The organism is Mycolicibacterium madagascariense (assembly GCF_010729665.1).
In the GTDB taxonomy this organism is placed as follows: domain Bacteria; phylum Actinomycetota; class Actinomycetes; order Mycobacteriales; family Mycobacteriaceae; genus Mycobacterium; species Mycobacterium madagascariense.
The window spans coordinates 4,055,200-4,112,870 of record NZ_AP022610.1 but is presented as its reverse complement, the minus strand read 5'-3'; the positions used below and the strand labels follow the sequence as shown (position 1 = coordinate 4,112,870).

The 57,671-nt window shown below is 68.7% G+C and carries 50 protein-coding genes (2 of these 50 only partly in view); 30 read left to right on the top strand and 20 right to left on the bottom strand.

The window, feature by feature from the left end:
• On the bottom strand, positions 1-642 hold the 5' portion of the coding sequence (locus G6N60_RS19365; protein WP_163740303.1) for an SDR family NAD(P)-dependent oxidoreductase. 60 nt of this gene lie to the left of the window's left edge; the window shows 642 of its 702 coding nt (coding positions 1-642); the start codon lies at positions 640-642; its stop codon lies off the left edge, out of view.
• 239 nt (positions 643-881) lie between these two features.
• Here G6N60_RS19365 and G6N60_RS19360 point away from each other — a divergent pair, with 239 nt between their 5' ends.
• From G6N60_RS19360 to G6N60_RS19315, 10 genes are all read left to right on the top strand, one after another.
• Positions 882-2,387 (top strand): aldehyde dehydrogenase family protein, encoded by a 1,506-nt coding sequence (locus tag G6N60_RS19360; protein WP_163744219.1) that lies wholly within the window; start codon positions 882-884, stop codon positions 2,385-2,387.
• The gene (locus G6N60_RS19355) at positions 2,384-3,595 is read left to right on the top strand and encodes a CaiB/BaiF CoA transferase family protein (protein ID WP_163740300.1); all 1,212 of its coding nucleotides are present in this window, start codon (positions 2,384-2,386) and stop codon (positions 3,593-3,595) included. Before G6N60_RS19360 ends, G6N60_RS19355 begins: the two co-directional genes overlap by 4 nt.
• A 231-nt stretch (positions 3,596-3,826) precedes the next feature.
• Entirely contained in the window at positions 3,827-4,636 is an 810-nt protein-coding gene (locus G6N60_RS19350; RefSeq protein ID WP_163740298.1) for an MlaE family ABC transporter permease, read from the top strand.
• 29 nt (positions 4,637-4,665) lie between these two features.
• On the top strand, positions 4,666-5,508 hold the full coding sequence (locus G6N60_RS19345) for an MlaE family ABC transporter permease (RefSeq protein ID WP_372510965.1): 843 nt from the start codon (positions 4,666-4,668) through the stop codon (positions 5,506-5,508).
• A 13-nt stretch (positions 5,509-5,521) separates the two neighbouring features.
• Positions 5,522-6,715 carry an MCE family protein gene (locus G6N60_RS19340; protein WP_163740293.1) on the top strand — a complete coding sequence of 398 codons (1,194 nt, stop codon included), beginning with the start codon at positions 5,522-5,524 and terminating at the stop codon, positions 6,713-6,715.
• Complete coding sequence (locus tag G6N60_RS19335; RefSeq protein WP_163740291.1) at positions 6,712-7,737, top strand: MCE family protein; 1,026 nt, start codon at positions 6,712-6,714, stop codon at positions 7,735-7,737. The genes G6N60_RS19340 and G6N60_RS19335 overlap by 4 nt, the downstream gene beginning before the upstream one ends.
• Entirely contained in the window at positions 7,737-8,825 is a 1,089-nt protein-coding gene (locus G6N60_RS19330; protein ID WP_163740288.1) for an MCE family protein, read from the top strand. The genes G6N60_RS19335 and G6N60_RS19330 overlap by 1 nt, the downstream gene beginning before the upstream one ends.
• Positions 8,825-10,345 carry an MCE family protein gene (locus G6N60_RS19325; RefSeq protein WP_372510961.1) on the top strand — a complete coding sequence of 507 codons (1,521 nt, stop codon included), beginning with the start codon at positions 8,825-8,827 and terminating at the stop codon, positions 10,343-10,345. Before G6N60_RS19330 ends, G6N60_RS19325 begins: the two co-directional genes overlap by 1 nt.
• Entirely contained in the window at positions 10,339-11,730 is a 1,392-nt protein-coding gene (locus G6N60_RS19320; RefSeq protein ID WP_372510964.1) for an MCE family protein, read from the top strand. The genes G6N60_RS19325 and G6N60_RS19320 overlap by 7 nt, the downstream gene beginning before the upstream one ends.
• Positions 11,730-13,490: an MCE family protein gene (locus G6N60_RS19315; protein ID WP_163740281.1), complete on the top strand. Its 1,761-nt coding sequence runs from the start codon at positions 11,730-11,732 to the stop codon at positions 13,488-13,490. The genes G6N60_RS19320 and G6N60_RS19315 overlap by 1 nt, the downstream gene beginning before the upstream one ends.
• Positions 13,491-13,516: 26 nt before the next feature.
• Here G6N60_RS19315 and G6N60_RS19310 read toward each other — a convergent pair whose 3' ends face one another.
• Entirely contained in the window at positions 13,517-14,038 is a 522-nt protein-coding gene (locus tag G6N60_RS19310) for an Rv2253/PknI dimerization domain-containing protein (RefSeq protein ID WP_163740279.1), read from the bottom strand.
• 160 nt (positions 14,039-14,198) lie between these two features.
• On the opposite strand from G6N60_RS19310, the gene G6N60_RS19305 reads away from it, so the two are divergent.
• A complete protein-coding gene (locus G6N60_RS19305) occupies positions 14,199-14,621 on the top strand; it encodes a hypothetical protein (RefSeq protein WP_276028488.1) in 423 nt (140 codons plus the stop codon).
• A gap of 12 nt (positions 14,622-14,633) precedes the next feature.
• On the opposite strand, the gene G6N60_RS19300 is transcribed toward G6N60_RS19305, so the two are convergent.
• Entirely contained in the window at positions 14,634-15,125 is a 492-nt protein-coding gene (locus G6N60_RS19300; RefSeq protein WP_246240857.1) for a hypothetical protein, read from the bottom strand.
• Between the two features lie 100 nt (positions 15,126-15,225).
• Positions 15,226-16,506: a cytochrome P450 gene (locus G6N60_RS19295; protein ID WP_163740275.1), complete on the bottom strand. Its 1,281-nt coding sequence runs from the start codon at positions 16,504-16,506 to the stop codon at positions 15,226-15,228.
• Positions 16,507-16,687: 181 nt separating this feature from the next.
• Here G6N60_RS19295 and G6N60_RS19290 point away from each other — a divergent pair, with 181 nt between their 5' ends.
• Complete coding sequence (locus G6N60_RS19290; RefSeq protein WP_163740273.1) at positions 16,688-17,311, top strand: TetR/AcrR family transcriptional regulator; 624 nt, start codon at positions 16,688-16,690, stop codon at positions 17,309-17,311.
• 17 nt (positions 17,312-17,328) lie between these two features.
• Here the strand turns inward: G6N60_RS19290 and G6N60_RS19285 are convergent, their stop codons facing one another.
• Positions 17,329-17,784: an Rv2576c family protein gene (locus G6N60_RS19285; RefSeq protein WP_163740270.1), complete on the bottom strand. Its 456-nt coding sequence runs from the start codon at positions 17,782-17,784 to the stop codon at positions 17,329-17,331.
• A gap of 186 nt (positions 17,785-17,970) precedes the next feature.
• Positions 17,971-18,696, bottom strand: coding sequence for an enoyl-CoA hydratase/isomerase family protein (locus G6N60_RS19280; protein ID WP_163740269.1), 726 nt, complete (start codon positions 18,694-18,696; stop codon positions 17,971-17,973).
• 117 nt (positions 18,697-18,813) lie between these two features.
• On the opposite strand from G6N60_RS19280, the gene G6N60_RS19275 reads away from it, so the two are divergent.
• The 7 genes from G6N60_RS19275 (at position 18,814) to G6N60_RS19245 (ending at position 26,572) form a co-directional block, all read left to right on the top strand.
• Positions 18,814-20,367, top strand: a complete 1,554-nt coding sequence (locus G6N60_RS19275) for an AMP-binding protein (RefSeq protein WP_163740267.1) — start codon at positions 18,814-18,816, stop codon at positions 20,365-20,367.
• Positions 20,368-20,413: 46 nt separating this feature from the next.
• Complete coding sequence (locus tag G6N60_RS19270) at positions 20,414-21,604, top strand: amidohydrolase family protein (protein ID WP_163740265.1); 1,191 nt, start codon at positions 20,414-20,416, stop codon at positions 21,602-21,604.
• Positions 21,601-23,055, top strand: coding sequence for a FadD3 family acyl-CoA ligase (locus tag G6N60_RS19265; RefSeq protein ID WP_163740262.1), 1,455 nt, complete (start codon positions 21,601-21,603; stop codon positions 23,053-23,055). The genes G6N60_RS19270 and G6N60_RS19265 overlap by 4 nt, the downstream gene beginning before the upstream one ends.
• Before the next feature lie 96 nt (positions 23,056-23,151).
• Entirely contained in the window at positions 23,152-24,165 is a 1,014-nt protein-coding gene (locus G6N60_RS19260; RefSeq protein ID WP_163740260.1) for an Rv1363c family protein, read from the top strand.
• Positions 24,162-24,788, top strand: a complete 627-nt coding sequence (locus tag G6N60_RS19255; RefSeq protein ID WP_163740258.1) for a twin-arginine translocation pathway signal — start codon at positions 24,162-24,164, stop codon at positions 24,786-24,788. Before G6N60_RS19260 ends, G6N60_RS19255 begins: the two co-directional genes overlap by 4 nt.
• A 22-nt stretch (positions 24,789-24,810) precedes the next feature.
• Positions 24,811-25,812 carry a patatin-like phospholipase family protein gene (locus G6N60_RS19250; protein WP_163740256.1) on the top strand — a complete coding sequence of 334 codons (1,002 nt, stop codon included), beginning with the start codon at positions 24,811-24,813 and terminating at the stop codon, positions 25,810-25,812.
• Positions 25,813-25,831: 19 nt separating this feature from the next.
• The gene (locus G6N60_RS19245; protein WP_163740253.1) at positions 25,832-26,572 is read left to right on the top strand and encodes an IspD/TarI family cytidylyltransferase; all 741 of its coding nucleotides are present in this window, start codon (positions 25,832-25,834) and stop codon (positions 26,570-26,572) included.
• Here the strand turns inward: G6N60_RS19245 and G6N60_RS19240 are convergent.
• The 3 genes from G6N60_RS19240 to G6N60_RS19230 are packed head-to-tail and all read right to left on the bottom strand — an operon-like array spanning position 26,505 to position 28,446.
• Positions 26,505-27,224, bottom strand: coding sequence for an IspD/TarI family cytidylyltransferase (locus G6N60_RS19240; RefSeq protein ID WP_263992063.1), 720 nt, complete (start codon positions 27,222-27,224; stop codon positions 26,505-26,507). The genes G6N60_RS19245 and G6N60_RS19240 overlap by 68 nt on opposite strands.
• A gap of 2 nt (positions 27,225-27,226) precedes the next feature.
• Positions 27,227-27,886 carry a hypothetical protein gene (locus tag G6N60_RS19235; protein WP_163740251.1) on the bottom strand — a complete coding sequence of 220 codons (660 nt, stop codon included), beginning with the start codon at positions 27,884-27,886 and terminating at the stop codon, positions 27,227-27,229.
• Complete coding sequence (locus G6N60_RS19230) at positions 27,883-28,446, bottom strand: Rv1363c family protein (protein ID WP_163740248.1); 564 nt, start codon at positions 28,444-28,446, stop codon at positions 27,883-27,885. The genes G6N60_RS19235 and G6N60_RS19230 overlap by 4 nt, the downstream gene beginning before the upstream one ends.
• A gap of 212 nt (positions 28,447-28,658) precedes the next feature.
• Here G6N60_RS19230 and G6N60_RS19225 point away from each other — a divergent pair, with 212 nt between their 5' ends.
• Together G6N60_RS19225 and G6N60_RS19220 are read left to right on the top strand one after the other, a co-directional pair.
• Complete coding sequence (locus G6N60_RS19225; RefSeq protein ID WP_163740246.1) at positions 28,659-31,514, top strand: MMPL/RND family transporter; 2,856 nt, start codon at positions 28,659-28,661, stop codon at positions 31,512-31,514.
• A gap of 145 nt (positions 31,515-31,659) precedes the next feature.
• Complete coding sequence (locus tag G6N60_RS19220) at positions 31,660-32,868, top strand: low temperature requirement protein A (protein WP_163744213.1); 1,209 nt, start codon at positions 31,660-31,662, stop codon at positions 32,866-32,868.
• Between the two features lie 7 nt (positions 32,869-32,875).
• Here G6N60_RS19220 and G6N60_RS19215 read toward each other — a convergent pair whose 3' ends face one another.
• The 3 genes from G6N60_RS19215 to G6N60_RS19205 form a co-directional block, all read right to left on the bottom strand.
• Entirely contained in the window at positions 32,876-33,016 is a 141-nt protein-coding gene (locus G6N60_RS19215; RefSeq protein WP_163740244.1) for a hypothetical protein, read from the bottom strand.
• 40 nt (positions 33,017-33,056) lie between these two features.
• Entirely contained in the window at positions 33,057-33,455 is a 399-nt protein-coding gene (locus G6N60_RS19210) for an STAS domain-containing protein (RefSeq protein WP_163740241.1), read from the bottom strand.
• A 207-nt stretch (positions 33,456-33,662) separates the two neighbouring features.
• On the bottom strand, positions 33,663-34,544 hold the full coding sequence (locus G6N60_RS19205) for an NAD-dependent epimerase/dehydratase family protein (RefSeq protein ID WP_163740239.1): 882 nt from the start codon (positions 34,542-34,544) through the stop codon (positions 33,663-33,665).
• 82 nt (positions 34,545-34,626) lie between these two features.
• Here G6N60_RS19205 and G6N60_RS19200 point away from each other — a divergent pair, with 82 nt between their 5' ends.
• Both G6N60_RS19200 and G6N60_RS19195 read left to right on the top strand, forming a co-directional pair.
• The gene (locus tag G6N60_RS19200; protein ID WP_163740237.1) at positions 34,627-35,205 is read left to right on the top strand and encodes a TetR/AcrR family transcriptional regulator; all 579 of its coding nucleotides are present in this window, start codon (positions 34,627-34,629) and stop codon (positions 35,203-35,205) included.
• 13 nt (positions 35,206-35,218) lie between these two features.
• Positions 35,219-35,704: a DUF309 domain-containing protein gene (locus G6N60_RS19195; RefSeq protein ID WP_163740234.1), complete on the top strand. Its 486-nt coding sequence runs from the start codon at positions 35,219-35,221 to the stop codon at positions 35,702-35,704.
• A gap of 3 nt (positions 35,705-35,707) precedes the next feature.
• On the opposite strand, the gene G6N60_RS19190 is transcribed toward G6N60_RS19195, so the two are convergent.
• Positions 35,708-36,973, bottom strand: coding sequence for an MFS transporter (locus G6N60_RS19190; RefSeq protein WP_163740231.1), 1,266 nt, complete (start codon positions 36,971-36,973; stop codon positions 35,708-35,710).
• 164 nt (positions 36,974-37,137) lie between these two features.
• Between G6N60_RS19190 and G6N60_RS19185 the strand changes: the two genes are divergently transcribed.
• Positions 37,138-37,848, top strand: a complete 711-nt coding sequence (locus G6N60_RS19185) for a MerR family transcriptional regulator (RefSeq protein ID WP_163740229.1) — start codon at positions 37,138-37,140, stop codon at positions 37,846-37,848.
• Positions 37,849-37,855: 7 nt separating this feature from the next.
• Here G6N60_RS19185 and G6N60_RS19180 read toward each other — a convergent pair whose 3' ends face one another.
• The 4 genes from G6N60_RS19180 to G6N60_RS19165 are packed head-to-tail and all read right to left on the bottom strand — an operon-like array spanning position 37,856 to position 41,772.
• Complete coding sequence (locus tag G6N60_RS19180) at positions 37,856-38,656, bottom strand: ABC transporter permease (RefSeq protein ID WP_163740226.1); 801 nt, start codon at positions 38,654-38,656, stop codon at positions 37,856-37,858.
• Positions 38,656-39,540, bottom strand: a complete 885-nt coding sequence (locus G6N60_RS19175; protein WP_163740225.1) for an ABC transporter permease — start codon at positions 39,538-39,540, stop codon at positions 38,656-38,658. The genes G6N60_RS19180 and G6N60_RS19175 overlap by 1 nt, the downstream gene beginning before the upstream one ends.
• A complete protein-coding gene (locus G6N60_RS19170) occupies positions 39,519-40,715 on the bottom strand; it encodes an ABC transporter substrate-binding protein (RefSeq protein WP_163740223.1) in 1,197 nt (398 codons plus the stop codon). Before G6N60_RS19170 ends, G6N60_RS19175 begins: the two co-directional genes overlap by 22 nt.
• Before the next feature lie 16 nt (positions 40,716-40,731).
• Positions 40,732-41,772 carry an ABC transporter ATP-binding protein gene (locus G6N60_RS19165; protein WP_246240854.1) on the bottom strand — a complete coding sequence of 347 codons (1,041 nt, stop codon included), beginning with the start codon at positions 41,770-41,772 and terminating at the stop codon, positions 40,732-40,734.
• 211 nt (positions 41,773-41,983) lie between these two features.
• On the opposite strand from G6N60_RS19165, the gene G6N60_RS19160 reads away from it, so the two are divergent.
• From G6N60_RS19160 to G6N60_RS19145, 4 genes are all read left to right on the top strand, one after another.
• Positions 41,984-42,709 carry a DUF1906 domain-containing protein gene (locus G6N60_RS19160; protein ID WP_163740218.1) on the top strand — a complete coding sequence of 242 codons (726 nt, stop codon included), beginning with the start codon at positions 41,984-41,986 and terminating at the stop codon, positions 42,707-42,709.
• Between the two features lie 529 nt (positions 42,710-43,238).
• A complete protein-coding gene (locus tag G6N60_RS19155; protein ID WP_163740216.1) occupies positions 43,239-52,496 on the top strand; it encodes a type I polyketide synthase in 9,258 nt (3,085 codons plus the stop codon).
• A gap of 24 nt (positions 52,497-52,520) precedes the next feature.
• On the top strand, positions 52,521-52,910 hold the full coding sequence (gene acpS / locus G6N60_RS19150) for a holo-ACP synthase AcpS (protein ID WP_163740214.1): 390 nt from the start codon (positions 52,521-52,523) through the stop codon (positions 52,908-52,910).
• Positions 52,911-53,011: 101 nt separating this feature from the next.
• The gene (locus G6N60_RS19145; protein WP_163740212.1) at positions 53,012-54,349 is read left to right on the top strand and encodes a dipeptidase; all 1,338 of its coding nucleotides are present in this window, start codon (positions 53,012-53,014) and stop codon (positions 54,347-54,349) included.
• Here the strand turns inward: G6N60_RS19145 and bcp are convergent.
• Complete coding sequence (bcp, locus tag G6N60_RS19140) at positions 54,338-54,811, bottom strand: thioredoxin-dependent thiol peroxidase (RefSeq protein ID WP_163740210.1); 474 nt, start codon at positions 54,809-54,811, stop codon at positions 54,338-54,340. The two genes, G6N60_RS19145 and bcp, sit on opposite strands and share 12 nt — an antisense overlap.
• Before the next feature lie 96 nt (positions 54,812-54,907).
• Here bcp and G6N60_RS19135 point away from each other — a divergent pair, with 96 nt between their 5' ends.
• Positions 54,908-55,132: a DUF3618 domain-containing protein gene (locus tag G6N60_RS19135; RefSeq protein WP_163740208.1), complete on the top strand. Its 225-nt coding sequence runs from the start codon at positions 54,908-54,910 to the stop codon at positions 55,130-55,132.
• Between the two features lie 41 nt (positions 55,133-55,173).
• Here the strand turns inward: G6N60_RS19135 and G6N60_RS19130 are convergent, their stop codons facing one another.
• Positions 55,174-55,338, bottom strand: a complete 165-nt coding sequence (locus tag G6N60_RS19130) for a hypothetical protein (RefSeq protein ID WP_163740206.1) — start codon at positions 55,336-55,338, stop codon at positions 55,174-55,176.
• Between the two features lie 680 nt (positions 55,339-56,018).
• Between G6N60_RS19130 and G6N60_RS19125 the strand changes: the two genes are divergently transcribed.
• Complete coding sequence (locus G6N60_RS19125) at positions 56,019-56,606, top strand: hypothetical protein (RefSeq protein WP_220100369.1); 588 nt, start codon at positions 56,019-56,021, stop codon at positions 56,604-56,606.
• Positions 56,607-56,642: 36 nt separating this feature from the next.
• Here the strand turns inward: G6N60_RS19125 and G6N60_RS19120 are convergent, their stop codons facing one another.
• Positions 56,643-57,671: the 3' portion of a hypothetical protein gene (locus G6N60_RS19120; protein ID WP_163740201.1), read on the bottom strand. The gene runs 99 nt beyond the window's last position; the window shows 1,029 of its 1,128 coding nt (coding positions 100-1,128); the start codon falls outside the window, past its right edge — the gene reads right to left on this strand; it ends in the stop codon at positions 56,643-56,645.

Sequence of the window (57,671 nt, the reverse complement as noted above, 5' to 3'; positions counted from 1 at the left end):
GGAGACGAGGAACGCGCACGCGGCGGCGATGTCCTCCGGCCTGCCGATGCGACGCACCGGGGTGGCCTCGATGGTCTTGTCGATGTCGCCGAGGAAGCCCTTGTCGGCGGCCTTGCGCAGCATCGGGGTGTCGATGAACCCGGGGGGCACGGCGTTGACGGTGATGCCCGCGGGTCCGTACTCCAGCGCCAGGCTCTTGGTCAGCCCGTTCACGGCGGACTTCGCCGACACGTAGTGCGACATGTAGGGCGTGCCGGAGTGGGTGCTGGACGACGAGATGTTGACGATGCGGCCCCATCCGGCGTCGATCATGTCCGGCAGGACGGCTTGAATGCAGTGGAAGACGCCGTGGAGGTTGACGTTCACGACCTTCTGCCACGTCGCGAAGTCGATGTCGAGGAACCGTTTGAAGCCGTCCAGTCCGGCGGCGTTGACGAGCACGGTGACCGGTCCCAACTGGGTCCGGATGGCGTCGAGCGCGGTGTCGATGGCGGTGCGGTCGGTGACGTCGGCGACGAACGCGAACTCCTCGTCGGACGGCGTGAGATCGAGTGTGGCGACGTGGTAGCCGTCGGAGCGCAGTCGGTTGGCGATGGCGGCACCGATGCCCGAACCGCCTCCGGTGACGACGGCGTTCTTCACTACGGGGCCTCCAGTGGGTGATTCGGACCGGTAAAGAATACTGCTTCCGATTATGAGAACCGTACTCTCAATCTGATCTTCGCCGCAAGATTAGTAGCCGATCGGCAGGTCTGCGACGTTGCCGAGAAAGCGCCCCCCACCCCTGTGACGAGGTCATCTAGGCTTCCTTGTGTTCTCACGGAGCGAATGTATGATTCGCCGGTGATGAGAATGAAGTTTCCATCACACTGAGGAGGATGATGGGCCAGACACCGACGATCGCCAGCGACGGGGCCACCGATACGGGTGCTGGAGCACCCTCGTCCAACGCCGATCGACACATGCTGATCGACGGCGAACTCGTCGGCGCCGAGCGGACGTTCGCCTCCGTCAACCCGGCGACCGCCGAGGTGTTCGGCCACGCACCGGACGGCACCGTGGCCGACGCCGAGGCCGCCGTCGCCGCCGCGCGGCGTGCCTTCGACGACGGGCCGTGGGCCACCGACGTGGCGCTGCGGATCCGCTGCCTCGAACAGTTCCACCAGGCCCTGCTCGACCACCGCGACGAGCTCGCCGCGCTGACCATCGCGGAGGTCGGGGCCACCCCCGCACTGCTCGCCGGCGCCCAGCTCGATCAGCCCATCGACATCGTGCGCTACTACGGCGAGCTGCTGAAGACCTTCCCCATGACCGAGGACCTCGGCAACGTCGAGAGCCGCGGCATGCAGCACCACCGCTGGGTGGAGAAGGAAGGCGCCGGCGTCGTCGCCGCGATCGTCGCCTACAACTATCCCAACCAGCTCGCGCTCGCCAAGCTCGCGCCGGCTCTCGCGGCCGGATGCACCGTCGTGCTCAAGGGCGCACCCGACACGCCTCTGGTGACCCTCGCCCTCGGCGAGCTGATCGCCAAGCACACCGACATCCCCGCCGGCGTGGTCAACGTGCTGAGCTCCTCGGACCCCGAGGTCGGCGCGGTGCTGACGACGAGCCCGAAGGTGGACGTCGTCACCTTCACCGGCTCGACGCCGACCGGGCGACGGATCATGGCCGCGGCGAGCGGGACCGTCAAGCGCGTGTTCCTCGAACTGGGTGGCAAGTCCGCCGCGATCGTGCTCGACGACGCCGACTTCGGCACCGCCGCGATGTTCGCCGCGTTCAGCATGGTCACTCATGCCGGGCAGGGCTGCGCGCTGACCTCGCGGCTGCTGGTGCCGCGCAGCCGTCACGACGAGATCGTGGAGATGATCAAGACCAACTTCTCCCACGTGCGCTACGGCGACCCCAACGATCCCAAGACCTACATGGGTCCACTGATCAGCGAGCGTCAGCGCGAGAAGGTGCACGGCATGGTCACGCGCGCGGTCGAGGCGGGCGCGACGCTGGTCACCGGCGGGGAGAAGAAGGACCCGGGATACTTCTATACCCCGACGCTGCTGACGAACGTGGCGCCCGACGCCGAGATCGCCCAGGAGGAGGTCTTCGGCCCCGTCCTGGTCGTGATCGCCTACGAGGACGACGACGACGCGGTGCGCATCGCCAACGACTCCATCTACGGGCTGTCGGGGGCGGTGTTCGGCAACGAGGAGCGTGCGATCGCCATGGCCCGGCGGATCCGCACCGGCACGTTCTCCATCAACGGCGGCAACTACTTCAGCCCCGACACCCCGTTCGGCGGCTACAAGCAGTCCGGCATCGGCAGGGAGATGGGCGCGGCGGGCCTGGAGGAGTTCCTGGAGCGCAAGACGTTCGCGACGGTGGTGGCGTGAGCCCCGGGCCGCTCGACGGCATCCGCGTCCTCGAGGTCGCGATGTACGGGTTCGTGCCGTCGGCGGGCGCCGTGCTCGCCGAGTGGGGCGCCGACGTCATCAAGGTCGAGCACGCCATCACCGGCGACCCGCAGCGCGGGCTGCGCCAGACCGGGGCGCTGAAGGTCGAGGGCGACCCCAACCCCAACATCGAGCACGCCAACCGCGGCAAGCGCGCCATCGGGCTGGACATGTCCAAGCCGGAGGGACTCGAGGTGCTTCTCGAACTCGCCAAGCGGGCCGACGTGTTCCTCACCAGCTTCCTGCCCGGACACCGCAGGAAGTTCGGCATCGACGTCGACGACATTCGCGCCGTGAACCCAAAGATCGTGTACGCCAGGGGAAGTGCTCTCGGTCCCCGCGGAATGGAGGCGGAGAAGGGCGGCTATGACATGACCGCCTTCTGGTGCCGCGCGGGCACCGCCGCCACCATCACGCCCCCCGGCATCGAAGGCATGATCGGGCCGCCGGGACCGGCCTACGGCGACACCATCTCCGGGACGAATCTCGCCGGTGGGATCGCCGCCGCCCTTCTCAAGCGCGAGCGCACGGGGGAGCCGTCGACGGTCGACGTGTCGCTGCTGGGCAGCGGACTGTGGGCCATGGGCCACACCATCGCACTGACGTCGCACCTGAATCAGTTGATGGTGCAACCGTCCCCGGGCGTGCACGGCTCGCCGATCAACCCCCTCGTCGGGGTCTACGAGACCAAGGACCACCGCTACATCTCGCTGGTGATGATGCAGCCCACCAAGTTCTGGGCCGACGTCTGCCGCCACGTCGACCGTGAGGACCTGATCGACGACCCGAGGTTCGCGACGAGTGCGTCGATCGCCGAGCACACCGGCGATGCGGTGGCCATCCTGCGCGAGGTGATCGCCACCCGCACGCTGCCCGAGTGGAGTGAACGCTTCGCGACGCTGGCCGGACCCTGGGCGCCCGTGCAGGACACGCTGCAGGCCGCCGGCGACGCGCAGGTGCTGGCCAACGAATACCTGGTGCGCGCAGGCGATTTGGACCTGGTGGCCAACCCGGTGCAGTTCGACGTCGCCGCGCCGCACACCGGGCCCGCACCGGGCTTCGCCGAGCAGACCGACGAGGTCCTGGAGGAGCTGGGCCTGGATTGGGACCGCATCATCGAGCTGAAGACGGCGGGCGCCGTCACGTAGGTGACGGCAACCCGATGCGCCATGTCCAGCCCGCCATGACTCGGTCACCGGCGCCCACTCGTTGCCAGGAAAATTCACCGGTTACTCAAACGTCGAAGGTGACCCGCCGGGTGCCATCGGTGTGGCACAGTGCGTCCAGTCACCCCGAAAGACGCGGATTGCACTGGCGCACAACATCGGCGGCTCCTCGGCCCACCCCGGCCGTGACGAATCTGAAAGGACTTCTCTGCCATGGCGGTTAAGGGACCCGAGCGGTGGTCGCCGGGTATCTCGCTGCCCAAGGGTTTCGCCGCGCCGATGGCTGCGGTGGGTGGGTTGTTCTCGATGGGGGTCGATGCGTTCGGGTTCGTGTTCCGGCGGCCGTTTCAGTGGCGGGAGTTCTTGGAGCAGTCGTGGTTCGTGGCGCGGGTGTCGTTGGCGCCGACGTTGTTGGTGGCGATCCCGTTCACGGTGTTGGTGTCGTTCATCCTGAACATCCTGCTGCGCGAGTTGGGGGCGGCGGACTTGTCGGGGGCGGGCGCGGCGTTCGGCGCGGTGACCCAGGTGGGTCCGTTGGTGACGGTGTTGATCGTGGCCGGGGCGGGTGCGACGGCGATGTGCGCCGATCTGGGGTCGCGGACGATCCGCGAGGAGATCGACGCGATGGAGGTGTTGGGCATCAACCCGGTGCAGCGGTTGGTGACTCCGCGGATGTTGGCCTCGGGTTTGGTGGCGCTGCTGCTCAATTCGTTGGTGGTCATCATCGGGATCCTGGGTGGGTACTTCTTCTCGGTCTTCGTTCAGGACGTCAACCCGGGGGCGTTCGCGGCGGGGATCACGTTGTTGACCGGGGTGCCCGAGGTGATCATCTCCTGTGTCAAGGCGGCGTTGTTCGGGTTGTTCGCCGGGCTGATCGCCTGCTACCGCGGGCTGACGATCACCGGCGGCGGTGCGAAGGCCGTCGGCAACGCGGTCAACGAGACGGTGGTATTCGCGTTCATGGCGTTGTTCGTGATCAACGTCGTGGTGACCGCGATCGGCATCCAGATGACGGCCAAGTAGGGCGTGGCGTTCGCGTGAGTACCCGCCAGATCATTGCGTCGCGCTTCCCGCGGGTGGTGCGCACGGTCAACCGTCCGGTCGGGGTGTTGGGCCGCATCGGGGATCAGACGTTGTTCTTCGGGCGCGCGATCGGGGGCACCCCGCGCGCGGCGGCGCACTTCCGCAAGGAGATCATCCGGTTGATCGCCGAGATCTCCATGGGCGCAGGGGTGTTGGCGATGATCGGCGGCACGCTGGTGATCGTGGGCTTCTTGACCCTGGCCACCGGCGGCACGCTGGCGGTGCAGGGGTACTCCAGCTTGGGCAACATCGGCATCGAGGCGTTGACCGGATTCCTGGCGGCGTTCATCAACGTGCGCATCTCGGCGCCGGTGGTCGCGGGCATCGGGCTGGCGGCCACGTTCGGGGCGGGGGTGACCGCGCAACTGGGGGCGATGCGCATCAACGAGGAGATCGACGCGCTGGAGTCGATGGGCATCCCGCCGGTGGAGTATCTGGTGTCCACCCGCATCGTGGCCGGGATGATCGCGATCACCCCGCTGTACTCGATCGCGGTGATCTTGTCCTTCATCGCCTCGCGGTTCACCACCGTGGTGCTCTTCGGTCAGTCCGGTGGGCTCTATGACCACTACTTCAACACCTTCCTCAACCCCTTCGACCTGCTGTGGTCGTTCTTTCAGGCGATCTGCATGGCGTTGGCGATCCTGTTGGTGCACACCTACTACGGCTACTTCGCCACCGGCGGGCCGTCGGGGGTCGGGGTGGCCGTGGGCAACGCGGTGCGCACCTCGCTGATCATCGTGGTCTCGGTGACCCTGCTCGTGTCCCTGGCCGTCTACGGCTCCAACGGCAACTTCAACCTCTCGGGCTAGGGGGACGCCACCGATGTCGCGCAACACCGTGCGCCCGCTGGCCGGGCTCGCCACCGTCGTCGTCCTCGTCGCCGTCGTCGTATTCGCCGTGGGCATGTTCCAGGGCGACTTCGGTCGGACCGTCCCGGTCACGGTGGTCTCCGAACGCGCCGGGCTGGTGATGAACCCGCAGGCCAAGGTGAAGATGCGCGGGGTTCAGGTCGGTCAGGTCGCGTCCATCGAGACCCGGTCCGACGGCAAGGCCGTGCTGCACCTGGCGATGAATCCCGATGACATGCAGAACATCCCGTCCAATGCGCTGGTCGACATCAGCTCCTCGACGGTGTTCGGCGCCAAGTCCGTCGAGTTCAACGAGCCCACCGAACCGTCGGCCACCCCGCTGGCCGCCGGCGCGCAGATCGACGTCGGGCACGTCACCGTCGAGACCAATACCGTGTTCCAACAACTGACTTCAGTGCTCAAGGCCATCGACCCGGTCAAGCTGAACCAAACCCTCGCGGCCATCTCGGGCGCGCTGAACGGCCGGGGCGAGAAGCTCGGCCAGGCCGTGACCGACCTCGACCACTTCCTGCAGCAGGTGAATCCCAGCCTCGACAGCATCAACCGCGACCTCGAGGTCGCCCCGGTCGCGCTCAACGCCTACGCCGACGTCGCGCCCGATCTCGTCGACGTCCTCGGCAACACCACCAAGATCGGTGACACCGTCGTCGACCAGCAGCAGAACCTCGACGCGTTCCTGCTCAGCGCCATCGGACTGGCGAACACCGGCAACGACGTCATCGGCACCAACCGGCAGGCGCTGACCGACGACCTGCGGATGCTGGTGCCCACCACCACCGTGTTGCGGCAGTACGACGACAACCTGCGCTGCGGCATCCAGGGCCTGAACACGTTCGTGCACTTGCCTTTCCCAGACCGGCCCGGCGTGGACGTCTCGGCCAACTTCACCCTCGGAACCGACCGCTACCGCTACCCGGCGGACCTGCCGAAGGTGGCGGCGCGCAGCGGATCGTCGTGCAAGGACCAGATGCTGCCCGCCGTCCCCAACGGCAAGCGGCCGCCGTACCTGGTCACCGACAGCGGCACCAACCCGTGGAAGCTGGGCAACCAGGGCATCTTGCTGAACTCCGACGCGCTCAAGCAGGCGCTGTTCGGCCCCATCGACGGACCACCCCGCAACTCCGCGCAGATCGGGATGCCGGGATGAGCGGATCCCGCGGCATGCTCGTCAAGTTCCTCGTCTTCGCCACCATCATGTCGGTGCTGACGGTGTTCCTGTTCTTCACCTTCGGCCAATACCGGACCGGGTCCACCAACGGATACTCCGCGGTGTTCACCGACGCTTCGAGGCTGAAGTCAGGTGACACCGTGCGCGTGGCGGGCATCCGCGTCGGCACCGTCACCGACGTGTCCCTGCGGTCCGACCACGAAGTGCTCGTGGACTTCGACGCCGACCGCAGCCTCACGCTGACCAGCGGCACCAAGGCCGCCATCCGCTACCTCAATCTGACCGGCGATCGCTACCTCGAACTGGCCGACGGCCCAGGGTCCACCAGGCTGCTGCCACCAGGGTCCCAGATCCCGGTCGACCGGACCCAGCCCGCACTGGACCTCGACCTGCTGCTCAGCGGTCTCAAGCCCGTCGTGCAGGGGCTCAATCCGCAGGACGTGAATGCGCTCACCGCCTCTCTGGTCCAGGTGTTCCAGGGCGAGGGCGACACGCTCGACTCCCTGCTGTCCAAGACGTCGTCGTTCAGCAGCACCATCGCCGACGACAACGAGACCGTGCAGTCGCTGATCGACAACCTCAACACCGTGTTGGGCACGGTCGCCAAGAACGGCGACCAGTTCTCCGGCACGATCGACCGTCTCGAGAAGCTCATCAGCGGGCTGTCGGCCGACCGCGACCCCATCGGCACCGCGATCACGTCGTTGGACAACGGCACCGCCTCGCTGGCGGACCTGCTGACCCAGGCCCGCCCGCCGCTGGCCGGCGTGGTGAACCAGCTCAACCGGTTGGCCCCAAACCTGCAGAGCGGCAAGGGTTATCTCGACGGAGCGCTCCAGCGCGCCCCAGGCAACTACCGCAAGCTGGCGCGCATCGGGGCCTACGGCTCCTTCGTGCAGTACTACATCTGCGAGATCTCCATTCGCGTCACGGACCTGCAGGGACGAGCCTCGTTCTTCCCGTTCATCAAACAAGAAAACGGAAGGTGCGCTGAGCCGTAATGCTCAAATATCGCGGAAGCGCGCGCCTGATCCGATCGGGTCTGATGGGCGTCGTCCTCGCCATCCTCGTCATCGCGGTGGGTCTGCAGCCCGAACGCCTGCTCGCCTATGCCACCTCGCAGCAGTACAAGGCGCTGTTCAGCGAGGCGGGTGGCATCTTCGTCGGCAACGACGTCACGATGTCGGGTATCAAGGTGGGCTCGGTCACCGACGTCTCGCTCGACGACGGGGACGCCCTGGTGGAGTTCACGGTCGACAGCCGCTACCCGCTCGGGTCTCAGACCTCGGCGCACATCCGCACGGGATCGCTGCTGGGACAACGGGTCCTGGCGTTGGAGTCGGCAGGCAGCGGCACGCTGAACCGCACCGACGCCATCCCGGTGTCGCGTACGTCGTCACCGTATTCGCTCAGCGACGCGGTAGGGGAGTTGACGTCCAACACCGCGGGCACCGATACCCAGCAGCTCAACCAGTCATTGGACACGCTGTCGGACACCCTGGATTCGATTGCGCCGCAACTGGGTCCGACGTTCGACGGGCTCACCCGGCTGTCGCGTGCGCTCAACAGCCGCAACGAGGGTCTGGCCCAGCTGCTCAAGTCGGCCTCCGACGTCACGGGCATCCTGTCCGATCGCAGTCAGCAGGTGAACCGCCTCATCCTCGACGCCAACGACCTGCTCGGAGTGCTGGTCGAACGCCGCCAGGCGATCGTCGACCTACTCGCCAACACGTCCGCGGTGTCCAAGCAGCTGATCGGTCTGGTGGCCGACAACGAGAAGACGCTGGCGCCGACGCTGGAGCGGCTCAACGACGTCAACAAGGTGCTGGTGCGCAACCGGGACAACCTGGCGAAGGCGATTCCCGGTGCGGCGAAGTACCAGACCACGCTGAGCGAGGCGGTCTCCAGCGGCCCGTACTACACCGCCTACGTGCCCAACTTCCTGCCCGGAGAGCTATTGCAGCCCTTCCTCGACTACGCATTCGGGTACCGTCGCGGTGCGTTCGGTGCGGGCGCACCGCCCACGAACACCGGTCCCCGGGCCGAAGTTCCGTTGCCGTACAACGGCGTTCCCGGAGGTTCACGATGATGGCCCGGTCCCGGCGGTGGCTCGTCCCCGTCCTGGCGGTCGCCCTCGTCGTCGCCCTTCTCGGAGGTGGCTTCCTCGCCATCCGCGCCGCCTTCTTCGCGCCGACGACGATCACCGCCTACTTCCCGACGGCCACGGCCATCTACGTCGGCGATGACGTGAAGGTCGCCGGCGTGAAGGTCGGCACGATCTCCTCGCTCGAACCCGAGGGCACCCAAACCAAGATGGTCCTGTCGGTCGACCACGGCATCGGGGTGCCCGCGGACGCGAAGGCCGTGATCGTCGCCCAGAACCTGATCGCCGCCCGGTACGTTCAGTTGACGCCGGCATACCGGTCCTCGGGACCGAAGATGGCCGATGGCGCGGTGATTCCGGCGAGCCGCACCGCGGTGCCCGTCGAGTGGGACGAGGTCAAGCGTCAGCTCGAGCGCCTCGCGACCGACCTCGGCCCGACCAGCGACGTGTCGACGACGTCGGTGGGCCGCTTCATCGACAGCGCCGCCAGCGCGCTGGACGGCAACGGCGTGAAACTGCGTCAGACCCTGGCGCAACTGTCCGGCGTGGGCCGGATCTTGGCGGAGGGCAGCGGCAACTTCGTCGACGTCATCAAGAACCTCCAGGTGTTCGTCACCGCGCTGCGTGACAGCAATGAACAGGTCGTGGCATTCAACGACCGCCTGGCGTCGCTGTCCAGCGTGCTCGACGGCAGCCGGTCCGACCTCGACGGAGCCTTGACCAATCTCTCCACCGCCATCACCGAGGTGAAGCGGTTCGTGGCGGGCACCAGGAACCAGACCGCCGAGCAGCTGCAGGGCCTCGCACAGGTGACCCAGTCGCTGGCCAACGTCAAGGACGACGTCGAACAGCTCCTGCACGTCTACCCCAACGCCTTGGTGAACGCCTACAACATCTACGACCCCGACACGGGTACGCCCCGCGGCGCCTTCTCGATCCCCAACCTCGCCAGCCCCATGCAGTTCATCTGCGGCATGATCGGCGCCACCCAGAATACGACCGCCCCCGAGACGGCCAAGCTCTGCAACGACTACCTCGGTCCGGCACTGAGGTTGCTGAACCTCAACTACATTCCGGTGCCGATCAACCCCTACCTGTCGAAGTCGGCCAGCCCGCAGAACATCATCTACTCAGATCCCAAGCTGGCGCCCGGCGGCGAGGGGGGTGTGCCGTCACCGCCGGAGACGCCCCCGTCGGTGTCGGCCTACACCGGTCTCGACGGCGACGTCCCGCCGCCCCCCGGCATGGGCCCCCCTGGCGTGCCGCTGCCCGTCAACGACCAGTCCGTGCCGCCGAGCCCCGCCCTGTACCCGGGAGCCCCGGTGCCCACCGACCCGCCGCGCATCGGCCCACCGCCCGCTGGACCACCCCCGACGGTAGCGTCCGCGCCGGATGGCAACGCCGCCCAGCAGGGCACGCCGAATCTGCCCGGTCTCCTGCTGCCCGCCGAGTCGCCGGGTCCGGCGCCAGGGCCCCCGCCCGCAGAGGGGACACCGTCATCATGAGTGCACTCCCGTCCCGCCGGCTGCTGGCGGCCTGCGCGTGCGTGGTGCTCACCGCGAGCGGGTGTGCGTTCCAGGGCATCAACTCCCTGCCGCTGCCCGGTGCCGCCGGGCGCGGCTCGGACGCCCACGTGTATCACGTCGAGATCGCGAATGTCTCGACGCTGGAATCGAATTCACCCGTCCTGATGAACGACGTCGTGGTGGGCAGCGTCGGGGCGATGCGGGTCAAGGGCTGGCACGCCGAGGTCGACGTCTCCGTGCAACCCGACGTCGTCGTGCCCGCCAACGTGGTGGCCAGCGTCGGGCAGACGAGCCTGCTCGGCTCGATGCACGTGGAACTGAATCCGCCACTGGGACAACCACCCCGGGGGCAACTGCCCCCGGGCGCCACGATCGGTCTCAACGCCTCGTCGACCTACCCGACCACCGAGCAGACCCTGTCGTCGCTGTCCGTCGTGGTCAACGCGGGCGGTCTGGGTCAGCTGGGCGACGTCGTGCACACGTTCAACGCCGCACTGTCCGGGCGTCAGGGCGACTTCCGCGACCTGCTCACCCAGCTCGACGCCTTCGTCGGCACCCTCGATCAGCAGCGGCAGAGCCTGGTGGGGACCATCGATGCCCTGAACCGCATCGCGACGACCTTCGCCGGGCGTCGCGACGTCATCGAGCAAGCGCTGCAACGCATTCCGAGGGCGCTCGAGGTACTCGACCGGGAGCGGCCCAACCTGACCACCGCGCTCACCAAACTGGGCACGTTCAGCGACACCGCCAACCGGCTCGTCAACGACACCCAGAGCGACCTGGTGACGAACCTGCAGAACCTGCAGCCGACACTGCAGGCGCTCGCGGACGTCGGTCCCGACCTGGACGCGTCACTGGCCTACGCCACGGTGTTCCCGTACGGGCAGAACCTCGTCGACCGTGCCGTGCGCGGGGACTTCATCAACCTCTTCGCCACCATCGACCTCTCGGGGGCACGCCTGCGCAAGTCGCTATTCCTCGGCACACGCGCCGGCCAGGAGGGTCGCGACCTGGTGCCGCTGCCCGGTGAGCCCTACTTCCAGCGCTACACCTACGACCCGCTGGGTCGCCCGCTCGCCCCGCCGCCGCCGGGTGGTCCGCTCGGCCCCATCCCCGGCAACCTGGGGAACGCACCGACACCCGGTCTCCAGGCCGACCCGCCCGGAGCGGCGAAGAGCCTGCCCGGCCCGGGATCACTGCCCGCGGCGCCACCACCGCCGCTGCCGCCGGTCACCGGACCCGTGCTCCCCGTGGTGCCGCAGGACCAGAGCGGCGGGGTCACGACGGCCGACACGTCGGCGACGGCGCGCGGCGGTCCACTGTTCGCCGGACCCTATGGCGCACCGGCGGGAGGGGGTAGCTGATGCTGACGCGCTTCATCAAGATCCAGCTGGCCATCTTCACGGTGGTGTCGATCGTCGGCCTGCTGGTGATGGCCTTCCAGTACATCCAGGCGCCGACCCTGCTCGGCCTGGGCCGCTACGAGATCACGCTCCACTTGCCCAGCAGCGGCGGTCTCTACCGGTTCAGCAACGTCACCTATCGCGGCGTGCAGGTCGGCAAGGTCACCAGTGTGACGCTGACGTCGACCGGCGCGGACGTCACGATGTCCATCGGCACGTCGCCGAAGATCCCCGCCAACCTGCAGGCGGACGTGCAGAGCGTGTCGGCGGTGGGCGAGCAGTACGTCGACCTCAAGCCGCGTACCGACTCCGGGCCGTACCTGCAGGACGGATCGGTCATTCCGGCGCAGGACGCGACGATCCCGACGCCCGTCGGTCCCGTGCTCGACAAGCTGAGCCGACTGGTCGGCTCCTTCCCGAAGGACCGGTTGAGCGCGCTGCTCGACGAGACCTACCAGGGCTTCAACGGTGCCGGTGACGACTTTGGCTCCCTGCTGGATTCGACTGCGACGCTGAGCCATTCACTCAACGGCGTCGCAGATCAGACCCGGACGCTCGCCGAGGACTCCCGACCGCTGCTCGAGGGGCAGGCCGGCAGCGCCGACGCGATCCGCACCTGGGCTCGCAGCCTGGCCGGGTTCACCGGTCAGTTGAGTACCGATGATCCCCAACTTCGGACGGTGCTGCAGACCTTCCCCGGGTTCTCCGACGAGGTCTCCGGGCTGCTGGACCAGCTCAAGCCGACACTGCCGGTCCTGCTCGGCAACCTGGGCACGCTCGGGGAGATCCTCATGACGTACAACGCGTCGCTGGAACAGGTGTTGGTGCTGCTGCCGCCGTACATCGCCCAGCAACAGTCCTACAGCATCACGGCCGATTCCACCGGTGGCGCGCGCGGCGACTTCGCCATCAGCGTCAGCGACCCGCCCGCATGCACCGTCGGCTTCCTGCCGCCGTCGTCGTGGCGCTCACCCGACGACACCTCCGACATCGACACCCCCGACGGAATCTATTGCAAGCTGCCGCAGGACTCCCCGATCGCAGTACGCGGGGCGCGGAACTTCCCGTGCATCCGCAAGCCCGGCAAGCGCGCGCCGACGATCCAGATCTGCAACAGCGACAAGCCCTACACACCGCTGGCCATGCGCCAACATGCCACGGGCCCTGCGCCCTTCGATCCCAGCCTGATCGCCCAGGGCATCCCGATCGACGACCGCACCACCCTGGGCGACGATCTGTACGCGCCCCTGCAGGGCACGCCGCTGCCGCCGGGTGCGGTCCCGTCCGGCACACCGCCGGGGGCGCCACCGGGAGCGCCGCCGGTGTCACCGCTGGAGGCGCCCTTCACGGCACCGGTCGCGCCGCCACCCCCGCCGGGCAATTCGCTCAACGGCCAACCGATTCCGCCGGTGGCCCCCCCGGCACCCGACGCGCCGCCCGCATCCGACGCACCGCCCGCACCCGCGGCCGTGCCAACCGCACCCGCGGCCGTGCCGCCCCCCGGTGTGACCGGGCCGCCCCCAGGCGACGGCGGTGCCGCGCAGGCAGCGCCGAGCGCGTTCAACCCCGCCGCCCCCGGCGCTCGACCGAAAGTAGCCGTGGCGCAGTACGATCCGCGCACGGGTGAGTACGTCGGGTCCGACGGCAAGCTGTACCGGGTGACGAACCTCGCCGCCGGCATCCCGCTGCCCAAGACGTGGCAGGATCTGATGCCGCACTGAGCGGCCCCGCCGGACGGCCGAGCCGACTAGCCGATCTTGGTCATCTTGACCGGCAGGTTGAGCACCAGCGACCGGTTCCTGCCACAGTTGCCGCTCACCCCGGTGGTCTCGTCCTCGCCCGCCCAGTTGGGATCGTCGACGTAGGTCATGCCTTCGTCGTTGGCGCGGTAGAACTTGTAGACCTGCAACCCGGGGGCGGTGCTCCCGTCGGGGCACGGAATCCAGTCGGGCACATAGTGTTTGACGAACCACATGTTGCCCATCGTGGTATAGATGTCCTCGGTCCAGCCGAGGGAGCTGGTCACCTTGCCCGCGCAGGTGAGGGCGGTGCTGCAGGTCGAGGTGACGGTCCAGGTGCTGCGGACCGACGGCTCGTCCTGGTAGCGGTCGTTCATCCTGGCCCACTCGCCGTTGGACACCACCGAGTACGTCCCGTTCATGGCGTACTTGGCATAGTCATCGTCGGCGCCCGCGTGTGGTGCGGTCGCGAGCGCCGCCGTCACCGATGCCAGAAGTGCGGCACCCCGCGTCCACCCCGATGCGCTCACTGTCCTACCCTTCGCCGCCCCGTGCGCACGCGCGGATCGCAATGGCATTCTTGGCACTGAGAATAACACCCCGCGCAGCTCGTGATCGCGGCTTTCGCACGCGCCCCGAAGAGCCGAAAGTGCCTGTCACGACTTGATCGAAGGCGAGAATTCGACTCTCATGTATGGCACAGTGGCTATCGTGCGAACCGTCGTTGCCGCCGCGGCTCTCGTCGTCGCCGGGCTGCTGGCGCCGCCCCCGGCGACCGCCGATCCCGCCGACCCCGCCCCCGCCGACGATCCGACGTCGTGCAATGAGCCGGCGTGCGTGCCGGGCATTCAGCCGGGGGTCGTGCTCGGCGCGCCGTGCGACAACACCACCTACTACGTCTTCGGTGTGACCGACTGGGGGCGGCTGGTGTTCTGCGGCTCACCGCGCCGGCTGGCGGCCAGGTGGTTCCGCACCACCGAACTGCGCGGCGTCAAGCTCGAAGGGAGCAATTGCTCCGGACGCGACGGCGAGATGGCGCAGGCACCCGACGGGCTGTTCCTGTCGTGCGACGCCCGCGAGGGCGCCAGTACCTGGACGCGCGGGGACATCTAAGCCCAGCCGACGTCACATGCGTTGCAGCGCAAAGGTGTAGTTGCTGGTGCCGCCGGGTCCGTTGTAGCAGCCCGCATCGTAGGTCGAGACGATCGTGCCGGCGAGGGTGGCGGCATCCCAGCTGTAGACGTCGTGAGACGGCAGGTTGTAGCCGATGCAGCGGACACCGTCCGGCACGTCGACGGTGACCGTGTACCTACCGTCGGCGAAGAACGCCGTGGCCTGCCACTGTTGACTCTTCGGCGGCCGCGGAATCGCCATCACGTTCAGGTTGTCGGTGTGCGGTGCCAACACGGGGTCGTCGAAGTACGTGCCGCAGTCGGCCGCTCCGTCGTTGCACGAGTGCGTGATCGACCAGACCCACGAATGGTCGTTCCACCGGTCGTTGTCGACGACGTAATTGCCGATCTTCATGCCGACCGCGGCGTCGGCGACCGGCGCGTACAGCGTCGCGGCTGCCATCGCCGCCGCAGCGACGGCAGCCGCTCTCGTTGCTGTGGCCATCGCCATCTCCCGTCCTCGCCGACGCGGTTCCGAGCCAAGCCTAGCGGTCACCGTCGCGTCGTAAGGCGTTTTGCCACGCGGGTTTACGCGCTCCGGAGGGCTAGCCGGCCGGGGTGAACCTGATGTTGATCTCGGTCAGTCCGCGCAGGATGAAGGTGGGCTCGTAGTTATAGCTGCGATCGCCGGCCGGGCCGTGCTTGTCCTCGTCGATGGTGATGTCGGCCATTCGGTCGAGGATGCGTTCCATCGACACCCGGCCCTCGACGCGGGCCAGCGGTCCACCCGGGCAGGAGTGCACGCCGCGGCCGAAGGCGATGTGCTCGCGCACGTTCTTGCGGTCCAGGCTGAACTCGTGCGGGTTCTCGAACCGCTCCGGGTCGCGATTGACCGCGCCCGGGCACACCATCAGCGTCGTGCCGGCGGGCACGTCGATGTCGCCGAGGTGAGTGTTCTTCTTGGACAACCGGAATTGGCTCTTGACGGGGGCGTCCATCCGCAGCGACTCCTCGACGAAGACCGGGATGCGGCTGCGGTCTCGGCGCAGGGCGTCCTGGATGTCGGGGCGGTCGCCGAGCACCTTGATCGACGCCGACAGCAGCTTCGTGGTGGTCTCCTGGCCCGCGGCGAACAGGAAGGTCGCCGACCGCGCGACCTCGAGCACCGGCGGCGTGGAACCGTCCGGGTACTTGGCCGTGGCCAGTGCGGTGAGCACGTCGTCGCGCGGCGTCGCCCGGCGGTCCTCGAGGTAGCCGACGAACTTGTCGTCGAGCCACTCGAGGGGGTTGAGCCCGACGAGTTCGCCGTCGAGGGAACCCACCTGAGCCCCCGGGCGCGGCGAGCCGAGTACGGCGCGGAACTCGTCGTAGTCCTCGCTGGGGACGCCGAGGAGGTTGGCAATCACCAACAGCGAGAACGGCTTTGCGTACGCGGACAGGAATTCGCACTTGCCCTGGGCGACGAAGTCGTCGAGGCAGTCGTCGGCCAGCCGCCACATGAACTCCTCGTTCTCCTTCAGCCGGCTGGGCGTGAGGAGACGGTTCAGCAGCGACCGGGCGTTGGTGTGATCGGGCGGATCCATGGTGACCATGTGCTCGAACATCGGCATGAGAGAACGGTGTTCGTTGATCTGGGCGGTGATGTCGTCGCCCTCGGGCGTGAACGGCAGGGGTGGGAAGGGACCGGCGACCGCGATGCACGACGAGAACGTGTCGGTGTCCTTGAGCACGGTGTTCGCCTCGTCGTAACCGGTGATCGCGAGCACGCCGTAGTTCGGCTCGCGGACCACCGGACACTTGCTGCGCAGGTGGTCGAAGTACGGATGGGGATCGGGAACCAGGGTCTGATCCGTGAAGTAGTCGACGGTGTCGAAGTCAGCGGTCATCTGTGGGTGAGTTCCTTCCGAAGCCGCGAGGCGCCACGTGGCGCAACGGCGCAAACCTTGGGGGCTGAAAGTGCTGAGCACATGCTTAGCATCGCGTAGGGTCGCGGTCAAGGTTGCCTGGCCGCGCGGCGTCTACCATCGGCACAGCGAAATCGACGGACTCAGTGAAGGATGTGCGGGCATGCCATCGGACCGCAGGATCGGAGGGCCGGACGCCAAGAACCGCGGCGTGCTGCTCGATGCCGCCGAGGCGCTGATGCTGGAGGACGGCTACGCGGCGGTGACGTCGCGGCGGGTGGCCGAACGCGCCGGACTCAAACCGCAACTGGTGCACTACTACTTCCGCGCCATGGACGAGATGTTCATCGAGGTGTTCCGCCGCAGGGCGACCCAGGGTCTCGACGCGCTGGCCACGGCGCTGCAGTCCGACCAACCGCTGTGGGCGCTGTGGGAGTTCGGCACCGACCCCGACGCCACTCAGCTCACGATGGAGTTCATGGGTCTGGCGAATCATCGCAAGGCCCTGCGCACCGAGATCGCCATCTACGCCGAGCGTTTTCGCGAACAGCAGGTCGAGGCGATGGCGGCCGCCCTCAAGCGCTACGGGTACGAGCAGACCGACGTTCCGCCGGTGGTGTGGGCGCTGTTCGCCACGAGTGTCTCCCAGGTGCTGGTGCTCGAGCGGGCGCTGGGCATGTCGAACGGCCACGCCGAGATGCTGGCGTTCTGCGAGGAGTGGCTGCGTCGGCTGGAGGGCGAACGCGTGCGCGTGGACACCCCGGCGAGCGCGACGTCGACGGCCTGACCCGCCCGTCATCGCGCTCACCAGTTCCGGATCGAGCAGAGCGCGCCCTTCGGCCCCTGATTGGTCGCCACCACGGTGCCGTCGACGGCGAGCACGCAGTGGAAGTTCGGCCGCTTGGGGGAGTCCAGGCTCGTCGCCGTCACCATGGCCCAGTTCGTCGGGTCGGCCAGCATCACGTCCATCGTCCACATCTGGGTGGGTCCGACGTCGGCCTCGACGTTGGGGCTGAACACGTACGGATTGTGGCTGTAGTCCGCGAAGTTCGGCGGGTCGACGGCGCGGTAGTAGATCTCGGCGTTGCGGAAGGGCGTCTCCGAGAACACCGTGTACTTGACCGCGTGCAACGGCGGTCCCGGCGCTGGGTCGTCGTCGGCGGTCGCCACCCCGGCGCTGGCGAGCAGGCCGGCGGCCAGCACCGCCGGGCCGATCGCCACCAGCCGGCGATAGGTGGTCCGACGTGCTGGAAAGATCATTTCCATATTTTAGAACGTAGTTATCCGGGGTGGTCGAGAACGGCGGACAAATCTGGTCGCGGTGAGGGCGAGGCCGGTCTGGAAGTGAGTGCGGCTCAGACGCCGTCAGCCTTTGATGACGGCGTCAACACATGATGACGGCTCCGTTCGCGATGCCGTCCCGAGAGCCGTGACGGCGGGGCCTCGCTAGCCGGCGCCGCGCGGACGGTTCATGACGCGTTCGGCGGCGGCCCAGTGCTCGTCGGACACCCACAGGTCGGCGAACGCGCCGATGGCCTCCTCGGCGGGCACCCCGGCGATCACGCGCTTGATGTCGACGACCGGCGGCGCGGCGAGCGCGCGGCCCAGCGCCCGCCACTCGTCCTCGAAGCTGGCGCGTGACGCCACGACGTCGATCAGGCCGAGGCGCTGCGCCTCCTCGGCGCCCAGGATGCGGCCCGTGCCCGCGAGCAACAGCGCCCTGCCCCTGCCGACCAGCTCGGCGAGGCGCTCGGCGCCACCCCAGGCCGGCATGATGGCCAGCGTGACCTGACTGAAGCCGATCTTGACGTCGTCGGCCGCGATCCTGATGTCGGCGGCCACGGCGAATTCCGCGCCGCCGCCGATCGCGTGACCGTTGAGGGCGGCCAGCGTCGGGCCGGGGAACGCGGCGATGCGATCGCAGACGCCCCGCATCCGCCGTGCCATGGCCGCCGCGTCGGCCGTGGTGCGCAGGGCGCTCAGTTCCTTGAGGTCGCCGCCGGAGACGAAGGCCTTGTCGCCGGCACCCTTGAGCACCAGGGCGCGCGCACCGGCGGCGCGGGTCAGCGCGTCGTCGAGCTGATCCATCGTGTCGAGGGAGATGGCGTTGCGGGCGTGGGGCCGATCGATCGTCATGACGGCCAATCCGTCGTCGATCTCGAGGTCGACCATGCCTGTCTTCTCCTGACGTTCTCTGCTGACGATATTGGCATTCTCGGCTCGGGAGAATAACATCACCGCAGGGTCGGGCGACCGTCCCGAACAGCGACGGAGGTGGGTGCCGACCCCATGCGTGTCATCCCGGTAGAGCTGGCCAGACACTACGTGGAGCAGGGGTGGTGGACCTCGGAGACCCTCGGCGCGATGCTCGCGCGCGGACTCGAGGCGCACCCCGACACCGGGTTCCAGGTGCACTCCGCGCACCGGCCGTGGGTCGGCGCGTTCCGCGACGTCGAGGACGTCGCTCGGCGGCTGGCAGCGGGCCTGAGCCGGCGCGGCGTCGGACCGGGGGACGTCGTCGCGCTGCAGTTGCCGAACTGGATGGAGGCGGCGGCCGCCTTCTGGGCGACGGCCTTCCTCGGCGCGGTGGTGGTGCCGATCGTGCACTTCTACGGTCGCAAGGAGGTCGGGCACATCCTCGCCACCGCGAAGCCCAAGGTCTTCGTCACGGCCAGGGAGTTCGGCCGGATGGCGTTCCAGCCGGACCTGGTGCGCGACGTGCCGATCGTGGCGCTGGTGGGTGAGGCCAGCTTCGACGACCTGCTCGCCGACGAACCCATGGCCGGCACGCTCGCCACCGATCCGGGCGCACCCGCGCTCATCGCGTTCACGTCGGGAACGACGCGCGACCCCAAGGGCGTCGTGCACAGTCATCAGACGCTGGGCTTCGAGACCCGCCAACTGCTGGCGAACTATCCGCCCGACCGCGGCAGGCAGCTGACGGCGACGCCGGTCGGGCACTTCATCGGCATGGTCGGCGCGTTCCTCATCCCGGTCGTCGAGGGCGCGCCGATCGACCTCGCCGACGTCTTCGACCCGGCCGCGGTGCTGGCGCTGATGAAGTCCGACGGGATCACCATCGGCGGAGGTCCGCCCTACTTCGTCACCAGCCTGCTGGACCATCCCGACTGCACCGCCGAGCACCGGCGCCACATCAAGACCGTCGGCCTCGGTGGGTCGACCGTGCCCGTCGCGGTGACCAGGCGTCTTGCCGACCTCGGCGTCTTCGTCTTTCGGTCCTACGGCAGCACCGAGCACCCGTCGATCACCGGGTCCGGCCGCGACGCGCCGGAGGACAAGCGGCTCTACACCGACGGCAATGCCCGTCCGGGGGTGGAGGTCAGGCTCGCCGAGGACGGCGAGATCCTCAGCCGCGGTCCCGACCTCTGCCTCGGCTACACCGACGCCGCGCTGACGGCCAAGGCCTTCGACGCCGACGGCTGGTACCACACCGGCGACGTCGGCGTGCTCGACGCCGACGGCTACCTGACCATCACCGACCGCAAGGCCGACGTCATCATCCGCGGCGGCGAGAACGTCTCCGCGGTGGAGGTGGAGGAGGTGCTGCTCGCCATGCCGCAGGTGGCCGAGGCCGTCGTGGTGGCAGCGCCCGACGAGCGCCTCGGCGAGCGGACCGCGGCGGTCCTGCGGATCAGGCCGGGGCTGACGATGCCGACCCTGGACGAGGTGCGGGCGCACTTCGACCGCGCCGGCGTGGCGCGCCAGAAATGGCCGGAGGAGTTGCACGAGGCCGACGACTTTCCGCGCACGGCGAGCGGGAAGGTCCAGAAGTTTCGCGTGCGGCAGGGCCTGGCCGAAGCACGACCCACCGTTGCCATGTGACCAGTTATGAGAATATGATTCTCGCAATAGGAAAAGGAGTCTTCCCATGGGTCAACTATCACACCGTGTCGATGTACCGTTCCCGCTGTTCGACGCCGACAACCACCTGTACGAGCCGCCCGAGGCGATGACCAAGTTCCTGCCCAAGGAATACAAGGACGTCGTCCAGTACGTCGAGGTGAACGGGCGCACCAAGATCGCGCTGAAGGGTCAGATCAGCAACTACATCCCCAACCCCACGTTCTCGGTGGTGGCGCAGCCGGGTGCCTGGGAGGAGTACTTCAAGTTCGGCAACCCCGACGGCAAGAGCAAGCGCGAGCTGTTCGGTGAGCCCATGCGGGCCATCCCGGCGTTCTTCGAACCCGGGCCGCGGCTGGAGAAGATGAACGAGCTGGGCCTGGACCGTTCGCTCATGTTCCCGACGCTGGCCAGCCTCATCGAGGAGCGGCTCGCCGACGACCCGGTCGCCATCCACGTCATCGTGCACGCGCTGAACGAGTGGCTGGACGAGGTGTGGGGCTTCAACTACAAGAACCGCATCTTCACGACGCCCGTCATCACGCTGCCGATCGTCGAGAAGGCCATCGAGGAGTTGGACTGGGCGGTCAAGCGCGGCGCCAGGGCCATCCTCATCCGCCCGGCCCCGGTGCCCGGCTTCCGCGGGCCGAGGTCGTTCGCGCTGCCCGAGTTCGACCCGTTCTGGCAGAAGTGCGTCGAGTACGACGTCTTCGTCGGCATGCACTCCAGTGACAGCGGCTACTCCCGCTACACCTCCGAGTGGGATGGTGGCGCCCAGGAGATGCTGCCGTTCCAGACGAACGCCATGAGCATCCTGAACGAGTGGCGTCCGATCCAGGATGCGGTGGCGTCCTGGGTGATTCACGGCGCGCTGTTCCGTTTCCCCACCCTCAAGGTCGGCATCGTCGAGGCCGGCTCGAAGTGGATGTTCCCGCTGCTGGACTCCATGGCCGAGGTGTGGAAGAAGGCTCCGGAGGCGTTCCTCGGCAACCCGATGGAGGAGATCAAGAACCGCATCTACGTCAGCCCGTTCTACGAGGAGGGCATCGACGACCTGATCAACCTGATCGGCGTCGACCAGGTGCTCTATGGGTCGGACTGGCCGCACCCCGAGGGCCTCGCCGAGCCGACGCACTACGTGACCGCACTCGAGCACCTCGCGGTCGAGGATCAGGCGAAGATCATGGGCGGCAACCTGAGTCGCCTCGTCACGGTGTGACCGGGAGCCACACCTGGCAGACCATCCCCGAGATGGTGTTGAGCGCAGCGGACCGCTTCGGCGACTCCGAAGCCGTCGTCGACGGCCCGCTGCGCTTGACGTTCACGGAGCTGACGCATCGAATCCGCTGTGCCGCAGGCGCTTTCGCCGAATGGGGCATCGTGAAGGGCGATCGCGTGGCGGTGTGGGCGCCCAATTCCGCGGAGTGGATCATCGCCGCGTTCGGGGCGATGACGGCCGGCGCCATCCTGGTGCCGGTGAACACGCGGTTCACGGCCGAGGAGGCCGCCGACGTGGTGTCGCGCAGCGGCGCTCGGGTGGTGCTGGTGCAACGGGGCTTCCTGGAGCGTGACTTCGACGCCGCGGTCCCGACGATCGACCTGAAGTCGGACGTCCTGACCAGCGGCGTGCCGTTCGCGCGGGACCCGTCGCAGTGGCTGCGCGCCGACGACGTGTCCGACGTGATCTACACCTCGGGCACGACCGGAAAGCCCAAGGGCGCCATGATGTCTCACGGTCAGACGCTGCGCATGTACGAGGAGTGGGCGACGCTCGCCGACCTCCGCGAGGGCGACCGCTACCTCATGATCAACCCCTACTTCCACACGTTCGGGTTGAAGGCCGGGCTGGTGGCGTCGTTCCTGCGCGGTGCCACCATGCTGCCGGTGGCGGTCTTCGACGTCGACGCGGTGGTGAATCTGATTGCGGCCGAACGCATCACGATGCTCCCCGGGCCGCCCACGGTCTACCACTCGCTGCTCGCCGTCCCCGACAAGACCATGTTGGCGACGCTGCGCGCGGGCGTCACCGGTGCCGCGGACATTCCGGTCGAACTGGTGAAGCGCATCCACGACGAGCTGCCCTTCCAGACGCTGATGACCGGCTACGGCCTCACCGAGGCGGGCAACGTCACGCTGTCGCGGCCCGGTGACTCCTTCGCCGACGTCGCGACGACCGCGGGTCTGCCGTGCGCGGACGTCGACGTGCGGATCGCCGACGACGGCGAAGTCCTGGTGCGGGGCTACGGCGTCATGCTCGGCTACCTCGACGACCCGGCCGCGACCGCGGAGGCCATCGACGCCGAGGGCTGGCTGCACACCGGTGACCTCGGTGCGTTCACCGAGTCGGGGCGGTTGCGCATCGTCGGCAGGAAGAAGGACATGTACATCGTCGGCGGGTTCAACGTCTACCCCGCCGAGGTGGAGGGCGTCCTGAGCGAACACCCGCAGATCGCCCAGGCGGCGGTCGTCGGAACGCCCGATGCGCGATTGGGGCAGGTGGGCAAGGCGTTCGTCGTCCTGCGGTCCGGGGCGGACGGCCCGAGTGCCGACGACATCATCTCCTGGAGTAGGCGGCGAATGGCGGGCTTCAAGGTGCCGCGGTCGGTACAGTTCCTCGACGAGTTGCCCACCAACGCCACCGGCAAAGTCGTCAAGGACCGTCTGCGCTAGGGGTCCGCGCCGTCCGGTGGAGTACCGTGAAGGACGATTGCCAAAAATGAAAGCATCATTCTCATCCACTGCAATCGTAAGTGACAGGGAGGTCGCGTGCCGCAACACGAGCGCGTCTCGTCCACGCTCGATGGCGAGGCGCGCACCCCGGAAATCGACGGCGACGCGAACGTGACCGACCCGGACGACGTGCCGCCCACGCGTGCCGACGACGCCATGGCGCTGGCCGACGAGGCGGACGCCGAAGCCGCCGCCGCGGAAGCCGAGGCCGCCGCCGCGCGCGCCCGCGCCAGGGCGTTGCGCCTGCGCAGGCAGGCCGCCGAGGCGGCGAGGGCGACGCAGGCCGCGGCCGCTGCGGCGAGCGTCGAGGCCCCGAGGCAAGACACCGCCGCGACGGAGACCGCCGAGCCCGAGGTCGCAGCGCCCGCAACCGAGACCGCCGCAACCGAGACGGCGGCGCCCGAGACCGCCGCAACCGAGACCGCCGCGCCCGAGGTCACAGCACCCGAGACGCCCGCGCCCGCGCCCGCGACCGCCGCACCCGACACCGCCGCAACCGGCACCGACGTTGCCCTGGAGGAGCCGGCAACCCCGGCCGGCGAAGTCGCCGCGCCCCGCCGTCGCCGCTCGAGGCTTGGGCTGGTGGCGGCGATCCTGGCGGTCGTGCTGGTGCTCGGGTTCGTCGGGGCGAGCGCGTACATGATCGTGCAGCACCATCGCGTCGTTGCCGAGCAACAGCGGTCGGCGGAGTTCGCGGCCGCGGCCCGCCAAGGCGTCGTCACGCTGATGTCGCTGAACTTCCACAGTGCCCAGGACGACGTCAAGCGCATCCTCGACAACACCACCGGCGAGTTCAAGAAGGACTTCGCCGGACAGGCCGACGAGTTCACCAAGGTGGCGCAGGCCTCCCAGGTCGTCACCGAGGCAACCGTCACCGCCACGGCCGTGCAGTCGATGTCGAAGGACACCGCCACCGTGCTCGTCGCGGTGACCACGCAGGTGAGCAACGCCGCCAGCAAGCAGCAGGAGCCGCGGTCGTGGCGGCTGCGGGTGGACATGGCCCGCGACGGCGGTCAGATCAAGTTGGCGAAGGTGGAGTTCGTGCCATGACCGACGACCGCGGGACCGACACCGAGCCGACCGACGCCGAGGCTGAACCGACCGACGCCGAGGCAGAGGCCGAGCCAGCAGAGACCGACCCGACCGAAGCGGAGACCCAGCCAGCGGAGACCGAGCCCGCCGCGAACCGGTGGCGGCTCGTGACGGCGGCGGTGCTGGGCGTGCTGCTGCTCGCGTCCGCGGGACTGGCGTCGTGGCTGTACTTCTACCAGTTCAGGCCCGACCAGCAGACGGACGCCGCGGTCGCGGCGCAGACGGTCAAGGCGGCCGACGACGGTGCCGTGGCGCTGCTGTCGTACGCGCCGGACACCATGGACAAGGACTTTGCGGCCGCCAAGGCCCATCTCACCGGCGGATTCCTGGACTACTACAGCCAATTCACCCACGACATCGTCACGCCGGCGGTGCAGCAGAAGGCGGTGAAGACGTCGGCGACGATCGTGCAGTCCGCGGCCTCCGAGGTGCACCCCACGTCGGCCACGGTGCTCGTCTTCCTCAACCAGACCACGACGAGCAAGGAGAACCCGAACGGCTCCTTCACCGCGAGCAGCGTGAAGGTGGGTCTGACCAAGGTCGGCGACGCGTGGCTGATCTCGGCCTTCGACCCCGTGTAGCCGGGCCCGTACCGTCGAGGGCGTGACTGGAGTCGAACGCGCGGATCTCGTCCTGTCCGGCGGCGGCGTCAAGGGCGTCGGTCTGGTGGGCGCCGTCGTGGCGCTGCTCGACGCGGGCTACGTGCCGCAACGCGTCTCGGGAACGTCGGCGGGGTCCATCGTCGGAGCCGTCGTGGCGGCGGCCGCACAGTCCGGCACGATCACCGGCGAGCAGGTCGAAGACCTTGCGCTGCAACTGAATTACCGCAAGTTTCTCGACGCGGGTCCGGGCGAGCGCATACCGGTGGTCGGCCCTTCGGTCGCGTTGCTGCGCGGTACCGGGATCTACCGCGGCGACTACGCCCGCGACTGGGTCAGGGACCGACTCGCCGAACTGGGGGTGCACACCTTCGGCGACCTCGCCATCGACGATCCCGAGCTACCGCCCGAGCAGCGTTACCGGCTGGTGGTCACGGTGTCCGACCTCACCACCGGGCAACTGATCCGCCTGCCCTGGGACTATCGCAGGGTCTACGGTCTCGACCCCGACGAGCAGTCGGTCGCCGACGCCGTGCGCGCGTCGATGTCGATCCCGTTCTTCTTCCGGCCGGTGTCGCTGACGAGCGCGTCGGGGCGGACCTCGACCCTCGTCGACGGCGGACTGCTGTCCAACTTCCCGATCGACTCGCTCGACAGGACCGACGGCAAACCACCGCGCTGGCCGACCTTCGGCGTCACGCTGCTTCCGAACCTGCCCGACGGCAACGACCGGCTCATCCCCGCACTGGCCCCGCTTCGGCTGCTGGGCGCGCCGCATCTGCTCGAGGACGTCATCACCACCGCGCTGGTGGGCCGCGACCAGGCCTACCTCAATCAGCCCTGGGTGCAGGCCCGCACCATTCGCGTGGACTCGACGAAGGTGGGGTTCCTCGACTTCGACCTGCGCCGGAACGACGTCCTGGCGCTCTACGCCGAGGGGCACGCCGCGGCCGAGCGGTTCCTCGCCGGGTGGGACTGGGCGGCCTACCTGCGTCGCTTCCGCTGAGTGGAGTTACCGTTTCCCGATGCCACCGTGGGTGATCGTGCCGCTGCCGGAGACGCTGGATCCTGCGGCCGCCCTCACCCCGGTGGCAGGGGAGTCGCCGCTGGTGCGCGTCGTGCGGTCGATGGCGGAGGCGAGCGCGCCGGGTCGGGTCGTCGTGGTGAGCACCGCACCGCACGTCGACGCCGCCGACACCCTGCGCGCGGCCGGCCTCGACGCCGTACCGGTCATCACGGCCGACCTCGCGGCGTCACGGCGCGACGTCCTCGCCGCCGGACTGAGACATCTTGGCGTGCAACGAGATTCGCGTGATCCCGTGCTGGTCTGTGACTGTCTGCACCCGCTGTCGCCGGTCGCCGTGGCGGGCCGGGTGGCCGACGCCCTGGCCCGTGGGCACGACGTCGTGGTGCCGATCCTCGCGGTGACGGACACGGTCAAGACCGTCGACGCCGGCGGTTCGGTGCTCGGCACCGTGGACCGCACCATCCTGCGCACCGTGCAGTTTCCCCGTGGCTTCGCCGCGTCGGCGCTGTGGGACCTCGTCGCGGCCCCGTCCCCGGCCACGGTCGCGGCCGTGGCCGACGTCGACGAATTCGGTGCGGCGCTGCGGGCCGGTCTCGACATCGGCACCGTGGCGGGCGATCCGGACGCCGCCCGGGTGGAACTGCCGCGCGACACCGACCTGCTCGCGGCCGTCATCGCGAGTGGCGGGCCGCCAGCAGTAGCTCGGCCACCCGGACGTCGGGACCGAACGTCACCTTGACGTTCGTCGGGGCGCCGGGAAAGACCCGCACCTCGGTGGCGGTGAAACCCTGGACGCAGGCCGAGGTGTCGGTGCCGTCGAAGTTCGCGTCCGCCGCCAGTCGGTAGGCATCCAGGAGGGCCCGGGCCCGAAAGGCCTGTGGCGTCTGAACTCTCGCGAGCGTCCCGTCGACGGCCGAAATGTCGTCTGCCGCATCCACTTTCACGACGTCGGTCATCGCCAGCACGGGGATGGCGCCACCGTGGGCCCGCGCCGTCGTCAGCGCGGTGTCCATCATGTCGGGCCCGGCGAGCGGCCGCGCGGCGTCGTGGATCAACACCACGTCGACGTCGCCGGCCTCGATGTCGGGCGCCAGGTGGTCGAGCACGTTCTCCTCCGAACCGTGGCGGGTCTGCCCGCCCTCGACGAATTCGACGGTGACGCCGGGGAGTTCGGCCGCGAGGGTGCGCTCGGCGAGTTCGCGTTCCCCGCACCGGAATACCAGGACGATGCGGTCGACTTGGGCGCAGCGCGCGACCGCCTCGACGGCCCAGGACACCATGCTGCGCCCGGCCAGCGGGAGGTACGCCTTGTTGCCGTCGGCGCCCACCCGGGTGCCCATGCCCGCGGCCAGTACGACGCCCACGGCGAGGCGGGTCGAGGTCTCGGACACGGCTAGGTCACCAGGAACTCGGAGATGAGCCACCTGCCATCGACGTCGGTCAGGGTGGCCCTGGCACTGGACAGCGTCTTGCTGGGGGCGTCGTCGCCGACGGTGACGGTCTGATCCAGGTAGAGCATCACGACGGCCCGGTGTGCGGTCGCGGACACCACGGCCGCCGCGGGCACCTTGGTGACCGCGGAGATCTGCTGCTGTTGGGCGCCGGGGATCACGGTGTTGTGGATGGTGCCGAGGTACTGGCCGCGGAAGTCTCCGGTCAGCAGCGCCGCCGCGGCGTTGAGCTTCGCGTCGACGTCGGTGGGGGAGTAGGACAGCATCGTGACCGCCGTCGACTCGGCCGTCGCCATGGCGGCGGCGCCGGCGCGCGCGTCGTCGCGCGCCGTGGTGTCGACGTAACGGGCCACCCCGGCCACCGCGGCGAGGACGAGCGCGACGGCGGGCAGGACGCCGTAGGCGAGGACCCTGCCCCAGTCGACGCGACGGCGCGCGGGCGCCGGTTCGGCGACCTCCGCTTCAGCGGCGGCGTCCGGTTCGGCGGCCTCGGGTTCAGCGGCGGCCTCCTCCGGGGCGGGCGCCACGTCCTCCGGGGCGGGCGCCACGTCCTCGGGTGCGGTGGGTTCGTCGGGCCCGTCCGGCTCCTTGGCGTGCGTCACGAGACGAACTCCACTCCGGAGATCTTGGCGCCGCCGTCGACGCCCTGCAGCGACAACCGCATGCGGAAGAGCTTCGGGTCGGCGTTGGGCTGACCGTTGACCTGCGACGTGACCACCACGGCCACCAGCATCTTGGCCGCACCGGGTGTCTGGCTCTCGATGCCCGCGTCGACCACCGTGCCCGTCGACGTGGACTTGATCTGTTTGACCAACTCCGCGAACGCGGGTGCGCGGCGCTGGAAGTCGTCGTAGAACGTGCCGGTCGCCAGGTCGAGGGTGCGTTGCACCTGGGCGTCGACGTGGTCGTAGTCGTACACGGTCAGGTCGAGTGCGCCCTGACGCCCGACCTGAAGGAACATCGCCCGCTGGTCGGCCTGCTGGCGCGCCTGGTAGGCCCGGTAGCCGACCCAGCCGGTGAGGGCGGCCAGCGCGACGACCACGATCAGGCCGGCGACGATCGCCGGGCGGACCGGGGACGCGTGCCGGGGTGCGTCGGGCGGACCGTCGGCCGGGTCCCGCTCCGGCGCCTGGTTGGCGGGTTCGGACTCGTCTACGGACATCGGTGCTCCTCCACGGCAGTGCCCGGTCCACGGTACGTGCGGGGTTCGTCGGCAACGTGCGACGGGTCACCCGGGTGACGTCGGCCGCACCGATTGACAGCAGACAGTTTGACGGCCTAGATATATTGGCACACAGATTGGGCGAGTACGGGTCTGTCGTGCGTCTCGCGTGCCGATCGCATCGGCGACGTCGAGAGAGGCTGGGGAGGCGAATGACGAGCCCGCACCAGGGGCATTCGGGGATCGCGCGTCTCATCCGGACCCTCGCCCTGCCGATCGTCCTGGGCTGGCTGGCGCTCACGGTCCTGACGAACGTGCTGGTGCCGTCGCTCGAAGTGGTCGGGCAGCAGCACACGGTGTCGATGAACGCCAAGGACGCCCCGTCGATGATGTCGATGGAGAAGATCGGCCGGACCTTCGACGAGTTCACCTCCGACAGCAACGCGATGATCATCCTCGAGGGGGACCGGCCGCTCGGGGCCGACGCGCACCGCTACTACGACCAGATCGTCAAGAAGCTCGAGGCCGATACGGCCCACGTCGAGCACATCCAGGACTTCTGGGGTGACCCGCTGACGGCCGCCGGCGCGCAGAGCAACGACGGCAGGTCCGCCTACGTCCAGGTCTACCTGCACGGGAACATGGGCGAGACGCTGGCCAACGAGTCGGCCGAAGCCGTCCGCAAGATCGTCGACGGCACCCCGGCGCCCCCTGGGGTCAAGGCCTACGTGACCGGTGGCGCGCCGCTGGTGGCCGACCAGCACGACGCCGGGGACAAGAGCATCCTCATCGTCACCATCATCACGCTGGTGGTGATCGCGGTGATGCTGATCCTGGTCTACCGGTCGGTGGTCACCATGATCATGATCCTGCTGATGGTGTTCTCCGAGCTCGGCGCGGCCCGCGGGATCGTCGCCTTCCTCGGCTACCACGAGGTCATCGGGCTCTCGACCTTCGCGACCAGCCTGCTCACGCTGCTGGTGATCGCGGCGGGCACCGACTACGCCATCTTCCTCATCGGCCGCTTCCAGGAGGCCCGCGGCGCGGGGGAGGACAAGGAGCAGTCCTACTACTCCATGTTCCACGGCACCGCGCACGTCGTGCTCGGCTCCGGTCTGACCATCGCGGGCGCGATGCTGTGCCTGAGCTTCACGCGGCTGCCGTACTTCCAGACGCTGGGCGTGCCCTGCGCGGTCGGCACGCTGGTCGCCGTGATCGCGGCCCTCACCCTCGGCCCGTCGGTGGTCGTGCTCGGCAGCCGCATCGGGCTGTTCGAGCCCAAGCGCGCCATCCGGTCGCGCGGCTGGCGCCGGTTGGGCACGCTGATCGTGCGCTGGCCGGCTCCCATCCTGGTCGCCACGATCGCGCTGGCGCTGGTGGGTCTGCTCGCGCTCCCGAGCTACCATCCCAACTACAACGACCGGAAGTACCTGCCCGCCGACATGCCCGCCAACGTCGGTTATCAGGTGGCGGACAAGCACTTCAACGCCGCCAGGATGAACCCCGAGCTGTTGATGATCGAGAGCGATCACGACCTACGGACGTCCGCCGACTTCCTGGTCATCGACAAGATCGCGAAGGCCATCTTCCACACCCCGGGGATCTCCCGGGTGCAGACGATCACGCGCCCCGACGGCAAGCCCATCAAGCACTCGACGATCCCGTTCATGCTCAGCATGCAGGGCACCTCGTCGCAGATGAACCAGAAGTACCAACAGGATTCGTTCGCCAACCTGCTCAAGCAGGCCGACGACATGCAGACCATGATCAACACGCTGACGCACATGCTGTCGCTGATCGAGGAGCTGTCGGCCAACGTCTCGGACATGTCCGTCAAGATCCACGAGCTGGCGCAGACGGTCTACGACGTGCGCAACTCCCTGGCGGACTTCGAGGACCCGTTCCGCCCGCTGCGCGCCTACCTGTACTGGGAACCGCACTGCTACGACATTCCGCTGTGCCAGACGGGGCGGGCCGTCTTCGACGCGCTCGACGGCGTCGATCTGCTGAGCGATCAGATCGGCGGACTGGTCGACGACACGGGCAAGCTCGCCGCGCTCACGCCGCAGCTGGCCGATACGCTGCGACCCCAGGTGCAGCAGCTCAAGGACGTCCGGATGATGCTCCTGACGACCTACCAGGTGCAGAAGGGTCAGCTCGACCAGCAGACGGCGATGTCGCAGAACTCGTCGGCGATGGGCGACGCGTTCGACACCGCCATGAACGACGACACGTTCTACCTGCCGCCGGAGATCTTCCAGAACGCCGACTTCAAGCGCGGCATGAAGAACTTCATCTCCCCCGACGGCCACTCGGTGCGCTTCATCATCAGCCACGAGGGCGATCCGGCCAGCGCCGAGGGCATCTCGCACATCGACGCCATCAAGCAGGCCGCGAAGGAGGCCATCAAGGGCACGCCGTTGGAGGGCTCCTCCATCTACCTGGCCGGCACCGCGGCCACCTACAAGGACATGCGCGACGGGTCGTACTACGACCTGCTGATCGCCGGAATCTCGGCTGTCACACTGATCTTCATCATCATGCTGATCATCACCAGGGCCGTGGTGGCCGCCGCGGTGATCGTGGGCACCGTGCTGCTGTCGCTCGGGGCGTCGTTCGGGTTGTCGGTGCTGTTGTGGCAGCACATCATTGGCCTGGATCTGCACTGGATGGTGTTGGCGATGTCGATCATCCTGCTGCTGGCGGTCGGCTCGGACTACAACCTCCTGCTGGTGTCCCGGTTCAAGGAGGAACTACACGGCGGGTTGAAGACGGGCATCATCCGCTCGATGGCGGGCACCGGTTCGGTGGTCACGTCGGCGGGTCTGGTGTTCGCGGCCACGATGGCGACGTTCGCGACGAGCGACCTGATCGTCATGGGTCAGGTGGGCACCACGATCGCGCTGGGCCTGCTGTTCGACACCCTGATCGTGCGCACGTTCATGACACCGGCCATCGCGGCGCTGATGGGCAAGTGGTTCTGGTGGCCGACGATCGTGCGCTCGCGCGCGGCCAGTCGATTGCCGGGTACGGCCGCGGGCACCGAACCCGTCGTCGTCGGTCCTTAGCCGGCATTAGACCCGCGATGGTCGCCGAAGGCGACGCCGACACCGCTTATCCTCCTACGGTCCGGTGCCGTCGAAGGGAGTCCAGCGCGTGACCGATGTCGAGCCCCCGCCGCGGATCGTCGTCCCCGCCCACCGGTTTCAACGGATGGCGGGCCGCGATCCCCACGAGGTCCATCGGGTCGCCACACCGCTGGAGCTGTTGTTCGACCTGACGTTCGTGATCGCCTTCGGCGTTGCCGCCGAGCAACTGGCCGAGATGCTGGCCGACGGGCACGTCGGTGCGGGCCTGACGGCGTTCGCGTTCGCGACCTTCGCCGTCTGTCTCGCCTGGATCAACTTCACCTGGTTCGCCTCGGCCTACGACACCGACGACTGGGTCTACCGCCTGATGACCATGGTGCAGATGGTCGGCGTGCTGATCCTGGCGCTCGGCGTGGCACCGTTCTTCGCCTCGATCGAACACGGCGTCCACGTCGACAACGCCATCCTGGTGGCCGGCTACGTCGTGATGCGAATTGCCTTGGTGGGCCAGTGGTTACGGGCCGCCGGTCAGGACCGGCCGCGGCGCTCGGCCTGCCTCACCTACGCGGGACTCGTCTCGCTGGCGCAGGTCGGGTGGATCGGCACGATCTTCCTGCCGACGTCGGTTCCGGTGACGCTGCTGTGCTGGGTGATCCTGGGTGCGCTCGAACTGCTCGGTCCGCGGATCGCGGAGTCGCGCAACGGCGGAACGCCGTGGCACCCCCACCACATCGCCGAGCGCTACGGTCTGCTGGCCATCATCGCGCTCGGCGAGGGCGTGGTCGGCACCGTCGCGTCACTGGGGGCGGTGGTCACCGAGCACGGCTGGACGGGCGACGCGATCTTCCTGGCCGTCGCGGGAACCGGGCTGACGTTCGGGATGTGGTGGCTGTACTTCGCCGTGCCCGCTGGCGCGCTGCTGCACGCGCACCGCGAGCGGTCCTTCGCGTTCGGGTACCTGCACATCGCGGTGTTCGGCGCGATCGTCGCGACGGGCGCCGGCCTGCACACCGCCGCCTACTACGTGCAGGACCACTCCGAGCTGGGGGCGATCGGCACCGTGTTCTCGGTCGCCGTGCCCGTCGGCGCCTTCGTCGCCATGGTCTTCGTGCTGTACACGATGATGCTGCGCCGGTTCGACGCGTTCCACCTGCTACTGATCGTGCTGACCGCGGCGGTGCTCGCGGCGGCGGTGGTGTCGGCCGCGGCGGGCGTGCCCGTGTCGGTCTGCCTGCTGATGGTCACCGTGGCGCCGGTCGTCAGCGTCGTCGGCTTCGAGGTGCTCGGCTACCGCCACGCCAGTGCGGCGATGACGGCGGCCGCCGAGGACTGAACCGGCGCTACTGCTCGCCCGCGTCGGTCTCGGCGTCGGGGATGACGCTCGGCGGCGGCGTCGAGTAGGCGGGGGCGGCGGGCGGCACCGCAGCGTCGGAGACGTTGTCCTCTTCGGCGTCGTGGGGGGCCGGTTCCGGTGTGGTCATGTCTCTCACCTACCCGACGTCCGAAACGTGAAACCCCGCCCTAGCGAAGGTCTTCCAGGGCCGACGACAGGGTCGGGTAGAGCCGCAGTTCCCGGTCGAGGCCGATCATCCGCATCGGCCGGTCGGTGAACGGTCCGTCGGCGACGACGCAGAACGCCAACTCCGGGTCGGCCTGCCGGTACCCCGCCATGAGCACCGACATCCCCGCCGAGGACAGGAACTCCACCTCGGTGAGGTCGACGACGAGTGCGGTGGACGCGACGCCCAGCGCCTCGGTGATGGCGTCCTGCAACCGCGGTGCCGTCAGGGCGTCGACGTCGCCGGTGGCGGACACCACCACGACGTCGCGCGACGTCTTGGCGTGGACGCCGAAGCCGGAGCGGGAGTCGTTGGCGGGGTCGGTGACCGGGGATTCGGGGACGGTCGTGGAATCGGTCATGAAGCTGGCCCTTCGGGTGGCGTTCGGAAGCGGTGCGGCACCGGAAACCGGGGATCGATGACTCAACCGTACGCCTTCCCGCGGGCCCCACCCCGGCTCCGCCGCGTCGCTCCACGACGACGGGCGTTCTCCCACAGTGCCTTAACCCGGTGCGCGCTCGACGTGACCGCAGCCGAGCCGAATTGACCTGTCCGTCAACGCAAGTCGTCAGGGCTGAAGGTGCTCCAGGTCTGCGAGCAGCCGGGGATGGGTAAGCGTCCAGCCGAGGGTGGCCCGGGTGTGGGCGCTGGACGACGGCTGGTCCATCGCGAAGATCGATCCGAAGGGGCCGAAGACGTCCTCGGGCACCGTCCGCACGGGCAGGCCGAGCCGGCGGCCGATGACGGCGGCGATGTCGTGGACGGCGTCTCCCTCGTCGTCCACGGCGTGCCAGCTCGTCCCCGGTGGCGCCGATTCCAGGGCGAGTCGAAACAGGACCGCGGCGTCGCGCGCGTGGACGGCGGGCCACCGCTGGGTGCCGTCGCCCGGATAGCCGGCCACCCCGGTGCGGCGCGCGGTCTCGGTGAGCAGACCGGCGAAGCCGCCCCGACCCTCGTCGTGCACCGTGCGCGGCATCCGGACCGCGGTGCTGCGGACGCCCCGCGACGCGAGCGCCAGCACGGCGTTCACCGCGCGTCCCCGGCCGCCCACCGGTCCGTCGGTGGGAAGCGGATCGGCCTCGGTGGAGGGGCGCCCGGGTACCCAGGGGGTGCCGGACACCGTGACGAACGGCCGGTCGCTGCCGACGAGCTCCTCCCCGAGTGCGGCGAGGGCGGCGGCCTCCTCGGCGACTCCGCGGGCGAGCGCGTCGGCGCTGCCGTAGTCCCGTCCGAACGCCAGGCTGATCACGCCGTCGGCCCGTGCGGCGCCGGCACGCAGGACGTCGAGGTCGGCGAGGCTGCCGCGCAGGGCCTCGGCGCCCGCGGCCGTCACGGCCCTGGCGGACTCGTCGGAGCGGGCCAGGGCCAAGACGGTGTGCCCGGCCGCGATCAGCTCGGCGAGCACGGGCCCGCCGATGGTGCCGGTTCCGCCGGTCAGGAAGACGTGCATGGGGCGCTCCTCGGTGATGGGATAGTTGTCCCATCACCGTACACAGTGACGGGACTCATGTCCCGTCACATAGGATGGGCCGATGGCGCGTTGGGAACCGGGGGCGACGCAGCGACTGGTGGTCGCGGCCGTCGACCTGTTCACCGAGCAGGGGTACGACGCCACCACGGTCGCGCAGATCGCCGAGCGTGCCGGGGTCACCAAGAGCACGTTCTTCCGCCACTTCGCCGACAAGCGCGACGTGCTCGTCGCGGGCCAGGAAACACTGAGCACGCTCCTGGCCGAGGGCATCGCCGAGGCGCCCGCCGACGCCAGCCCGCTCGAGGCGGTGGCCGCCGGCCTGCGGCGCGCGTCCGGCGCCATGGGTCCCACGAACCGCGAACTCGGACCCCGGCTGAAGGCGGCCGTCGCCGCCAGCGCCGAACTCCAGGAACGCGACGCGCTCAAGAGCGTCGGGCTCGCCGCGGCGATGACGGCGGCGCTGACCGCCCGCGGCGTCGCCGATCCGATCGCCCAGCTCGCGGCCGAACTGGGGGTGCTCGCCTTCCGGCGCGGCTTCGCCCGCTGGTCCGAAGGAGATCGTGAGGACGGCGAAGGCCTTGCGCCGCATGCCCTTTCGGCGCTGGCAGACCTGCGCGCGGCCACTGCGGCGCTCGGCTGAGGCGGTGGGGTCGGTGAGCGCACGAGATCGTGACGGGTCGGGACGGCCCCGCAACGGCCGCCCCCGCGATGCCCTCGGTCGCGTCCTGCCGCCCGGCAGCGTCGGCGAACCGCGCATCCCCGACGACCTCGCGCTGTCACCGGACCAATTCCTTTCCTACGCACAGGAACTCATCGATCACGACCGTCCCTTCCACGCCCACGAGGTGCTCGAGGCGGCCTGGAAGAGCCGTCCGCAGCACGAACGGCCGCTGTGGCAGGGCCTGGCCCAACTCGCCGTCGGCGTCACCCACGTGCACCGCGGCAATCCCGCCGGCGCCGTCGCACTGCTGCGCCGCGGCGCGGACCACCTGCGCGGGCTCGCGGGCGCGCCGCCGTGGCAGGTCGACGTCGAGGGGCTGTGCGGGTGGGCGGGCGCGCTGGCCGACGATCTCGACGGCGGCGCGGCCGTCGCCCCGACGCGGCTGCGACCGGCGTTGACCACCGTCGCGCGCCGCTAACGGTCAGTGCGCGTGCGGGTCGAACGTCTCCAGCAGCGCGCGCTCCTGCTCCACCCGCAGCAGGGCTCGGGTCTTCTTCCTGGTGATCAGGATGCCGGCGACGGCGAACGCCCAAATCGCGTACTGCACGGTCCACGCGAGCCGGAACGAGTCGAACGAGTACCCGCCCGCCGCACCGAGGACGACGCCCATCGCCTGCATTACCAACAGCGACGCGATGAATCCGCCCATGTTGACCATGCCCTGCGCGGTGCCGAGCGTCGCGCTCGGATTGAACGTCCTGGCGAAGTCGAAGCCCACCATCGAACCGGGGCCACCCACGGAGATGACCACGACGAGGGCGATCAGCAGGCCCAGCGGCGCCCGCCCCGGCAGCGCCAGGACGACGGTCCACGCCACGGCATTGCTGGCCATGATGGTCAGCACGATCCACGAGCGGCGCTGCGGATAGCGTCCGGTCAGCACGCCGATGAGGATGCCCGACACGATGGCGGTGAGCACCGAGATGCTCAGCACCGCGCCCGCCGTGCTCGCCGAGCGCCCCTGCGCGACGGTCAGATAGGGCACGCCCCACGCGAGGCAGAACACCGTCACCGAGAACTGCGTCCCCATGTGGGTGAAGAAGCCGAGCCGCGTCCCGGGCCGTAGCCACACCGTCGTGACGCTCGAGAGCACCTCCCGCGGGGACAGCTGCTCGCTCACCACCGCCGGTCCGTGGGGGGTGTCCTTCACCAGGGCCAGCGCCATCGCCAGGGCGAGCACGCCGAACGCCGCGACCGACGTATAGGCCACCGTCCAGGAGGTGCTGGTCAGCAGTGCCAGGAAGGGCAGCGCGGACAGCACCTGCCCGAGCTGTCCGCAGATGCCCGTGAGCTGGGTCAGCAACGGCACGCGCGGCGCCGGGAACCAGTGCGGGACGAGGCGCAGCACCGAGATGAAGGTGAGGGCGTCGCCGAGGCCGACGATCGCGCGAGCGGCGATGGCCAGCGGCAGGATCTCGGTCGTGGCGAGCAGCAGCTGCCCGCCCGCCATCAGCGCTGCTCCGCTGGCGATCAGCGCCCGCGAGCCGAAGCGGTCGAGGAGCACCCCGGCGGGCACCTGGGCGGCCGCGTAGACCACGACCTGCAGTACGACGAACGTGGACAGGACGCTCGGGCTGGCGTGGAAGCGGGCGGCGGCGTCGAGCCCGGAGACGCCGAGCGTCGTCCGGTCGAGGACGGCGACGACGTAGGCCAACAGCCCCGCCGCCCAGACCAACCAGGCTCGCACTCGGTCAATGGTCGCGCACCGGGCTGGTCGAACGCGAATCCTTATCCAAACTTGACGTCGGTGTGCAATTTTCGCAAACTTTTGGACGAGCTACAGTGGAGACATGTCTTGGTGCGCGAATTTGCTTGAGAGCGCCTTGGCCAGCTTTTTGGGGGAGATTTTGGGTGGCTGAGTATCGACTGGACGAATTGTCTGCGTTGTCAGGTGTCAGTGTCCGCAACATTCGGGCCTACCGTGAGCGAGGTCTGCTCGACCCGCCGCGACGGCAGGGCAGGGCGGCCCTGTACGACGAGCGCCACCTGTCCCAACTCGCCACCGTCAACGAGCTGTTGCGCAAGGGCTTCACCTCGGCGCACATCGCCGAGTTCCTGGACAGCACGCGGCAGGGGCACGACCTGGCCGACATCCTCGGCCTGCAGCAGGCCATCTTCGGCGAACCCCGCGTCGCCGTGGCGATCGACGCCGACGGCGACGAGGCGCGCCGCCTGGTCGCGCACGGGCTCGCCGAGGTCGTCGACGGCCGGGTGACCCTGACCAACCCCCACCTCGCCGAACTGCTCGACCGCGTCGCCGACCAGCTGCCCTACGTCCAGGCGATCCTCGAGGTCGCCGACCGCGTCACCGGCCTGCTCGACGAACTCGCGGGCGTGGTGGCCGACGCCCTCGAGGACAGCCTGCCCGCCGCCGCACCCGCCCAGGGCCCCGTCGCGGGTCCGGCGTCGGAACGGCTGCAGGTGATCGACGACTACGGTCTGCTCGGCCGTCGCGTCGTCGCCGAACGCTTCGGCGCCGCACTGCGTCGTCGTTTGATGACGGCGTCGGCCGACTCCGGGTCGGTGGAGCTGGACCCGGCCTGCGAGGCGACCGGGAGCTGACCCGCGGTCAGACCCGCGTGGTGGCGGGATCGCCACCGAAGCGCTGAGCCAGCCAGACCGGGATGATCGCGACGACCGTGAGCGCCGCCGCGACGACGTTGATCACCGGAGCCTGGTTGGGCCGGAACAGGTTTCCGAAGATCCAGATCGGGAGCGTTTGCACGGCCGGACCGGCGGTGAACGTCGTCACCACGATCTCGTCGAAGCTCAGCGCGAAGGCCAGGATCGCGCCCGCGACGAGCGCCCCGCGCGTCATCGGGAACGTCACGTACCGGAACGTCTGCCAGCCCGACGCGCCGAGGTCGGCCGACGCGTCGTCGAGATCGGTTCCGAGCCTTCGCAATCGGGCCTGCACGTTGTTGAACACGATGACCATGCAGAACGTGGCGTGCCCGACGACGACGGTCGCCAGGCCGAGCGTCACGCCCAGTGCCGAGGTGAACGTCGCGTTGAGCGCGATGCCGGTGACGATGCCGGGCAGCGTGATCGGCAGCACGATGAGCACGCTGACGGTGCTGCGACCGAAGAACGCGTGGCGCTGCACGGCGAAGGCGATCATCGTGCCGAGCACCAGCGCGACGGCCGTGGCGCCGAGTCCGACGACCACCGAGTTGGCCAGCGAGGTCCACATGCCGTCGCTGTGCCAGGCGACCGACCACCAGCGCAGCGTGACACCGCTCGGCGGGAACGCGAACGTCCGCGACGAGTTGAAGGCGTTGACGACGACGAGGACCAGTGGGGCATAGAGGAAGACGAGCACCAGGACGGTCCACGCCCGGACGGCTCCGCGAGCTCCGCCGGAGAGCATCAGACGTTCTCCAGCGCACCGGTGCGCCGCATCGCCAGCAGGTAGAGGATCACGGCGGCGAGCGGTATGAGGGACAGCGCCGCGGCCAGCGGCTGGTCGTTGGCGGTGACGAGCTGCCCGTAGATGATGTTGCCGAGCAGCTGGGTCTTGCCGCCGACGATGGTGACGGCGATGTAGTCACCCAGCGACAGCGAGAAGGTGAAGATCGATCCCGCCGCGATGCCGGGAAAGACCAACGGCGCGACCACCATTCGCAACGTCGACAGGTCCGACGCGCCCAGGTCGGCGCTCGCGTCGAGCAGGTGGTTGGGCACCCGCTCGAGGGCCGCGAACACCGGAATGACCATGTAGGGCAGCCACAGATACGTCAGCGTGATCACGGTGGCGGTCAGGCCGTAGCCGGGGCTGTAGCCGGTCGCCCACGCCAGCGGTCCGACCGGTGAGAGCAGTTCGCGCCAGGCGTACGCCTTGACGAGGTAGCTCGCCCACAGCGGGGTCGTGACCGCCACCACCAGTGCCAGGCGCACCCGCGGCGCGGCGATCTTCGCCATGTACAGGCCCAGCGGGACGGCCAGCACCGCGCACACCACGGTGACCAGGAGCGCCACCCCGACCGTGCGCAGCGTGACGGTGCGAAAGACCGGATCGGTCAGCGCGCGCACGATGTTGTCGGCGGTCCACGTGTGCACCACCGCGCCGGTGAAGGAGTTCGTCGTCCAGAAGGCCGAAACCAGCAGTACTGCAAGGGAACCCAGGTACGCCACGATCAACCAGGCCAGCGGCGGCACCAGGAGGATCGGTAGGGCCGGGCTGCGGCGCCGTGTCGTGGTCCGCGCCGCCGCGGGGGCGGTGGCGGGCAGCGTCACCCCTTGATCTGCTGCCACTTGCTGACCCACTCGTCGTAGGCCGTGCAGGTGTCGCCGCTGCCGTCCACGCACTGCTTCTGCGGCGTGGTCCAGTAGTGGATCTGAGCGGCGTAGGCCCCGTCGGTCGCGTGGTAGACGTCGCAGAAGTCCTTCTGCACGGTGAACACGCAGGCCTTGGTCTGCGCGGGTGCCTCACCGAAGTACTCGGCGACCTGGGCGTTCACCTTCGGTGAGGTGATCCAGTCCATCCACTTGTACATGCAGTTGGGGTGGGCGGCCTTCGAGGACACCATCCAGGTGTCCGACCATCCCGTCGACCCCTCCTTGGGCAGCACGGTGTTGACGTGCACCTTGTTGTCGGTGCCGATGGTGTTGGCGATGACCTGCCAGGCGGTGCCGATGACGGAGGTGCCCGACTCGAAGGCCTGGACCTCCTTGGTGTAGTCCGACCAGTATTCGGAGACGTTCTCGCGCTGCTTGGTCAGCAGGTCCACCGCGGCGTCGAGCTGATCCTCGGTCAGCGAGTACGGGTCCTTGATGCCGAGCTCCGGCTTGGTCTTCATGAGGTACAGCGCGGCGTCGGCGATGTAGATGGGGGAGTCATAGGCCGTCACCTTGCCCTTGTACTTGCCCGCGTCGGTGAACACCGCGCCCCACGAGTCGGGGGCGTCGTTCACCACGGCGGTGTCGTACATCAGAAGGTTGGCGCCCCAGCCGTGCGGAATGCCGTACATCTGCCCGTTCACCGAGTTCCACGGCTTGTCCTTCAGGAACGGTGAGATCGACGAATAGTTCGGCACCAGAGAGGTATTGACGGGTGCGACGTCGCCGGCGTAGATCAGTCGCAGGGTGGCATCGCCCGAGGCGGACACGCCGTCGTACTGGCCGCTGCGCATGAGTTGCACCATCTCGTCGGACGTATTGCCGACCTTGACGTTGACCTGACAGCCCGTCTGCTGCTGGAACGGGGTCACCCAGTCGACGGTCTTGTCGTTGGAGCCGTTCTCCGCGTAGCCCGCCCATGCGATGAGGTTCAACTGCCCCTCGCCGTTGCCCACGGCACTCGGCTGGTCGATCTTGGGCGGCGTGGATCCCGCGGCACCGCCGCCGCCGGACGACGAGCTGGAGCACCCGGCGACGAGGACGGCGCCGACGGCGATCGTGACGCCGACCCGCAACGCACTCAATTTCATGTCACTCCAATCACTTTTAGTTGGTCAGGTCGTGGACGGCGCTGTCGGGCCAGGCCATGGTGATCCGGGCGCCGTGGGCGAGGTCGTCGGGCAGTGCGGCCGCCGCGTTGAGCACGGTCGCGGTCAGCGTCACCCCCGGCTGGGCGACGGCGGCCACCCGCGTCGTCGGCCCCGCGAAGATGACCTCGGAGACGGTGGCGTCGACGGTCCGACTGCCGGGCAGTGCCGCCGTCCCGGACGCGAGCACCGCGATGCGCTCGGGCCGGACCGCGAACGTGCCGGGCCTGCCGAGCAGCGTCGCGGCGGCGTCCCCGTCGAGCACGTTGGACGTGCCCACGAAGTCGGCGACGAAGCGGTTGACCGGGTTCTCGTAGACCTCGCGCGCCCGGCCGACCTGCTCGATGCGCCCGTCGTTGAAGACCGCGAGCCGGTCGCACAGCGTCAGCGCCTCGTCCTGGTCGTGGGTCACGATGACGAAGGTGATCCCGACCTCGCGCTGAATTGCCTTGAGCTCCACCTGCATCTGCTCGCGCAGCTTGAGGTCCAGCGCTCCGAGGGGCTCGTCGAGCAGGAGCACTGCGGGGCGGCCCACCAGGGCGCGGGCCAACGCGACGCGCTGGCGCTGCCCTCCCGAGAGTTGGGCGGGGCGGCGGGGGCCGAAGTCGGCGAGCCGGACCATCTCCAGCGCCTCGGCCGTGCGGGTGCGGCGCTCGGCCTTCGGGACGCCGCGGACCTTCAGCCCGTATTCGACGTTCTGCGCCACGCTCATGTGCGGGAAGAGCGCGTACTCCTGGAACACGGTGTTGACGTCGCGGCGGCGGGCCGGCAGGGAGGTCACGTCGACGCCGCCGAGCCGGATCGTGCCCTCGGTCGGCTGTTCGAAGCCGGCGATCATCCGCAGCACGGTCGTCTTGCCCGACCCCGACGGTCCCAGGATGGCGAACAGTTCTCCGTCGTCGACGGTGAGGTCTGCTCCCGCCATGGCGACGACCGAGCCGTCGAACACCTTGCGGACGCCCTCGAGCTGAATGCGCGGCTCGCCGGGACCTGATGGCATGGGCTGCATCGTATGGATCCGTCCGTCATGGCGCAGCGCAACGCAGGGATCCGCACCGTATCGGCCCCCGTTCGACGGTTTCCGCCGAGTGCACGGATGTTGGCGACCCCACTCGGCCGATGCGTTCACCAAGCGTGCGCTCGGCGCGCTGGTGGGGAAGTGACCAGTGGCGTTGCTGAGGAATTTGAGGCTGCTGTCATATCCTGAGGCGATGGTCGTGTCCCGGCGTGACGTCCTGAGGTGCGCCGCCGCCGCGCCGGTCCTCGCCGGGCTCGCCGGCGCGGTGTCCTCGGCGCTCGCACCGACGACCGCGAGTGCTGAACCCCTTGGCGTCTTGTTCGACTACGCCGCGGGGGTGATTCCCGCCGCGGACATCAGGGCCGCGGGCGCACTGGGGGCGATCCGCTACGTCTCCGATCGCCGGCCGGGTGGGGAGTGGATGCTGGGGAAGCCGATCCAGCTATCCGAGGCCCGCGACCTATACCAGAACGGTCTGAAGATCGTGTCGTGCTACCAGTTCGGCAAGCAGGACAGTGCCGACTGGCTGGGCGGTCAGGACGCGGGCGTGCAGCACGCCAAGCGCGGCTGGCAACTCCACGTCGCGGCCGGCGGTTCGTACGGCGCACCGATCTACGCGTCGATCGACGACGATCCGACCCCGGCCCAGTACGAAGCCCAGGTGGCACCCTATCTGCGCGGGTGGGAAGCGGTATTGGGACACCAGCGGGTGGGGGTCTACGCCAACTCCAAGACCATCGACTGGGCGTTGCGGGATGGTCTGGGTTCGTACTTCTGGCAACACAACTGGGGTTCGCCGGAGGGCTTCACCCACCCGGCAGCACACCTGCACCAGGTGCAGATCGACCACGGCAGCGTCGGCGGCGTGGGTGTCGACGTCAATTACGTGCTGAAGCCACGCTTCGGGCAATGGGACTGACGTTACCGAAGAGTAAGTTTTAGCAGCAAACCAATTTCGTATTCCGCGAAATGTGGGTGGACACCGAGTGTCAATCTGTCGAGCCGCCCGAGACGCGGGCGGGGTGACGAGAAACGCCATAACGATTTGGTAACGAAAATGCCGTGATCTGCGCTGTTGTAGCTACTCAACCGTAACCACCCGCCAACAGGACGTTTGTCCCGCGGCTTTCCCGGGCGTCGGGAGAGCCGCGTTACGCAATGTGTGGTTACCCGTGCGTAGAACTCGCCAGTAACCATTTCGGGGGAGAAAATTGGCCAGGCCCTTATGACACTCTTATGGCGGCTGGCCCAGCTGCCCGGGCCGTCGCAGACAGACGTCGAGCCCGTCGGCACCACACCCCGACCCGACCAGCGTGACACCCCGCAGGGACGCGGGCCCTCACCGCCGAGGACACGGTAGACGCAGCAGTGGACCAGTCCGCGCACCAGCACGACGCGCGGACGCAGCACGCGATACGCGCGAGAGCGCACCGAGGAGATGGCAACACGTGACGATCAACGAGAAGCACGACTGGGACACGGCCGCGAACGACGGGGCGGTAACCCCCGGCCGCAATGGTGGCCCGGCGCATGCGGGCGCCCATGCCCTCGTCGATCAGCTCAACTCGGGTGAGCCCTACGCCGTCGCCTTCGGCGGCCAGGGCGGCAACTGGCTGGAGAACCTCGAGGAGCTGATCAGCTCGGCGGGCATCGAGTCCGAACTCAGCGAGGTCGTCGGCGAGGCCGCGCTGCTGCTGCAGCCCGTGGCCCGCGAGCTGGTCGTGGTCCGCCCGATCGGCTTCGAGCCCCTGCAGTGGGTCCGCGCGCTGGCCGCCGACGAGCCGTTGCCGACCTCCAAGCAGCTCACCACGGCCGCCATCTCCGGCCCCGGCATCCTGCTGACCCAGATGGCCGCCATGCGCGCGCTGAGCCGCCAGGGTCTCGACCTCTACGGCACCCCGCCCGTGGCGATGGCCGGCCACTCGCAGGGCATCATGGCCTGCGAATCGCTGCGCCACCGCGGCGCCAAGGACGCCGAGCTGCTCGCGCTGCTGCAACTGATCGGCGCGGCCGGTTCGCTCATCTCGCGCCGCCGCGGCATGGTCGGACGCGGCGAGAAGTCGCCCATGGTCTCGGTGAGCAACGTCGATCCCGAACGCATCGCCGAACTGCTCGAGGACTTCTCCACCGACGTCCGCACGGTGTTGCCCCCCGTGCTGTCCATCCGCAACGGCAGGCGCTCGGTCGTCATCACCGGCACCCCCGAACAGCTCTCGCGCTTCGAGCTCTACTGCAGCAAGATCACCGAGAAGGAGGAGGCGGAGCGCAAGAACAAGCTCCGCGGCGGCGCGGTCTTCAGCCCGTCCTTCGCCAGCGTTCAGGTCGAGGTGGGCTTCCACACGCCGCGCCTCGCCGAGGGCGTGGAGTTCGTCGACCGGTGGGCCGCCAAGACGGGCATCGACGCCGAACTCGCCCACGAGATGACCGAGTCGATCTTCGTGCGTCCCATCGACTGGGTCCGCGAGGTCGAAGGGCTGCACAAGTCCGGTGCCCGCTGGATCGTCGACCTCGGCCCGAGTGACACCGTCACCCGCCTGACCGCACCCGTGATCCGCGGCCTCGGCATCGGCATCGTGGCGGCGGCCACCAGGGCGGGACAGCGACAGCTGTTCACCGTCGGCGCCGCCCCGGAGATCCCGCCCGCGTGGTCGAGCTACGCCCCGTCGCTCATCTCGCTGCCGAACGGCACCACCAAGCTCTCGACGAAGTTCACCCGGCTCACCGGCCGCTCGCCGATGCTGCTCGCGGGCATGACGCCGACGACGGTCGACGCGAAGATCGTTGCCGCCGCGGCCAATGCGGGCCACTGGGCCGAGCTCGCCGGCGGCGGTCAGGTCACCGAGGCCATCTTCGACAAGCGCGTCGCCGAGCTCACGACGCTGCTGGAGCCCGGCCGCGCCGTGCAGTTCAACACGCTGTTCCTCGACCCCTACCTGTGGAAGCTGCAGGTCGGCGGCAAGCGCCTGGTGCAGCGGGCACGTCAGTCCGGCGCCCCCTTCGACGGCGTCGTGGTCAGCGCGGGCATCCCCGAACTCGACGAGGCCGTGGCCATCATCGAGGAACTCAACGACGTCGGCCTGGCCTACGTGTGCTTCAAGCCGGGCACCGTCGAGCAGATCAAGTCCGTGATCAAGATCGCCGCCGAGGTCCCCGACCGCGACGTCATCGTCCACGTCGAGGGCGGCCGCGCGGGCGGGCACCACTCGTGGGAGGACCTCGACGACCTGCTGATCTCGACCTACGGGGATCTGCGCAAGCTGTCGAACATCACGCTGTGCGTCGGCGGTGGCATCGGCACGCCGGAGCGCGCCGCGGACTACCTCTCGGGTCGTTGGTCGCGGGCCTACGGCTTCCCGGACATGCCCGTCGACGGCATCCTGGTCGGCACCGCCACGATGGCGACGCTGGAGGCGACCACCTCGCCCGCCGTCAAGCAGCTGCTGGTCGAGACCAACGGCACCAGCCAGTGGGTCGGGGCCGGAAAGGCTCAGGGCGGCATGGCTTCCGGGCGCAGCCAGCTCGGGGCCGACATCCACGAGATCGACAACGCAGCCTCGCGCTGCGGCCGCCTCCTCGACGAGGTCGCCGGTGACGTCGACGCGGTCGCCGAGCGCCGCGACGAGATCATCGCGGCGATGGCCGAGACCGCCAAGCCGTACTTCGGCGACGTCGCCGACATGACCTACCTGCAGTGGCTGCGCCGCTACGTCGAATTGGCCATCGGCGACGGCGATTCCACCGCCGACACCAAGACCGACGACTCGCCGTGGCTCGACGTGAGCTGGCGCGACCGCTTCGAGGAGATGCTCAAGCGCGCCGAGGCCCGGCTGCACCCGCAGGACTCCGGCGCCATCGAGACGCTCTTCACCGTCGACGCCGAAGGCAAAGCGCTGCTGGAGAATCCGGAGCGCGCACTGGCCGCACTGCTGTCGCGCTACCCCGACGCCGAGGACGTCAAGCTGCATCCGGCCGACGTGCCGTTCTTCACGACGCTCTGCAAGACCCTCGGCAAGCCGGTCAACTTCGTGCCCGTGATCGACAAGGACGTGCGCCGCTGGTGGCGCAGTGACTCCCTGTGGCAGGCCCACGACGCGCGGTACACCGCCGATCAGGTTTGCATCATCCCCGGCACCGAGGCCGTCGTGGGCATCACCCGCGTCGACGAGCCCGTCGGTGAGCTGCTCGACCGGTTCGAGCAGGCCTCCATCGACGAGGCCCTGGCCGCAGGCGCGCAGCCGGCGCCGGCGGTCTCGCGCCGGCAGGCCCGCGTCGACGTCACCGGACCGCTCGCCGTCGTCCTCGACTCGCCGGACGTGCTGTGGGCGGGCCGCTCCTCGATCAACCCGGTGCACCGCATCGGCGCACCGAGCGAGTGGCAGGCCAACGAGAACCGTTCTGCCACACACCCTTCCACGGGTTCGCGGCTCGAGCTCAACGGTGAGCACGTGGTGCTCAGCGTGCCGCTGTCCGACATCTGGATCACCATCCGGTTCACGCTGCCCGCCGCCACGATCGACGGTGGCATGCCCGTCGTCACCACCGAGGACGCCGCCGCGGCCATGCGCGCCGTGCTGGCCATCGCCGCGGGCGTCGATGGCGCCGAGGCGCTGCCGCCCGTCGTCGACGGGAGCACCACGGTCACCGTGGAGTGGGACCCGGAGGAGGTCGCCGACCACACCGGTGTCACCGCGACGTTCGGCGCCCCGCTGGCGCCCGGCCTGACGCTGGTCCCCGACGCGCTCGTCGGCCTCTGCTGGCCCGCGGTGTTCTCGGTCATCGGGTCGGCCACCACCGACGCGGGCTTCCCGGTGATCGAGGGTCTGCTGAGCCTGGTCCACCTCGACCACGCCGCGCACCTGCTGGCGCCCATGCCGAAGTCCAAGGTCCAATTGTCGGTCACCGCAACGGCTTCGGCCGCCCTGGACACCGAGGTCGGCCGCGTCATCCCGGTGCACGTCACCATCAGCGACGCCGACGGCACCGAGCTGGCGTCGCTCGAGGAGCGGTTCGCGATCCGCGGCCGCACTGGGCCGGCGGCACTGACCGAGCCCGCCCAGGCGGGCGGGGCGATCACCGACAACGCGACCGACACGCCGCGCCGCCGCCGCCGCGACGTCACCGTCACCGCACCGACGGACATGAGTGCGTTCGCCGTCGTGTCCGGTGACCACAACCCGATCCACACCGACCGGGCGGCCGCGCTGCTGGCCGGCCTGAAATCGCCCATCGTGCACGGCATGTGGCTCTCGGCCGCCGCGCAGCACGCCGTGACCGCGACCGACGGGCAGGCCACCCCGCCGGCCCGGCTGGTCGGCTGGACGTCGCGCTTCCTCGGCATGGTCCTGCCCGGTGACGAGATCGATTTCCGCGTCGATCGCGTCGGCATCGACCGCGGTGCCGAGATCATCGAGGTCACCGCGAAGGTCGGCACCGACCTGGTGATGGCCGCGACCGCGCAGTTGGCCGCGCCGAAGACCGTCTACGCCTTCCCCGGTCAGGGCATCCAGTCCAAGGGCATGGGCATGGAGGTGCGCGCCAGGTCCAAGGCCGCCCGCAAGGTGTGGGACACCGCCGACAAGTTCACCCGCGACACCCTCGGCTTCTCGGTGCTGCACGTGGTGCGCGACAACCCGACCAGCCTCATCGCCAGCGGCGTGCACTACCACCACCCCGAGGGCGTGCTCTACCTGACGCAGTTCACCCAGGTCGCCATGGCCACGGTCGCGGCCGCGCAGGTGGCCGAGATGCGCGAGCAGGGTGCGTTCGTCGAGGGCGCCATCGCCTGCGGGCACTCCGTCGGCGAGTACACCGCGCTGGCGTGCGTGTCCGGCGTGTACCCGCTGGAGGCACTGCTGGAGGTCGTGTTCCACCGCGGCAGCAAGATGCACGACATCGTGCCGCGCGACGAGAAGGGCCGGTCCAACTACCGGCTCGCCGCGATCCGGCCCTCGCAGATCGACCTCGACGACGACGACGTGACCGACTGGGTCGCTCAAATCGCGGCGAATACAGGTGAGTTCTTACAGATCGTCAACTTCAACCTGCGTGGCTCGCAGTACGCCATCGCGGGCACCGTCCGCGGCCTCGAGGTGCTCGAGGAGGAGGTCGAGAAGCGTCGCGAGATCTCCGGCGGCAAGCGGTCGTTCATCCTGGTGCCCGGCATCGACGTGCCGTTCCACTCGGAGGTCCTCCGCGTCGGCGTCGCCGACTTCCGCCGGTCCCTGGAACGCGTCATGCCGCGTGATGCCGATCCCGACCTGCTGATCGGCCGCTACGTGCCGAACCTGGTGCCGCGGCCGTTCACCCTGGACCGCGACTTCATCCAGGAGATCCGCGATCTGGTGCCCGCCGAACCGCTCGACGAGATCCTCGCCGACTACGACACGTGGCGCACCGAGCGGCCGCACGAGCTGTGCCGCAAGGTCGTCATCGAACTCCTGGCGTGGCAGTTCGCCAGCCCGGTCCGCTGGATCGAGACCCAGGATCTTCTGTTCATCGAAGAGGCCGCCGGTGGCATGGGCGTAGAGCGCTTCGTCGAGATCGGCGTGAAGTCCGCGCCGACGGTGGCGGGCCTGGCCACCAACACGCTGAAACTGCCGGAGTACTCGCACAACACCACGGAGGTGCTCAACACCGAGCGCGACGCCGCGGTGCTGTTCGCGACCGACACCGATCCGGAGCCGGAACCCGAGGAGGAGTCGGCGCCCGCGCCGGTGGCCGAGGCTGCCCCGGCGGCCGAGTCGGCACCAGCGCCCGCCGCCGCGCCCACCGCCCCGTCGGGTGGCCCACGGCCAGAGGACATTTCGTTCGGCGCCGACGATGCGACGCTGTCGCTCATCGCGCTGTCGGCGAAGATGCGGCTGGATCAGGTCGAGCCGCTGGACTCCATCGAGTCGATCACCGACGGCGCGTCGTCGCGACGCAACCAGCTGCTGGTCGACCTGGGCTCCGAGCTCAACCTCGGGGCCATCGACGGTGCGGCCGAGGCCGACCTCGGCGGGCTCAAGGCTCAGGTCACCAAGCTGGCCAGGACCTACAAGCCCTTCGGCCCGGTGCTCTCCGACGCGGTCAACGACCAGCTGCGCACGGTCCTCGGCCCGTCGGGCAAGCGGCCCGCCGCCATCGCCGAACGCGTCAAGAAGACCTGGGAGCTCGGCGACGGGTGGGTCAAGCACGTCACGATGGAGCTCGCGCTCGGCACCCGAGAGGGCACCAGCGTCCGCGGTGGCGCGCTCGGCCACCTGCACGACGGCGCGCTGCCCGACGCGGCGACCGTCGACAAGGTCGTCGACGCGGCCGTCACCGCCGTCGCGAACCGCCGGGGCATCGCGGTGTCACTGCCGTCGGCCGCCGGCGGTGGGGGCGGCGTCGTCGACTCCGCCGCGCTCGGTGAATTCGCCGAACAGGTGACCGGCCCCAACGGCGTCCTCGCCGCGGCGGCGCGGACGATCCTCGGCCAACTCGGCCTGGACGCCCCCGTCAACGTGGCCGAGACCGTCAGCGACGCCGACCTCATCGACCTCGTCACCGCCGAACTCGGTTCGGACTGGCCACGTTTGGTGTCGCCGAGCTTCGACAGCCGCAAGGCGGTGCTCTTCGACGACCGCTGGGCCAGCGCCCGCGAGGACCTCGCCCGGCTGTGGCTGACGGACGAGGACGAGATCGACGCGGACTGGCAGCGGCTCTCCGAGCGCTTCGAGGCCGCCGGGCACGTCGTGGCGACGCAGGCGAACTGGTGGCAGGGCAAGGCCCTGGCCGCCGGCCGCAACGTGCACGCGTCGCTCTACGGCCGTGCCGCCGCGGGCGCGGAGAACCCGGGCACCGGGCGGTACGCGAACGAGATCGCCGTCGTGACGGGCGCCTCCAAGGGCTCGATCGCCGCGTCGGTGATCGCGCAGCTGCTCGACGGTGGCGCCTCGGTAATTGCGACGACCTCGAAGCTCGACGACGACCGGCTGGCGTTCTACAAGGGCCTCTACCGCGACCACGCCCGGTTCGGTGCGACGCTGTGGGTGGTGCCCGCCAACATGGCGTCCTACACCGACATCGACGCACTGGTCAGCTGGGTCGGTAGCGAGCAGAGCGAAAGCCTTGGCCCGCAGTCGGTTCACCTCAAGGACGCGCTGACGCCGACACTGCTGTTCCCGTTCGCCGCACCGCGCGTCGCCGGTGACCTCTCCGAGGCGGGCTCGCGTTCGGAGATGGAGATGAAGGTCCTGCTGTGGGCCGTGCAGCGGCTCATCGGCGGGCTATCGCACATCGGTGCCGAGCGCGACATCGCCTCGCGGCTGCACGTGGTGCTGCCCGGGTCGCCCAACCGCGGCATGTTCGGCGGCGACGGCGCCTACGGCGAAGCCAAGTCCGCACTGGACGCACTGGTGACGCGCTGGAAGGCCGAGACCTCGTGGTCGCAGCGAGTGTCGTTGGCGCACGCCCTTATTGGCTGGACCAAGGGTACCGGCCTGATGGGGCACAACGACGCCATCGTCGGGGCGGTCGAAGAGGCCGGCGTGACCACGTACACCACCGAAGAGATGGCGTCGATGCTGCTCGACCTGTGCGACATCGAGTCCAAGGTGGCGGCCGCGCACGAGCCGATCAAGGCCGACCTGACCGGCGGTCTCGGCGAGATCGACATCGACATGGCCGAATTGGCGGCCAAGGCCCGCGAGGACATGGCCGCCGAGAGCGGTGCGGCGACACCGGACGAGGACGTCGAGACCTCGACCATCCGGGCGCTGCCATCGCCGCCGCGCGGTTACGCCGCCGCCCCGCCGCCCGCCTGGGACGACCTCGACGTCGATCCGGCGGACCTCGTGGTCATCGTCGGCGGGGCGGAGATCGGCCCGTACGGATCGTCGCGGACCCGGTTCGAAGTCGAGGTCTCCGGTGAGCTGTCCGCCGCGGGCGTCCTCGAATTGGCCTGGACAACCGGTCTCGTCACGTGGGAGGACGACCCCAAGCCGGGGTGGTACGACACCGCGTCGGGCGACCTGGTCGACGAGGGCGAGTTGGTGGAGCGCTACCACGACGCCGTGATCGAACGGGTGGGCATCCGCGAATTCGTCGACGACGGAGCCGTCGAAGCGGATCACACTGCGCCACTGCTGGTTTCGGTGTTCCTGGAGAAGGACTTCACGTTCGTGGTGTCGGCGGAGGCCGACGCCCGCGGCTTCAAGCAGTCCGATCCCGAGCACACCGTGATCGCGCCGGTGCCCGACAGCACCGACTGGCAGGTCACCCGCAAGGCGGGCACCGAGATTCGGGTGCCGCGCTCGGTGAAGATGTCGCGGACCGTCGGCGCCCAGGTGCCGACCGGCTTCGACCCGACCGTCTACGGCGTCAGCCAGGACATGGTCAACTCGCTCGACCGGCTGGCGCTGTGGAACCTCGTCACGACCGTCGACGCGTTCCTGACGGCCGGCTTCACGCCGACCGAGCTGATGCGCTGGGTGCATCCGAGCCTGGTGGCCAGCACGCAGGGCACCGGCATCGGCGGGCTGACGTCGATGCAGAAGATGTTCCACGGCAACCTGCTTGGGCAGAACAAGCCGAACGACATCCTGCAGGAGGTGCTGCCGAACGTCTTCGCCGGCCACGTCGTGCAGTCCTACATCGGCAGCTACGGCGCGATGATCCATCCGGTCGCCGCGTGCGCGACGGCCGCCGTGTCGGTCGAGGAGGGCGTGGACAAGATCCGCCTCGGCAAGGCCGACTTCGTGGTCGCCGGCGGGTACGACGACCTGACGCTGGAGGCCGTGACGGGCTTCGGGGACATGTCGGCCACGGCGGACACCGAGGTGATGCGCGCCAAGGGCATCAGCGATGCGAAGTTCTCGCGTGCCAACGACCGTCGTCGGCTCGGGTTCGTCGAGTCGCAGGGCGGTGGCACCATCCTGCTGGCGCGCGGCGATCTCGCGCTGGAGATGGGTCTGCCGGTCATGGCCGTGGTGGGCTACGCCTCGTCGTTCGGCGATGGCGTGCACACCTCGATCCCGGCGCCGGGGCTCGGCGCGCTCGGCGCGGGTCGCGGCGGCAGGCAGTCGCAGCTGGCGAAGTCGTTGGCGAAGCTGGGCGTCGGTGCCGACGACATCGCGGTCATCTCCAAGCACGACACGTCGACGTTGGCCAACGATCCCAACGAGACCGAGCTGCACGAGCGGCTCGCCTCGGCCCTCGGCCGTTCGCCGGGCAACCCACTGTTCATCGTCAGCCAGAAGAGCCTCACCGGACACTCGAAGGGTGGTGCGGCGGCGTTCCAGATGATGGGCATGTGCCAGATGCTGCGTGACGGCGTGATCCCGCCGAACCGGAGCCTGGACTGCGTCGACGACGAGCTCGCCCACGCCTCGCACTTCGTGTGGGTGCGCGAGACCCTGCAGCTGGGGGAGAAGTTCCCGCTGAAGGCGGGTCTGGTCACCAGCCTCGGCTTCGGTCACGTGTCGGGTCTCGTCGCGCTGGTGCATCCGCAGGCGTTCCTCGCGACGCTGACGCCGGAGCAGCGGGCGGACTACCAGCAGCGGGCCGGTGCCCGGGTGCTCAAGGGGCAGCGGACGTTGGCCTCGGCCATCGCGGGCGGACCCGCGCTGTACGAGAAGCCCGCTGACCGACGCTTCCACCACGACCTGCCGGAGAAGCCGCAGGAGGCCGACATGCTGCTCGACGCCGACGCGCGGCTCGGGGCCAACGGTTGGTATGGGGGCTGAGCCGGCTGGGTTAGCGTTTCGGGCATGAGCATCGTGGGAGTCGGCATCGACCTCGTCTCCATACCGGACTTCGCAGAACAGGTCGACCAGCCGGGCACGGTGTTCGCCGAGACGTTCACCCCCGGTGAGCGTCGCGACGCCGCGGACAAGAGTTCGTCTGCGGCACGGCATCTGGCGGCGCGCTGGGCCGCCAAGGAGGCGGTCATCAAGGCGTGGTCGGGGTCGCGTTTCTCGAAGCGCCCGATGCTGCCCGAGGGCATCCACCGTGACATCGAGATCGTCACGGACATGTGGGGACGCCCCAAGGTGCGGTTGACCGGCGCGATCGGGGAGCACCTCAGGGACGTCACCATCCACTTGTCGCTGACCCACGAGAAGGACACCGCCGCGGCGGTCGCCATCCTGGAAACCTGACCCGTTCTCCCCGCGAGCAGACGCAAGGGGCCCTCATTCGGGCCATTTCAGGGCCACTTGCGTCTGCTCGCGGGAAGTGGTTACGCACTAGGCTCGGTGCCATGAGCGATCTCGTCGACCAGGTGAAGTCGGTGCTGCCCTCCGTGCGGGCCGACCTCGAGGACCTCGTCCGCATCGAATCGGTGTGGGCCGATCCCGACCGGCGCGCCGAGGTGCACCGCAGTGCCGAGGCCGTGTCGAAACTGTTGGCGCAGGCCGGTTTTCACGACATCCGCACGGTCAGCGAAGGCGGCGCGCCCGCCGTCATCGCCCGTCGCCCCGCACCGGCGGGTGCGCCGACGGTCCTGCTGTACGCCCATCACGACGTGCAGCCCGAGGGCGATCCGTCGCAGTGGGCGTCGCCCCCGTTCACACCGACCGAACGCGACGGCCGTCTCTACGGTCGGGGCACCGCCGACGACAAGGCGGGCATCGCAACGCATCTCGCGGCGATTCGGGCCTTTGGCGACGACCTGCCCGTCGGCGTCACGGTCTTCGTGGAGGGGGAGGAGGAGTCCGGCTCGCCCACTCTGAGCGCGCTGCTGGCCGCCCATCGGGATCTGCTGGCTGCCGACGTCATCGTCATCGCCGACTCCGACAACTGGAGTACGACGACGCCGTCGCTGACGGTGTCGCTGCGCGGTCTCGCCGACTGCGTCGTGGAGGTCGCCACGCTCGATCACGGCCTGCACTCCGGGATGTGGGGCGGCGTCGTCCCCGACGCGCTGAGCGCCCTGGTCCGCCTGCTCGCCAGCCTGCACGACGATGACGGCAACGTCGCGGTCGTGGGCCTGCACCAGGGCACGGCGGCCGACGTCGACTACCCGGCGGATCACATCCGCAAGGAGACCGGAATCCTCGACGGCGTCACGGAGATCGGCTCGGGTTCGGTCACCGACAGGCTGTGGGCGAAGCCGGCGATCACGGTCATCGGCATCGACACGACGCCCATCGCGAAGGCGTCGAACACCTTGATCCCGTCGGCGCGGGCCAAGGTCAGCATGCGCGTCGCCCCGGGCGGCGATGCCCGAGCGCATCTGGCCGCGCTGACCCGGCACCTCGAGGAGCATGCGCCGTGGGGCGCGCGGGTCACGGTCACCGCGGGTGACGTCGGCGAGCCCTACGCCATCGCGGCGAACGGACCCGTCTACGACGCCGCCCGCACCGCGTTCCGGCAGGCCTGGGGCGTCGACCCGATCGACACGGGGGTCGGGGGCTCGATCCCGTTCATCGCCGAATTCGCCAACGCCTTCCCCGACGCGAAGATCCTCGTCACCGGCGTCGAGGATCCCGCGACGCAGGCCCACAGCGTCGACGAAAGCCTCGACCTCGGCGTGCTCGAGCGGGCCGCGACGTCGGAGGCGCTGCTGCTGGCAGCCCTCGGGGCGCTAGACCGCTAGCTCGCGGCGCAGCTTGGCGACGTGCCCGGTGGCCTTGACGTTGTACTGGGCCACTTCGACGTCGCCGTTCTCGTCGACGACGAACGTCGACCGGATGACGCCCTGAACGGTCTTGCCGTACATGGTCTTCTCGCCGAAGGCGCCCCACTGGGTGAGCACCTCGCGGTCGGGATCGGACAGCAGCGGAAACGTCAGGCCCTCCGCGTCGCGGAACTTCGCCAGTTTGGCCGGCTTGTCGGGCGAGATGCCGACGACGTCGAGGCCCGCCTCGTTCAGTTCGGCCAGGCTGTCCCGGAAGTCGCAGGCCTGTTTGGTGCACCCGGGCGTGGAGGCGGCCGGGTAGAAGTAGACGACGACCTTGCGTCCGGCGAAGTCGCTCAGCGAGACGGTGTTGCCGTCGGCATCGGGAAGACTGAACGCGGGGGCCTTGTCGCCCACTGCGAGGCGCGGGGTCGGGGGCATGTGCGGAAGTCCCTTCGGGTCGGCCGGTGCACCCGGGCGGGGTGCGGCTGCTCTAGGGTAATTCCTCAAGACAGCAACGCGATTGAAGGGGCTGACGTGGCAGACCGGGATCCCGACAAGATCAAGCAGGACATCGACGTAGCGCGGGAACAACTCGCCAGCACGGTGGATGCCCTCGCCGAGCGGGCGAATCCGGCGCGCATTGCCGACGACGTCAAGACCGGTGTCGTGCAGTTCGTGAAGAAGCCCGCGGTCGCGGCGACGCTGGCCGGGCTGGGCGCCCTGATCGTGGTGCTCGCGATCCGCCGGGCGCGCAGCTGAGCCATCGCGACGGAGCCTAGCGACGCCTCCGGCGGCGGACCTTAGCGACGCCGCCGGCGGACGCGGAACAGATTTCTGATCGAGAATCCCGGCGGGTTGGCTCGCAAGCCGATCCGCGTGCAGTTGTAGACCACGACGACGCGCGGTTCCTCGTCGAGTTCGAGGGCTGACGGTACCGTGGAACGGGCCGCACCTGCGGTCGTCATCAGCTAAGACCTCGTTCCTCTCTCAGGTATCAGAGCGGATCATCCGCGTCGATGGCTGTAGCTAACTGTACTGTATCACCTAGACCCCTACTCGCGTCCACCGATACACGCCTGTTTTGGCTGGTCGAGAGTTTCTAGATCGGCCGGAATGGATTGACGGCCTCGACGAATGAGTCGACAGTGTGCGATTTCAGCACACAGCTGTGACCAGAGGTGTCAAGCGACGAGTTAATCTACGCAAGCGGCAGTCGCAATCCATGGCCACGATCTTGACGGTGATCTTGGTCCATGGACCCCTCACCTCGGCGATTGGCCCGGAAATGACCCATGACGCAGAAAATCGGGCCGTCTCCGACCCGATTTCCGGTGGTGCGCCGTCAGGGTTCCGAACCCCGGACCCGCTGATTAAGAGAACGTTCCCGGCTAACCCGCGACCTGTGCCGATGGAACGGGCTAGACCGAATCGCCCCATATAGAGGCTTATTCTGAGTCGGTCTGGGTTCGTCTGAACGTTGTTTGAAACCGCCTCAGTTACCTGTAACTCGCCCACGCGTGGACCCTGAGGAGACCGACCACGGTTTGCTGTCTCACAGTGGGGGTGCGAGACATGCCTGCTTGTCGTGCCGAACTACGACGATGGCCCCATGACCGATTACGTCGGCGGTGTTTTCGTTGATTAAGTGCGAATCGTCTACCGCATGGTCGACCATCAGAGCGATCCGACGCCCCGCGCGACAGTCGTGATGATCATCGACGCGGGAGTAGGGATAAACCGCGGACGGTTGCGCTATGAGGTCGAACACCTGCACTACTTGCCCAACCCAGCCGGTGAGCCGATTCACCAGTCGTTTATCAGCGAGGAACGGCTACACACGACCAGTTGGGGCGCGGCGGGCGCGGGACTGGAGTTGCTTGTTTGGGCCGCTGCCACCGGAGCTGGCGGGATCATCGGCGGCGCGGCGTGGGACGGATTGAAAGCGATCGCCTTGCGCATCCGCAATATGCACGGACTAGCTTTCGATTCGCAACCACTCAACGGCCAGGATGCGCAGCATCGGGCGTTGCAGATGGCGCGCGCCGCTTGGCCGGACCTCGGTGAACCGCTCACGGCGCTGTCATGTCACTTGGACGGTGACACCGCCACCGTAGCTTTACGCGCACCCGATGGTTCGACTTTTAAGGCGCAACCGACGATGACCGCGTCCGACGCTATCGGCCCTATCATCCGCGCCTATCCTGACCCGCCAGCGCAGACCGGCCAAAGCTAACTTGGCGGACAATGTCATCTGTTGTAAGCGCCACTTCTAGTCCCTGCTCATTTTGTAGGTGATCGTCCGGTGTTGCCAAACGTCGTTCCACTCAAAATTGATTCGTTTGGTGACGCCGTCCAACTCCCACGCCATGAAACCCGGCCGCTGAATCGATCCGCGCAACGGATTACGCAGATTGTTATCGAAAGCGTCGGGATTGTCGCGACTTGGATTGAACACGGTCAGGCCAAGACCTATCCCGTTCAGATTGACGATTCCGCCGCCCACCCATCCGTCTCGATGCAGTAGGGGCGAAACAGACCAGAAATCCGTTGTGGAGTCTTCGACTCGCTCGAACGGCCGATAGCGGAGTTCGTCATGGGACAGATCACCGGCGACGCACAAGCCCCACGTACGCGGCCACATCGCGCGCCCCAACAACAAATCAACCGCCTCTGGCGGGAACTTCGTTTTGGTTCCGTTGAAAGCTTTGCCGACTGCATGGTTCAGAATAAGCTTTAGAACCCAATTCTGAAAATCTTCGCCCGAGACCGTTATCTCGTCGTCGGTTCCCCATTCGCCTGCGCCGTTGCGGTATTCCAACGCAATCCCTCGAATGAACGTCGCAAATTGCAACGCGGCGTCGTCCGCAATGTGCAGATCATTGTTGTGCTTCTCGCACAGAATATTCGTTTTGAACTGCTTCGCACTTACATAGCTTTGAACCCCATAGCCGGAATCATGTTTGATCTTTACATCTGGGTCATCGAACGAATACAGGTCGATCAGGCATTGGGAAACAAAATGCTCGCCCGATATTTTGGTCGAACATCCCCCGCGTGTGTTCGCGTAGCACTTCTTGTGACGAAAGGTGTTTTCATCTTCGACCAGTTCGTCGGGAACTTCGGTGTAGATCGGTGCGGGTGCCAGCCTCGCTCGCAGTATCCGCGTGCGTGGCGGGGCGGATACCACGCCCGATTCTTCGCCGGTCGCCGCTTTCGACCGAAGGGTAATCAGCCCGCCATCGGCTTGGCTCCACTTGAAGCCTTTCGCGTGCACCTGCCAGACGCAGGGATCGCCGTT

What these genes read in the sequence shown, in the direction of transcription:
- G6N60_RS19360 (WP_163744219.1), top strand. Translation starts at nt 882, where the DNA reads ATGGGCCAGACACCGACGATCGCCAGCGACGGGGCCACCGATACGGGT.
- G6N60_RS19350 (WP_163740298.1), top strand. Translation starts at nt 3,827, where the DNA reads ATGGCGGTTAAGGGACCCGAGCGGTGGTCGCCGGGTATCTCGCTGCCC.
- G6N60_RS19340 (WP_163740293.1), top strand. Translation starts at nt 5,522, where the DNA reads ATGTCGCGCAACACCGTGCGCCCGCTGGCCGGGCTCGCCACCGTCGTC.
- G6N60_RS19335 (WP_163740291.1), top strand. Translation starts at nt 6,712, where the DNA reads ATGAGCGGATCCCGCGGCATGCTCGTCAAGTTCCTCGTCTTCGCCACC.
- G6N60_RS19330 (WP_163740288.1), top strand. Translation starts at nt 7,737, where the DNA reads ATGCTCAAATATCGCGGAAGCGCGCGCCTGATCCGATCGGGTCTGATG.
- G6N60_RS19325 (WP_372510961.1), top strand. Translation starts at nt 8,825, where the DNA reads ATGGCCCGGTCCCGGCGGTGGCTCGTCCCCGTCCTGGCGGTCGCCCTC.
- G6N60_RS19315 (WP_163740281.1), top strand. Translation starts at nt 11,730, where the DNA reads ATGCTGACGCGCTTCATCAAGATCCAGCTGGCCATCTTCACGGTGGTG.
- G6N60_RS19305 (WP_276028488.1), top strand. Translation starts at nt 14,199, where the DNA reads ATGTATGGCACAGTGGCTATCGTGCGAACCGTCGTTGCCGCCGCGGCT.
- G6N60_RS19300 (WP_246240857.1), bottom strand. Translation starts at nt 15,125, where the DNA reads ATGGCCACAGCAACGAGAGCGGCTGCCGTCGCTGCGGCGGCGATGGCA.
- G6N60_RS19295 (WP_163740275.1), bottom strand. Translation starts at nt 16,506, where the DNA reads ATGACCGCTGACTTCGACACCGTCGACTACTTCACGGATCAGACCCTG.
- G6N60_RS19290 (WP_163740273.1), top strand. Translation starts at nt 16,688, where the DNA reads ATGCCATCGGACCGCAGGATCGGAGGGCCGGACGCCAAGAACCGCGGC.
- G6N60_RS19285 (WP_163740270.1), bottom strand. Translation starts at nt 17,784, where the DNA reads ATGATCTTTCCAGCACGTCGGACCACCTATCGCCGGCTGGTGGCGATC.
- G6N60_RS19280 (WP_163740269.1), bottom strand. Translation starts at nt 18,696, where the DNA reads ATGGTCGACCTCGAGATCGACGACGGATTGGCCGTCATGACGATCGAT.
- G6N60_RS19275 (WP_163740267.1), top strand. Translation starts at nt 18,814, where the DNA reads ATGCGTGTCATCCCGGTAGAGCTGGCCAGACACTACGTGGAGCAGGGG.
- G6N60_RS19270 (WP_163740265.1), top strand. Translation starts at nt 20,414, where the DNA reads ATGGGTCAACTATCACACCGTGTCGATGTACCGTTCCCGCTGTTCGAC.
- G6N60_RS19255 (WP_163740258.1), top strand. Translation starts at nt 24,162, where the DNA reads ATGACCGACGACCGCGGGACCGACACCGAGCCGACCGACGCCGAGGCT.
- G6N60_RS19245 (WP_163740253.1), top strand. Translation starts at nt 25,832, where the DNA reads ATGCCACCGTGGGTGATCGTGCCGCTGCCGGAGACGCTGGATCCTGCG.
- G6N60_RS19230 (WP_163740248.1), bottom strand. Translation starts at nt 28,446, where the DNA reads ATGTCCGTAGACGAGTCCGAACCCGCCAACCAGGCGCCGGAGCGGGAC.
- G6N60_RS19225 (WP_163740246.1), top strand. Translation starts at nt 28,659, where the DNA reads ATGACGAGCCCGCACCAGGGGCATTCGGGGATCGCGCGTCTCATCCGG.
- G6N60_RS19220 (WP_163744213.1), top strand. Translation starts at nt 31,660, where the DNA reads ATGGCGGGCCGCGATCCCCACGAGGTCCATCGGGTCGCCACACCGCTG.
- G6N60_RS19215 (WP_163740244.1), bottom strand. Translation starts at nt 33,016, where the DNA reads ATGACCACACCGGAACCGGCCCCCCACGACGCCGAAGAGGACAACGTC.
- G6N60_RS19210 (WP_163740241.1), bottom strand. Translation starts at nt 33,455, where the DNA reads ATGACCGATTCCACGACCGTCCCCGAATCCCCGGTCACCGACCCCGCC.
- G6N60_RS19205 (WP_163740239.1), bottom strand. Translation starts at nt 34,544, where the DNA reads ATGCACGTCTTCCTGACCGGCGGAACCGGCACCATCGGCGGGCCCGTG.
- G6N60_RS19200 (WP_163740237.1), top strand. Translation starts at nt 34,627, where the DNA reads ATGGCGCGTTGGGAACCGGGGGCGACGCAGCGACTGGTGGTCGCGGCC.
- G6N60_RS19180 (WP_163740226.1), bottom strand. Translation starts at nt 38,656, where the DNA reads ATGCTCTCCGGCGGAGCTCGCGGAGCCGTCCGGGCGTGGACCGTCCTG.
- G6N60_RS19170 (WP_163740223.1), bottom strand. Translation starts at nt 40,715, where the DNA reads ATGAAATTGAGTGCGTTGCGGGTCGGCGTCACGATCGCCGTCGGCGCC.
- G6N60_RS19165 (WP_246240854.1), bottom strand. Translation starts at nt 41,772, where the DNA reads ATGCCATCAGGTCCCGGCGAGCCGCGCATTCAGCTCGAGGGCGTCCGC.
- G6N60_RS19160 (WP_163740218.1), top strand. Translation starts at nt 41,984, where the DNA reads ATGGTCGTGTCCCGGCGTGACGTCCTGAGGTGCGCCGCCGCCGCGCCG.
- acpS (WP_163740214.1), top strand. Translation starts at nt 52,521, where the DNA reads ATGAGCATCGTGGGAGTCGGCATCGACCTCGTCTCCATACCGGACTTC.
- G6N60_RS19145 (WP_163740212.1), top strand. Translation starts at nt 53,012, where the DNA reads ATGAGCGATCTCGTCGACCAGGTGAAGTCGGTGCTGCCCTCCGTGCGG.
- bcp (WP_163740210.1), bottom strand. Translation starts at nt 54,811, where the DNA reads ATGCCCCCGACCCCGCGCCTCGCAGTGGGCGACAAGGCCCCCGCGTTC.
- G6N60_RS19130 (WP_163740206.1), bottom strand. Translation starts at nt 55,338, where the DNA reads ATGACGACCGCAGGTGCGGCCCGTTCCACGGTACCGTCAGCCCTCGAA.